Annotated in this window: 49 protein-coding genes (2 of these 49 cut by a window edge); 32 read left to right on the forward strand and 17 right to left on the reverse strand. The window is 44.7% G+C overall.

Annotated features, from left to right (window positions below; translation table 11 throughout):
* Together QE390_RS13045 and QE390_RS13050 are read left to right on the forward strand one after the other, a co-directional pair.
* Positions 1-415, forward strand: the end of a protein-coding gene (locus QE390_RS13045) for an aminotransferase class V-fold PLP-dependent enzyme (protein ID WP_307142453.1). It extends 626 nt beyond the left edge of the window; 415 of the gene's 1,041 nt are visible here — the last part of the coding sequence; the start codon falls outside the window, past its left edge; the stop codon is at positions 413-415.
* 29 nt (positions 416-444) lie between these two features.
* Complete coding sequence (locus QE390_RS13050; protein ID WP_307142454.1) at positions 445-1,017, forward strand: MarC family protein; 573 nt, start codon at positions 445-447, stop codon at positions 1,015-1,017.
* Between the two features lie 55 nt (positions 1,018-1,072).
* Here QE390_RS13050 and QE390_RS13055 read toward each other — a convergent pair whose 3' ends face one another.
* Positions 1,073-2,287 carry a hypothetical protein gene (locus QE390_RS13055; protein ID WP_307142455.1) on the reverse strand — a complete coding sequence of 405 codons (1,215 nt, stop codon included), beginning with the start codon at positions 2,285-2,287 and terminating at the stop codon, positions 1,073-1,075.
* 132 nt (positions 2,288-2,419) lie between these two features.
* Entirely contained in the window at positions 2,420-3,637 is a 1,218-nt protein-coding gene (locus QE390_RS13060; protein WP_307142456.1) for a hypothetical protein, read from the reverse strand.
* Between the two features lie 205 nt (positions 3,638-3,842).
* Between QE390_RS13060 and argS the strand changes: the two genes are divergently transcribed.
* Complete coding sequence (gene argS, locus QE390_RS13065) at positions 3,843-5,624, forward strand: arginine--tRNA ligase (protein ID WP_307142457.1); 1,782 nt, start codon at positions 3,843-3,845, stop codon at positions 5,622-5,624.
* A 400-nt stretch (positions 5,625-6,024) separates the two neighbouring features.
* Here argS and QE390_RS13070 read toward each other — a convergent pair whose 3' ends face one another.
* Positions 6,025-6,933 carry an RluA family pseudouridine synthase gene (locus QE390_RS13070; protein ID WP_307142458.1) on the reverse strand — a complete coding sequence of 303 codons (909 nt, stop codon included), beginning with the start codon at positions 6,931-6,933 and terminating at the stop codon, positions 6,025-6,027.
* Between the two features lie 150 nt (positions 6,934-7,083).
* Here QE390_RS13070 and QE390_RS13075 point away from each other — a divergent pair, with 150 nt between their 5' ends.
* The 4 genes from QE390_RS13075 (at position 7,084) to QE390_RS13090 (ending at position 10,596) form a co-directional block, all read left to right on the forward strand.
* Positions 7,084-7,272, forward strand: coding sequence for a hypothetical protein (locus QE390_RS13075; RefSeq protein WP_307142459.1), 189 nt, complete (start codon positions 7,084-7,086; stop codon positions 7,270-7,272).
* A gap of 261 nt (positions 7,273-7,533) precedes the next feature.
* The gene (locus QE390_RS13080; protein ID WP_307142460.1) at positions 7,534-8,085 is read left to right on the forward strand and encodes a glutathione peroxidase; all 552 of its coding nucleotides are present in this window, start codon (positions 7,534-7,536) and stop codon (positions 8,083-8,085) included.
* Positions 8,086-8,219: 134 nt separating this feature from the next.
* The gene (locus QE390_RS13085; protein WP_307142461.1) at positions 8,220-9,113 is read left to right on the forward strand and encodes a 1,4-dihydroxy-2-naphthoate polyprenyltransferase; all 894 of its coding nucleotides are present in this window, start codon (positions 8,220-8,222) and stop codon (positions 9,111-9,113) included.
* 151 nt (positions 9,114-9,264) lie between these two features.
* Entirely contained in the window at positions 9,265-10,596 is a 1,332-nt protein-coding gene (locus tag QE390_RS13090; protein ID WP_307142462.1) for a tetratricopeptide repeat protein, read from the forward strand.
* 30 nt (positions 10,597-10,626) lie between these two features.
* On the opposite strand, the gene QE390_RS13095 is transcribed toward QE390_RS13090, so the two are convergent.
* On the reverse strand, positions 10,627-11,400 hold the full coding sequence (locus QE390_RS13095; RefSeq protein ID WP_307142463.1) for an AMP nucleosidase: 774 nt from the start codon (positions 11,398-11,400) through the stop codon (positions 10,627-10,629).
* Between the two features lie 131 nt (positions 11,401-11,531).
* Between QE390_RS13095 and QE390_RS13100 the strand changes: the two genes are divergently transcribed.
* Together QE390_RS13100 and QE390_RS13105 are read left to right on the forward strand one after the other, a co-directional pair.
* Positions 11,532-11,975: a type I restriction enzyme HsdR N-terminal domain-containing protein gene (locus QE390_RS13100; protein WP_307142464.1), complete on the forward strand. Its 444-nt coding sequence runs from the start codon at positions 11,532-11,534 to the stop codon at positions 11,973-11,975.
* A 229-nt stretch (positions 11,976-12,204) separates the two neighbouring features.
* A complete protein-coding gene (locus QE390_RS13105) occupies positions 12,205-13,674 on the forward strand; it encodes a TonB-dependent receptor (RefSeq protein ID WP_307142465.1) in 1,470 nt (489 codons plus the stop codon).
* An 89-nt stretch (positions 13,675-13,763) separates the two neighbouring features.
* Here the strand turns inward: QE390_RS13105 and QE390_RS13110 are convergent, their stop codons facing one another.
* A complete protein-coding gene (locus QE390_RS13110) occupies positions 13,764-16,874 on the reverse strand; it encodes an efflux RND transporter permease subunit (RefSeq protein WP_307142466.1) in 3,111 nt (1,036 codons plus the stop codon).
* A 142-nt stretch (positions 16,875-17,016) separates the two neighbouring features.
* Positions 17,017-18,102, reverse strand: coding sequence for an efflux RND transporter periplasmic adaptor subunit (locus QE390_RS13115; RefSeq protein ID WP_307142467.1), 1,086 nt, complete (start codon positions 18,100-18,102; stop codon positions 17,017-17,019).
* A 383-nt stretch (positions 18,103-18,485) separates the two neighbouring features.
* On the opposite strand from QE390_RS13115, the gene fsa reads away from it, so the two are divergent.
* The 3 genes from fsa (at position 18,486) to QE390_RS13130 (ending at position 22,391) form a co-directional block, all read left to right on the forward strand.
* Positions 18,486-19,139, forward strand: coding sequence for a fructose-6-phosphate aldolase (gene fsa, locus QE390_RS13120; RefSeq protein WP_307142468.1), 654 nt, complete (start codon positions 18,486-18,488; stop codon positions 19,137-19,139).
* A 160-nt stretch (positions 19,140-19,299) separates the two neighbouring features.
* On the forward strand, positions 19,300-19,656 hold the full coding sequence (locus tag QE390_RS13125; protein ID WP_307142469.1) for a hypothetical protein: 357 nt from the start codon (positions 19,300-19,302) through the stop codon (positions 19,654-19,656).
* Positions 19,657-19,943: 287 nt separating this feature from the next.
* Positions 19,944-22,391 carry an outer membrane beta-barrel family protein gene (locus tag QE390_RS13130; protein ID WP_307142470.1) on the forward strand — a complete coding sequence of 816 codons (2,448 nt, stop codon included), beginning with the start codon at positions 19,944-19,946 and terminating at the stop codon, positions 22,389-22,391.
* A 540-nt stretch (positions 22,392-22,931) separates the two neighbouring features.
* On the opposite strand, the gene QE390_RS13135 is transcribed toward QE390_RS13130, so the two are convergent.
* The 3 genes from QE390_RS13135 to rsfS form a co-directional block, all read right to left on the reverse strand.
* Positions 22,932-23,750 carry a UDP-2,3-diacylglucosamine diphosphatase gene (locus QE390_RS13135; protein WP_307142471.1) on the reverse strand — a complete coding sequence of 273 codons (819 nt, stop codon included), beginning with the start codon at positions 23,748-23,750 and terminating at the stop codon, positions 22,932-22,934.
* Between the two features lie 158 nt (positions 23,751-23,908).
* Positions 23,909-25,948, reverse strand: coding sequence for an ATP-dependent zinc metalloprotease FtsH (ftsH, locus tag QE390_RS13140; RefSeq protein ID WP_307142472.1), 2,040 nt, complete (start codon positions 25,946-25,948; stop codon positions 23,909-23,911).
* Between the two features lie 159 nt (positions 25,949-26,107).
* Complete coding sequence (gene rsfS, locus QE390_RS13145; RefSeq protein WP_307142473.1) at positions 26,108-26,500, reverse strand: ribosome silencing factor; 393 nt, start codon at positions 26,498-26,500, stop codon at positions 26,108-26,110.
* A gap of 171 nt (positions 26,501-26,671) precedes the next feature.
* On the opposite strand from rsfS, the gene QE390_RS13150 reads away from it, so the two are divergent.
* Positions 26,672-27,430 carry a biotin--[acetyl-CoA-carboxylase] ligase gene (locus QE390_RS13150; RefSeq protein ID WP_307142474.1) on the forward strand — a complete coding sequence of 253 codons (759 nt, stop codon included), beginning with the start codon at positions 26,672-26,674 and terminating at the stop codon, positions 27,428-27,430.
* A 1-nt stretch (position 27,431) separates the two neighbouring features.
* On the opposite strand, the gene QE390_RS13155 is transcribed toward QE390_RS13150, so the two are convergent.
* Together QE390_RS13155 and rbfA are read right to left on the reverse strand one after the other, a co-directional pair.
* Positions 27,432-28,718: an FtsX-like permease family protein gene (locus QE390_RS13155; RefSeq protein ID WP_307142475.1), complete on the reverse strand. Its 1,287-nt coding sequence runs from the start codon at positions 28,716-28,718 to the stop codon at positions 27,432-27,434.
* Complete coding sequence (gene rbfA, locus QE390_RS13160) at positions 28,718-29,098, reverse strand: 30S ribosome-binding factor RbfA (RefSeq protein WP_307142476.1); 381 nt, start codon at positions 29,096-29,098, stop codon at positions 28,718-28,720. Before rbfA ends, QE390_RS13155 begins: the two co-directional genes overlap by 1 nt.
* Positions 29,099-29,367: 269 nt before the next feature.
* Between rbfA and QE390_RS13165 the strand changes: the two genes are divergently transcribed.
* A complete protein-coding gene (locus QE390_RS13165; protein WP_307142477.1) occupies positions 29,368-30,771 on the forward strand; it encodes a DUF6427 family protein in 1,404 nt (467 codons plus the stop codon).
* Positions 30,772-30,853: 82 nt separating this feature from the next.
* Here QE390_RS13165 and rpiB read toward each other — a convergent pair whose 3' ends face one another.
* The gene (gene rpiB / locus QE390_RS13170; RefSeq protein ID WP_307142478.1) at positions 30,854-31,282 is read right to left on the reverse strand and encodes a ribose 5-phosphate isomerase B; all 429 of its coding nucleotides are present in this window, start codon (positions 31,280-31,282) and stop codon (positions 30,854-30,856) included.
* Between the two features lie 230 nt (positions 31,283-31,512).
* Here rpiB and QE390_RS13175 point away from each other — a divergent pair, with 230 nt between their 5' ends.
* Positions 31,513-32,235 (forward strand): TIGR00730 family Rossman fold protein, encoded by a 723-nt coding sequence (locus tag QE390_RS13175; RefSeq protein WP_307143549.1) that lies wholly within the window; start codon positions 31,513-31,515, stop codon positions 32,233-32,235.
* Positions 32,236-32,291: 56 nt separating this feature from the next.
* Here QE390_RS13175 and QE390_RS13180 read toward each other — a convergent pair whose 3' ends face one another.
* The 3 genes from QE390_RS13180 to QE390_RS13190 form a co-directional block, all read right to left on the reverse strand.
* Positions 32,292-33,257: a helix-hairpin-helix domain-containing protein gene (locus tag QE390_RS13180; RefSeq protein WP_307142479.1), complete on the reverse strand. Its 966-nt coding sequence runs from the start codon at positions 33,255-33,257 to the stop codon at positions 32,292-32,294.
* A 394-nt stretch (positions 33,258-33,651) separates the two neighbouring features.
* Positions 33,652-35,019 (reverse strand): glycoside hydrolase family 105 protein, encoded by a 1,368-nt coding sequence (locus QE390_RS13185; protein WP_307142480.1) that lies wholly within the window; start codon positions 35,017-35,019, stop codon positions 33,652-33,654.
* A gap of 419 nt (positions 35,020-35,438) precedes the next feature.
* On the reverse strand, positions 35,439-35,864 hold the full coding sequence (locus QE390_RS13190) for a response regulator (RefSeq protein ID WP_307142481.1): 426 nt from the start codon (positions 35,862-35,864) through the stop codon (positions 35,439-35,441).
* 254 nt (positions 35,865-36,118) lie between these two features.
* Between QE390_RS13190 and QE390_RS13195 the strand changes: the two genes are divergently transcribed.
* From QE390_RS13195 to QE390_RS13210, 4 genes are all read left to right on the forward strand, one after another.
* Positions 36,119-36,643 (forward strand): DinB family protein, encoded by a 525-nt coding sequence (locus tag QE390_RS13195; RefSeq protein ID WP_307142482.1) that lies wholly within the window; start codon positions 36,119-36,121, stop codon positions 36,641-36,643.
* 43 nt (positions 36,644-36,686) lie between these two features.
* Positions 36,687-37,787: a Nif3-like dinuclear metal center hexameric protein gene (locus QE390_RS13200; protein ID WP_307142483.1), complete on the forward strand. Its 1,101-nt coding sequence runs from the start codon at positions 36,687-36,689 to the stop codon at positions 37,785-37,787.
* 90 nt (positions 37,788-37,877) lie between these two features.
* On the forward strand, positions 37,878-38,633 hold the full coding sequence (locus QE390_RS13205; RefSeq protein ID WP_307142484.1) for a zinc ribbon domain-containing protein: 756 nt from the start codon (positions 37,878-37,880) through the stop codon (positions 38,631-38,633).
* An 87-nt stretch (positions 38,634-38,720) separates the two neighbouring features.
* Positions 38,721-40,190, forward strand: a complete 1,470-nt coding sequence (locus QE390_RS13210) for a tetratricopeptide repeat protein (protein WP_307142485.1) — start codon at positions 38,721-38,723, stop codon at positions 40,188-40,190.
* Positions 40,191-40,401: 211 nt separating this feature from the next.
* On the opposite strand, the gene QE390_RS13215 is transcribed toward QE390_RS13210, so the two are convergent.
* Positions 40,402-41,226, reverse strand: a complete 825-nt coding sequence (locus QE390_RS13215; RefSeq protein ID WP_307142486.1) for a TIGR02757 family protein — start codon at positions 41,224-41,226, stop codon at positions 40,402-40,404.
* A 77-nt stretch (positions 41,227-41,303) separates the two neighbouring features.
* Between QE390_RS13215 and QE390_RS13220 the strand changes: the two genes are divergently transcribed.
* The 6 genes from QE390_RS13220 (at position 41,304) to QE390_RS13245 (ending at position 47,919) form a co-directional block, all read left to right on the forward strand.
* On the forward strand, positions 41,304-42,125 hold the full coding sequence (locus tag QE390_RS13220) for an Fpg/Nei family DNA glycosylase (RefSeq protein WP_307142487.1): 822 nt from the start codon (positions 41,304-41,306) through the stop codon (positions 42,123-42,125).
* A gap of 115 nt (positions 42,126-42,240) precedes the next feature.
* Positions 42,241-44,181, forward strand: coding sequence for a glucosamine-6-phosphate deaminase (gene nagB, locus QE390_RS13225; protein ID WP_106635407.1), 1,941 nt, complete (start codon positions 42,241-42,243; stop codon positions 44,179-44,181).
* 174 nt (positions 44,182-44,355) lie between these two features.
* Positions 44,356-44,664, forward strand: coding sequence for a hypothetical protein (locus QE390_RS13230; protein WP_157830210.1), 309 nt, complete (start codon positions 44,356-44,358; stop codon positions 44,662-44,664).
* A 136-nt stretch (positions 44,665-44,800) separates the two neighbouring features.
* Positions 44,801-45,157, forward strand: a complete 357-nt coding sequence (locus QE390_RS13235) for a VOC family protein (RefSeq protein ID WP_106635408.1) — start codon at positions 44,801-44,803, stop codon at positions 45,155-45,157.
* Positions 45,158-45,195: 38 nt separating this feature from the next.
* Positions 45,196-46,809, forward strand: coding sequence for a Na+/H+ antiporter (locus QE390_RS13240; protein WP_307142488.1), 1,614 nt, complete (start codon positions 45,196-45,198; stop codon positions 46,807-46,809).
* A 162-nt stretch (positions 46,810-46,971) separates the two neighbouring features.
* Positions 46,972-47,919, forward strand: a complete 948-nt coding sequence (locus QE390_RS13245) for an alpha/beta hydrolase (protein ID WP_307142489.1) — start codon at positions 46,972-46,974, stop codon at positions 47,917-47,919.
* A 5-nt stretch (positions 47,920-47,924) separates the two neighbouring features.
* Here QE390_RS13245 and QE390_RS13250 read toward each other — a convergent pair whose 3' ends face one another.
* Positions 47,925-48,812, reverse strand: a complete 888-nt coding sequence (locus QE390_RS13250; protein ID WP_307142490.1) for a PorP/SprF family type IX secretion system membrane protein — start codon at positions 48,810-48,812, stop codon at positions 47,925-47,927.
* A 179-nt stretch (positions 48,813-48,991) separates the two neighbouring features.
* Between QE390_RS13250 and QE390_RS13255 the strand changes: the two genes are divergently transcribed.
* The 7 genes from QE390_RS13255 to QE390_RS13285 all read left to right on the forward strand — a co-directional run.
* Complete coding sequence (locus tag QE390_RS13255; RefSeq protein ID WP_307142491.1) at positions 48,992-49,687, forward strand: head GIN domain-containing protein; 696 nt, start codon at positions 48,992-48,994, stop codon at positions 49,685-49,687.
* Between the two features lie 730 nt (positions 49,688-50,417).
* Entirely contained in the window at positions 50,418-51,452 is a 1,035-nt protein-coding gene (locus QE390_RS13260) for a sensor histidine kinase (RefSeq protein ID WP_307142492.1), read from the forward strand.
* The gene (locus QE390_RS13265) at positions 51,449-52,168 is read left to right on the forward strand and encodes a LytTR family DNA-binding domain-containing protein (RefSeq protein ID WP_307142493.1); all 720 of its coding nucleotides are present in this window, start codon (positions 51,449-51,451) and stop codon (positions 52,166-52,168) included. The genes QE390_RS13260 and QE390_RS13265 overlap by 4 nt, the downstream gene beginning before the upstream one ends.
* A 558-nt stretch (positions 52,169-52,726) precedes the next feature.
* Positions 52,727-53,716, forward strand: coding sequence for a kelch repeat-containing protein (locus QE390_RS13270; RefSeq protein ID WP_307142494.1), 990 nt, complete (start codon positions 52,727-52,729; stop codon positions 53,714-53,716).
* Positions 53,717-53,721: 5 nt separating this feature from the next.
* Entirely contained in the window at positions 53,722-54,042 is a 321-nt protein-coding gene (locus QE390_RS13275; RefSeq protein WP_307142495.1) for a DUF4907 domain-containing protein, read from the forward strand.
* Between the two features lie 64 nt (positions 54,043-54,106).
* Entirely contained in the window at positions 54,107-55,441 is a 1,335-nt protein-coding gene (locus QE390_RS13280) for a DUF4270 family protein (RefSeq protein ID WP_106635415.1), read from the forward strand.
* Between the two features lie 171 nt (positions 55,442-55,612).
* A protein-coding gene (locus tag QE390_RS13285) for a TonB-dependent receptor (protein WP_307142496.1) crosses the window boundary here: on the forward strand, positions 55,613-57,671 show its 5' portion. It continues 320 nt past the right edge of the window; only the first 2,059 of its 2,379 coding nucleotides appear in the window; its start codon is at positions 55,613-55,615; the stop codon falls past the right edge of the window.

The raw sequence follows: 57,671 nt of genomic DNA on the forward strand, positions 1-57,671 counted from the left end.
GAATCATTACAATAGTCTCTTGTTTATTCATGAAAATGCGGCGAAATTTCAGACGCATTATACGCCTAATGTGCTGAATATCTATCTTTTAAAGCGGATGCTAGAGCAGGTTCCCGTGTTGTCGGAGGTCGCAGCACACCTGAAAAATCGGGCTCAGGCAATGATTCAATTTTTCAATCAGGAAACGCATTGGGAAATTTTGGCTGAAAATCCGCTGATCCAGTCAGATACGGTACTGGCCATTACGGGAGAAAAAGAAAAAATTAACCAGATTAAAATCAACGCTAAATCTCACGGGATTATGCTGGGCAATGGGTATGGAAAGTGGAAAGAAAATACCTTTAGAATTGCCAATTTTCCGGCTTTGACGGACAATGAATTTTCAATAGTAAAGCATTTTATTACACAGAGTTAATCACGGTTCTATTTAGAAAGGTCCCGCCTATGAAATTTGATATTAAAGAAGTATTGTCGGTAACTCTGGTATTATTTTCCGTGATTGATATTCTTGGAGCTATTCCAATTGTACTGGATATTCGGAAGAAAATTGGAGATATCCATGCCGCCACTACCACGCTGGTTTCGGGTGGTATTATGATTGCTTTTTTATACATAGGAACGTCGATTCTTAAGTTATTTGGGGTGGATGTTCAGTCGTTTGCAGTGGCGGGGGCATTGATTATTTTTTTGATTGGTCTGGAAATGACCTTGGGACGTAGCATTTTTAAAAGTACGGATATTCAGCCCCGAGCTGCTTCGATTGTTCCCCTGGCTTTTCCCATTATTGCCGGAGCCGGAACGATGACTACGATTCTTTCCCTAAAAGCCCAATACCAGGAGATTAATATTCTGGTTGGAATTTTCGTAAACCTGGCTTTAATCTACCTGGTTTTGAAGTCTTCATCTTGGATTGAGAAAAAAATAGGGCCTGCCGGTACGGGGATTCTGGAGAAAATATTCGGGGTTATTTTACTCGCTATTGCCATTAAATTATTTAGGAGTAATCTGGGGATTTAATATAAAAGGCGGCCTGAACACATGCAGGCCGCCTTTTATATTAACCTTTATCCAATTATCGTCCCGGATAAAAACGCAACGATAAGGAAGTAGTATTGAGTTGATAAGTAGGGTCAATTTCAAAGTTAAACGTAGTATTAGTCGTAGTGGTATTCGACTGTTTTAACTCCATTTTACTAGCGTAGAATCCTTTTAAATCGAGATTGCCAATCATAGCAGCAATAGCCCATTTAGTAGTTAATTGATACTGAATACCAGGCCGTATGTTAGGCTGAGCGGAATAGCTTTGATTCGTACGTTTTGCATCAGTGTCGGTCGTTTTGGTAGAATTATAACCTAGGGCAATACCGCTGTTTACAAAAATGCTCCACTTCCCTGCAATGGGCCAGTAATATTCTACAAAAGGTCTGACATTGGCTCCCCAGGAGTTTAAAACATTTTCTGAAGATGAGTTAGCCGTAGCATAACTTCCGTGAAGACCAATACCCACTAGCTTTCGGGGCGAAACAAATTTCCCTCCCGAAAAGCCTACGCCAACTCCGGTGGTATTAGCCATAGGATAGGAGGTATGAAGGGTCGAAAGATCGGCTGCCAGATACCCCGTTCCCACGGCGTAAAGCGATTGCTGGGGTGGCTCTTCAAAAGCCGAGCTGCTGGAACCGAAATAATGAGCCAGCCCTATTTTGAAAGAACTGACGCCAAAGGACCCATTGAGCTGCACATTGGTAACTACTTTTTCGTCTTCTTTTCGGGCATGGGTTACGTTTAAGCCAGCCAGATTAGCCGTCGCTTCCCAGGCCCAGTTTTTCTTATAAAAATAAGTAAGTCCCAGCCCAAGGGAGGCCCCGGCACCGAAGGTATTTAAGGTGATTTCTCCGTCAGCTATGCTTGGTCTGTACGAAGCTCCCAGCGTTCCCTGAGCAAAAACCCGTACCCGTTCCGAGGGGACTACGTATCTTCTGATTAGATAATTAGCTGATAAAAAGGGAGTTGAACTTGCATAGTCAGATTCCAGAATTTTATAATGATTATAGCCCAGACCTACATTCCAGCCATGAGCGACATTATCGCGGATAAACTTACCCCGGCTGAATTCCAGATTAATATCATACGTACGCTCCCGGGTAGGGACGGTCAGATCAGAAGCCGTTTTGCTACCCGAAAAACTCAAATTTCCTGTATAACTCATGAAGCGATTCCCTTCGGAGGTTTGAGCAAAAAGAGGAGCAGACAGGCCCAGTAATAGGGTTAGTAAAGGTATTTTTTTCATAAAACAGTAACTTACAGAGATGTAATATTGAAAGTTGACCTCTTCAAATGTAGAGCATATATCAGCAGTTCTTTACACCTCAAACAAAAAAGACAGGTAAACCTACCTGCCTTTAACTTAAAAATGAGTTATTTACTTTTTAAGAAAATAGCGAAGCGAAACGCCAGAGTTATTCAATGTATAGTTAGGATCGAAAGAAATTCCACCTCTTATTAAGTCGCCTCTCCATGCAGATTTTTCATAAGAAGCATGAACTGATCCTATTTGAAATGAACCTATGAGACCCGTAAGAGCCCAGCGATCATTGATCTGATACTGAATGGCAGGAATGATGGAAGGGAATAACGTCAAACTATGAGTAGTTATTTGTTCTCTTGCTTCTTCTTTTGCATAGGCATAAGAAGCGTTGATTCGGACGTTAGCAACCAGAGATAATTTTTTAGCAATAGGAAAGTAATATTCGTGAAACTTGTAGATTGAAAAGCCCGCCGTCTTTGAGTTGATAGGATACCATTCTTCGATTGATGTATACTCTGGAGCTTTATTAAATCTGGCTGTAATTCCAAACCCTTTCGCATACGTAGTGGTAACAAATCTTCCTATTGAAAACCCTGCCTGAAGGGCCTGTGTATTGTTATTAAGATAATTATTATTCTCATTAAATAGAGCAGTAGCAGAAATATCCCCTGTGATGAAACGCTGATTAACCTGATATAGACTATCACGCTTACTGGTTAATAGAGTAGATTTTTCGTTTTGACTTCCAATGTATTTTACCAGGCTTAATTCAAAAAAATTAGAAGGAAGATTGGATTGTAGACTGACCAAGTTTTGAGTAGGAGTAATAGGAGAACGGTAATGCGAGGCATATACAGTTGCTACATTTGCCTTAGCTTCTAGTGACCAATCATTTTTATAGAAATAAGTTAGTCCTAGATTTACTCCCGCTGATACCTGATAAGTTTGATAGACAGCGTTACGCTCCATGAAACGTAGGTTAGCTTGAGCTCCTGCAGTTGCTTCACCAAATAAGTAAAATCCAGGGGTAAGCGATACGTATTTTCTGTTGAAATGCTGAATAGATAAAGCAGGGCTCCAATTGGTATAATTATACATTACAGTGGGATTAACGATCCACCCTTCAGCCGTATTTTCTTTAGTGAATTTGCCTGATGTAAGTTCTGGGGAGAAATTTAAAGAACTATTATGAATATCGGCATTGGGGTATGCCATATTACCATAGCGAAAGGAACCTCCAAACCCCAAAATTTTTGTGTTAGCAGGAATTTGTGCAAACAGTGAAATACTAGATAGGAAAAAACTGGAAAGAGTAAAAAATACTTTTTTCATAAGCTTTTTAAAGTGGTTGAACCATAGAAAAATTAAAAATAATAAGCGTTCGATAGCAATTATACGTTTTAACTGTATTTAACATTTTAATCTTTATAATCCGCTGATTAACGGAATGCATTAATAGAGCTAATTACGGCCATGCAGGAAAAAGCCTAGCGTCAATACCGCAATTCGTGTAGTTTTGCAGAGTTTTTGACTGACTATGAATCTCAACGAATACATACAGGGGGCTTTGGCCGCCGCTCTGAAACAGGAGTTTGCTATTGAAGTGGCCGCTGCCGATCTGGCTTTGCAGCCTACCAAGAAGGAGTTTGAAGGTTTTTATACCTTCGTTTGTTTCCCTTATGCTAAGCAATTGAAAAAAAGCCCGGCAGAAATCGGGACGAAGCTGGGCGAATACCTTGTGGCTCAGAACGGCCCCGTTTCAGCGTTTAACGTCGTACAGGGTTTTCTGAATCTTAGCATTTCTGATCAGGTTTGGCTGGAGCTTTTTGCGACCATTCACGGGAACGAAAGTTACGGTCAGTCACCCGACAAGGGCCAGAAAGTAATGGTGGAATACTCATCACCCAATACGAACAAGCCTTTGCATTTAGGACACCTGCGTAATAACTTCCTGGGGTATTCCATCGCTGAAATCCTGAAAATGGGTGGCTATAAAGTAATGAAAACCAACGTGGTGAATAACCGGGGTATTCACATTTGTAAGTCCATGCTGGCCTATCAGTTGTTTGGTAATAATGAGACTCCCGCCACCAGCGATATAAAAGGGGATCATTTAGTTGGGAAGTATTACGTAGAGTTTGATAAAGCATACAAAGCTCAGATTGCCGAATTAGTGGAAGGCGGCATGGAGAAGGAAAAGGCAGAGAAAGAGGCTCCGCTTTTGAAACAGGCCGAAGCCATGCTGTTGAAATGGGAGGAAGGCGACCCTGCGACGATTGGTCTCTGGGAAATGATGAATAGCTGGGTATACGCTGGTTTTGACGAGACCTATAAAAAAATGGGCGTCAACTTCGATAAGATTTATTACGAATCGGATACCTATTTATTAGGCAAAGACATTATCGAAGAAGGGCTGGAGAAAGGGGTTTTCTACCGCCGTCCTGATAACTCGGTCTGGATTGACCTGACTGCCGACGGATTGGATGAAAAACTGGTGTTACGCTCCAATGGAACTTCGGTGTATATTACCCAGGACTTAGGTCTGGCGGATTTGAAAGCGGAAGATTTTCCAATGCAAAAATCCGTGTACGTAGTTGGCAATGAGCAGGATTATCACTTCAAAGTATTATTCCTGATTATGCAGAAGCTGGGGCGTCCTTACGCAGCTGGTTTATACCATTTGAGCTACGGGATGGTCGATTTACCCAGTGGTAAAATGAAATCCCGCGAAGGAACGGTGGTGGATGCCGACGATCTGATGCAGGAAATGAATGATACTGCGGAAGAAATGACAAAAGAGTTAGGCAAAATCGACGGATTTACGGAAGAAGAAGCCAAAGCTCTGTATCATACACTGGCGATGGGTGCCTTGAAGTATTTCCTGCTAAAGGTGGATCCAAAAAAACGGATGTTATTTAACCCCCAGGAAAGCGTTGATTTTCAGGGCAACACTGGGCCTTATATTCAGTATAACCACGCCCGGATTCGTTCCATTCTTCGCAAAGCGGACCAGATGGAGTTAACACCAACGGCTCCCACTACGATTGACCTGCATGCCAGCGAGCGTGATCTCATCTTTACGCTCAGCCAGTTCCCTCAACGCGTGGAGGATGCCGGTGCTATGTACAGCCCTGCTCTGATCGCTCAGTATGCGTATGATCTGGCGAAAACGTACAGCCAGTTCTTTAGCGAAGTGCCGATTTTTGCGGAAGAAAATCTGGATAAAAAACAATTCCGGGTGGCACTGTCCAAAGCCGTTGCTGAAGTCATTCGCAAGGCAATGGGCTTATTAGGCGTAACAGTTCCTGAACGTATGTAATGGGTTTTTAGATGTTACTCAAGTTCCCTAAAGTTCTAAAACTTTCGGGAACTTGAGTTTTATAGCACCTGAACGTCGCAGACGTAACCTATGAAGGTAAATAATCTCAGCTAAGGAGGGATTACAAATCCCAAACAGATGGCTTTCGGATTGCAAATCCGAAAGAGCATAAGTAAAAAAATCCTATGTCTTACGCTGTTTCGGATTTACAATCCGAAACCTATCTGTCGCGAATTTGTGATCCGCTTATTGGAATTGCAAATCCGAAAGAGCATAAGTAAGAAAATTCCTATGTTTTATGCTGTTTCGGATTTGCAATCCGGAACCTATCTGTCGCGGATCTGTGATCCGCTTATTTGTAATTGTAAATCCGAAAGAGTGATAAGAAAATTCCTGAATATTATCGGTTCATCAAACTGGCAAACTTCGTCGGAATTGCCGTTTCAAAGTGCATTTGTTCTTTCGTAATGGGGTGCTGGAAGGCTAGTACCCAGGCGTGCAGGGCCAGTCGATTAATAGGGTTACTATTGGAGCCGTATTTCTTATCGCCCACAATCGGATGTCCAATGCTTTGAAGGTGCACCCGAACCTGATTTTTACGCCCCGTTTCCAGACTTACCTTCAGCATGGAGAAATAGCGGTTCTGCTGAACTGTTTCGTAATGGGTAACGGCTTTCTGTCCACGTTCGGCGTTTTGGGTGGAATACACCATCATCGATTTTTCACTCTCCACCAGATAAGACGTAATGGTGTCTTCTGTTTTCTTTGGACTTCCATTAATGACAGCCAGGTAAACCCGTTCCTTGGTCGTAGACTGCCAGGATTCCTGCATTTTTTTCTGAACCGTTTCGCTTTTGGCGAACATCATCAATCCTGACGTTTCGCGGTCCAGTCGGTGAATAATGAAAATTTTGTTTTTGGGGTTCTGCTTTTTCACGTGCTCGCTCAGCAGGCTATAAGCTGTTTTCCGCTTTTCTTTTTCAGTAGCCATCGACAAAATTCCTTCTTCCTTTTCAATGACAATCAGGTGTTCGTCCTCAAAAACGATCTTAATGCCCTCGTACTGTTTTTCGGCGGGAGCTTTCGTCCAGCGAACGCGAACGGCATCATTGACCTCAAGCGGATGATTGAACTGAAAGGTAATCTTATCATTCACCAGCACCTGCTTATCCCGCAGGAGTGACTTGATATTATTGCGATTTTTCGACGGAAATTTCTGTAACAAAAAAGCCATAAGCTCAGCCGGTTCGGTGACGGCAAAGCGAGTATCTTCTTTTTTTTCGTAAGCGTTGCTATTCTTTTTCTGCATGAAACTTGGATTATGCTGCAAAGGTAGACGCTCTCGACCACTATGTAATAAATTTAATTCCTGCCACTGCCAGCTTTTTGTTCCTCTGCTGCTAGCGAGAGTGGTTGTTTATCAACTATGGATTAGAAGAAAAGAACATCCCATTAAGGATTGCCAGCCTTTTTAGCTCTTGCCGCTGCCACCCACGTAGCCGCTGCCAGCTTTTTCGCTGGCAGCAATAAGCCATGGAGTAAGAAAATAGCCTACCAGCAGAAAAAAAGCTGGCCGGGCCACGATGGCCGGGCCACGCTGGCAACGGTGATAATTACTTTAACAACTAATAGGGTATTACATCAATAGCTTGGAATGAATGAACTCCGACATCTGCCAATGCGGCCGCTGCCAACGGAAAAGCTGGCAGCAATAAGGTAAGGGCTAAGAAAACAGGCTACCAGCAATCAGGTAAGTTGTAGTAGCTTAGCAATTCTCAATTGCTAATCATTGAAAACTGGAAAACGACCACGGAAAACTACTATATTGCTGAACTAATTGACGTTCCATTCGTTTATTAATCAAACCTTATAAACTTTAATCTGACTCCAGATGGTAAAGCTCCTGCTTATGCTTGGAACCCTGTTTACTGGCTTATTTGCGGATAAAAATGAAGTCGCAAGCCGTCCCGAGAGCTTTGCTCCGGCCAAACAAAACTTATACGATTTTAAAGTGCAGTCGCTGGAAGGAAAAGAAGTAAACCTTGCCCAGTATAAAGGCAAAAAAGTAATCATCCTTAACACGGCTTCAAAGTGCGGATTTACGCCTCAGTACGCAGATTGGGAGAAATTCTATGAAGCTAACAAAGAGAAAGTCGTTGTCCTGGGTTTTCCTTCCAATGATTTCGGCGGACAGGAACCCGGCTCAGAAGAAGAAATTGGAGCGTTCTGCCAGAAAAATTATGGCGTAAGCTTCCCTATGTTTTCGAAAGTAGTAACCAAAGGTGACGGTCAGGCTCCCTTATACAAATGGTTGACTACGAAAGAATTAAACGGATGGAATGACAAAGTTCCTACCTGGAATTTCTGCAAGTATGTCGTGAATGAAAAAGGCGAACTGACGCATTTCTTCGCTTCAAAAGTAAAACCTGATAGCCCAGAGTTTCTCCAGGCAATCAAGTAATTGCATGCTATTTGAGTAATAGAAGACTGCCAGCCTCAGGCTGGCAGTTTTAGTTGTGAGCTAATCCATTTCATTGTCGTAATTTTGTGTGGAGGGCTTTCTCTCGCCCGTTATTACTAACTCCAATTTTGAATATGCGTTCCTGGCTTTCGGCAGCCCGTCCCCGCACCCTGCCTTTGTCCCTTTCCTGCATCCTGATGGGAAGCTTTCTTTCGGCTGCTCAGGGTGGTTTTCGCTGGTCGGTTTTTGGTCTGGCCGTACTCACTACCGTTCTATTACAGGTATTATCCAACTTCGCTAACGATTATGGCGACAGCGTTTCGGGCCTTGATAACGACGAGCGAAAAGTAGCGACTCGGGCTGTCCAGACCGGAGCCATCACCAAAGAGCAAATGCGAAAGGCAATTATTCTCTTTTCCGTATTAACCTTTGGAGCGGGATTATTACTGTTATATATCGCTCTGGAAGGGGGCACCGCTCAGGAATTTCTGTATTTTCTGGGACTTGGTGTACTTTCCATCATTGCCGCCATTACCTATACCGTGGGTAAAAAACCATACGGATATGCTGGGCTGGGCGATATTTCCGTGTTAATCTTCTTTGGTTGGGTAGGCGTTCTGGGCACGTATTACCTGCACACCCGCTCGCTTGACTGGAGTATTTTATTACCCGCCACCAGTTGCGGTGCTTTTGCTGTTGGGGTGCTGAACATCAATAATATACGAGACATTGATAATGACCGCCGGAATGGAAAAAACTCAATTCCTGTGCGTTTAGGAGCTGCGAAGGCGAAGGTGTATCACTGGTTTCTGTTGACGGGTGGGTTAATCTGTGCCATGGTCTACGTCTTATTATTCCATCCGAACTGGAGTAGCTACCTGTTCTTACTGACCTTACCCTTATTCTGGAAAATAGCCAGTGGCGTTCAGAAAGGGCAGCGACCTGAAGAAATCGACCCTTATCTGAAACGCATGGCTCTTTCAACCTTACTGTTTGTTATTCTTTTTGGAGTCGGGCAGCTTTTGTAAAAGATTTCGGTTGGAAGATAATCCATCTAATTTTCAGAACTATGTTAAAAAAGCCTCTGCATTGAGGCTTACTTTTTACATTTGTGTTTAGCCCAGACTTTATACTCGCTCCATAGCTCTATATACAGTATTAACTATTGATTGGTGCTTAATGAAAAGACTTTTCCCAGCTATTATTCTTACTCTATTATTTATTCCGATTGCCAGGGCTCAAACTCCCGCTGAATTCTTTAGTCGAGGGGTGCAAAAAAGTAAAAACCGGGATTTTAAAGGAGCGTTAACGGAGTTTACTCAGGTGATAACCATGTCCCCGGAAAACCCGCAGGCCTATTATAATCGCGGATTATGCAAGGCTTTACTGGAAGATTATCCCGGGTCCATTCAGGATTATGATAAAGCCATTGCATTGAAGGCAGACTATTACGATGCTTTGCTGGCTCGTGGTGACAGCCGCGATCGGCAGGAGCAGACGCAGGATGCTCTCAAAGATTTTGCTAAAGCTATAGAAATGGATGCGACCGATAGCCGGGCGTATTTAAAGCGGGGGATGATTCGCAGTCGACTTCAGTATTACCAGGCTGCTATTCAGGATTTTAATAATGTCATAGAACTGGAACCTGAAAATGCTCAGGCCTATTACGCCCGTGGGGTCTGCCGCACGAAACTGGGAGATTATGAGTCTGCTTTAAAAGACTTTACCCAGGTTATTCATATGAATGATAAACTTGCTCACGTGTACATTGCCCGGGCGGCGGTTTATGTCAAATTGAATAATAGCCGGGCTGCCGTTGACGATTATACGCGGGCCATTATTCTGGACCCTGAAGATGTCAATTCCTATTGCCAGCGGGGTTTTGGTAAATACCAGGCCTTTGACTATAGCGGAGCCATGGCTGATTTTGAAAAAGCTCTGACCCTTGATCCTCAGAATACCGCAGCTTTTTACGGACGTGGACTGGTGAAGTCAAGAAACGGAGGTTCCCGGGAGGCTATCGACGATTTAACGAAGGCCATTGAAATCGATAATTCATCGGAAAGCAGAGCCACGTTCACGGGTTTAATTACCAAAAATGTGCTTGACAATTTGAGAGCTTCCATTATTGAAAACAGCCGCTTTATCGAACTAAGCAATGACCGAACCGAAGCCTATTATGTGCGTGGCATTAGTAAAGCACGCGTAGGGGACAACAAAGCTGCCATCGCAGATTTATCGAGAGCTCTGGAATTAAATCCGATTTTTCCAGATGCTTATTTCAGCCGGGCCATGGCCCGGTCTGCGGCTAATGATCAGATGGGAGCCATTCAGGATTGCTCCAACGCGATTCGTTTCAATGCCCGTCACGCGGAAGCCTATTACCTGCGGGGGCTCATTCGGTACAGTCAGGGAGACGAAGAAAACGGGTGTCTGGATTTAACGAAAGCCGTAGAGTTAGGCTATAAACTGGCGGTAGCGGCTCAAAAACAATACTGTAGTAAAAAATAAGGAGGCTGTTTTCACAACCTCCTTAATCACTTATTCGAAACGTAAGTGTTTAACTGAAGCTCCCGACTGGGCCAATTCTTCCAGCGAATCGATACCAATCTGAAGGTGTTTTTCAACAAACTGAGTCGTTACTTTCTTATCGCTCTCTTCCGTTTTAACGCCTTCAGGAATCATCGGGTTATCCGATACGAGTAACAATGCACCGTGCGGAATCTGATTGACGAAGCCTACCGCAAAAATGGTTGCCGTTTCCATATCAACCGCCATGGCCCGGGTATTACGCAGGTATTCCTTGAAATTCTCGTCATGTTCCCACACGCGGCGGTTGGTGGTATAAACCGTTCCGGTCCAGTAATCCATTCCGTTTTTCACAATCATGGACGAAACGGCCCGTTGTAAACGGAACGAAGGAAGAGCGGGAATTTCGGGAGGCATGTAATCGTTACTGGTACCTTCGCCCCGGATGGCCGCAATAGGCAGAACCAGATCGCCCAGTTGCGTATGCTTTTTCAAGCCTCCGCATTTACCCAAAAATAACACGGCTTTGGGATGAATGGCCGAGAGTAAATCCATGATAGTCGCGGCTACCGGACTCCCCATACCGAAATTAATGATGGTAATTTGTCCAGCTGAAGCCGTTTGCATAGCCTTACCAACGCCGCGAATTTCAACGCCATAACGGGTAGCAAACATTTCAACGTAATTATGGAAATTCGTTAAAAGAATATAAGGCCGGAATTCTTCCAGAGGTGTTCCGGTGTAACGTGGAAGCCAGTTACTAACTATTTCATCTTTAGTTTTCATATCTTTCTTGTATCACTTTTATAAATCAGGCAAGTATACAGGTTCTGATTTATTTGGGATGTTTGGAATGAGTAAAATTCAGCAAATTTAATATAAAGATATTATACGGCCAAAAAAATGGCCTGAAAGTTATGATTGAACTCAATTTGCCGTCTTACGATTTTCAGGCTCGAAAAACCGAAGAAGGGTATTTTATTTTCTGTATCTTACGTAAGAAATGGCTGGTGTTAACTCCCGAAGAATGGGTTCGGCAGCACTTTGTTCATTTGTTGACCAGTCATTATGCTTACCCTAAAAGTTTATTGAAAATTGAAGGAGGCTTAAGCCTGAACCGTACTGCCAAACGCTCGGATCTGGTGATGTACAGTCGCGATGGCTTGCCCTTTTTGTTAGTAGAATGTAAAGCTCCCGAGGTAAAGATTACCCCGTCAGTGCTGGAGCAGGCCATGCGTTATAACCATGTGATCCAGGCTCCTTTTCTAGCTTTGAGTAATGGAATGGAACATTTCATTTTTAGGTTCACTAAACAGGGCAAACTGGAACGGCTAGAAGATGTTCCTCCGTTTGGGGAATGAGTGAAAGTGGAGCAGAATTATAATTTTTTTATAAAACTTTAGATTTTCCAGTACTAAAAACAAAAGTTAGGAGAATAGGTATAATCGTTTAGCAAGAAACCGTTTTTATTATTGACACGGTAAACCCATAGGGTCTAACTTAGAGTGCTGAAACAAGGGACAACGAGCTCTGCTGAATCCGTGGCTATTACCTAGCGGACTGGAAATCACAGAAATCACCGGTTTAATTATGCCATCATCAACGTACGAGTACCTGGGCACTAAACAAAAAGCTCTTAAAATAAATCTTGATAAACGAATTTACGGTTCGTATGCCGAGATTGGAGCAGGTCAGGAAGTAGCAGCTAACTTTTTCAAGGCAGGCGGTGCTTCCGGGACTATTGCTAAAACGATGTCAGCGTATGATATGACGTTTTCGAACGCCATTTACGGCCCTGAAGAAAGCGGTCGTTATGTCGTAGAAAGCCGACTGGTCAAGATGTTACGTCATGAGTACGACTTACTTATTGAGCGTTTGGATCAAAAGCGGGGTGAGGAAACCTGCTTTTTTTCGTTTGCTAATACGGTTGTAGCCCTCAATTACCATAAAACCAATGAGTCGCATGGTTGGGTGGGGCTGCGTTTTCAGTTATCGCCACAATCCGAACCCAATGAAGTAATTATTCACGTTCGGATGCTGGATAATGACACCATTCTTCAGCAACAGGCTTTGGGAATCATTGGGGTTAACCTGATGTACGGCTGTTATTATTACCATCAGATGCCCGAAACGTTATTGCGTTCGCTGATGGATGACTTAACAACCGAACGTATCGAAATAGATATGATTCGGTTTAACGGCCCCGACTTTAAGGCGGTAGATAACCGTCTCATGAGCCTTTATCTGGTCAAGCATGGGTTTACGAATGCAGCTTTGTTCGGCCCCAATGGTCAGAATTTGCAGCCTGCCGATACCCTGTATAAAAAGCACATTGCCGTTATTCGTGGACGTTTTCGCCCGTTTGCCCTGGTGCACCAGGATATGCTACAAAACGGCGTGGCCCAGTTTCTGGAAGACCCCGAAGTAGACCCTAACCGGGTTGTTGTACTGACGGAGTTAACGCTCCAGAATTTACGTGACGGCGACGATATTAACGAGAAAGACTTCCTGGATCGGGTAGATATTCTTGGGAAACTGGGTCTGACGGTCATGGTATCCAACTATACAGAATACTACAAGCTAATCGCCTATCTGGCGAAGCTGACCAAGCTGAAAATTGGCCTCATCATGGGTATTCCGAACCTGGAATTCATCTTCGATGAGCAGCATTACGCCAACTTGCCGGGGGGAATTCTGGAGGCCTTTGCGACGCTCTTTAGCCGGAAGGTGAAGCTCTATGTGTATCCGGCTTTACGACCCGACGGAACGCTGGCGAACTGCTTCAAGTTTCAGTTACCTTTCCATCTTCGGGATTTGTTTAGTTACCTGATTTCCAATAATAAAATTGAGGATATTCGGAGCTTTAACAAGAAAAATCTTCACATCCTTTCCGATCAGGTTTTATCCATGATTAAGTCGGGTGAGGATGGTTGGGAACAATACGTTCCTGATGAAGTAGCTACGATGATTAAGGATAAATGCCTGTTTGGTTTTCCCTGCGTAGTGTATCCGAAAGAGGAAAATAAGATTGAAAGTGCAGACGAGTTTTTTGCCGAGTAGTCTTCAAGTTCTGATGGATAAGCCTAATGAAAGCAAAAGCCTCGAATCACCAGATTCGAGGCTTTTGCTTTCATTTAACTATGGAATGATTATACCAGCGACATTTCAGGTTCAACGGGTTTCTCATTCGATTTCAATGGTTTTTCTTCGTCTTTCCGGCGGGACATCATCGTGTATACGGCTGGAATTACGTACAGCGTTAGCAACAACGAGAACATAATACCACCCACAATCACAATACCCAACGGAATCCGGCTGGTGGCTGCCGCCCCGAGCGAAAGGGCGATGGGTAAAGCTCCCAGGGCCATCGCCAAACTTGTCATTAAAATTGGACGTAAACGCATCGTAGCAGAGGTAATCGCCGCATCGACTTTATTCAAACCTTCTTTGCGTTGCTCATTCGCAAATTCTACAATCAAAATACCATTTTTCGTGACCAGACCCACCAGCATGATCATCCCGATTTGCGAGAAGATATTCATGGTTTGGTCAAACAGCCAGAGTGAAAGCAAGGCACCTGCCAAAGCCAGAGGTACGGTAATCATAATGATAATAGGATCGAGGAAGCTCTCAAACTGAGCTGCCAAAATCAGGTAAATCAGTACCAGAGCCAGCAGAAAGGCGAAAGATGTATTCGATGAACTTTCAGCGTAATCCCTGGATGCCCCTGATAAAGCAGTAGCAAAGCCCTGTTCCGTCAATTTCAACTGCTTGGAAACCGATTCCATGGCTTTAATCCCATCCGCAATGGTCATACCCGGTGCCAAACCTGCCGAAATCGTAGCCGATTTATAACGGTTATAGTGATACAACTGCGGTGGCGTGGTGGATTCAGTGATCCGAACAAGGTTATCCAACTGAATGGATTCGCCCCGACTGTTTTTAACGTATAACGTCTGTAAATCAACGGGCTGAGAGCGGTCTTTTCGGTACACTTCACCCATGACCTGATATTGCTTCCCTTTCATCGTGAAGTACCCGTACCGACGGTTACTATAAGCCAACTGCATGGTTTCTGAAATATCCGCTACAGATACTCCCAGTTCACTGGCTTTGGCCCGGTCAATTTCCACGCGTAACTCAGGCTTGTTGAATTTCAAATCGATGTCAACCCCCTGCAACGCTGGATTCTGGTTGGCCGCATCGATGAATTTGGGAAGGATGGCTTTCAGTTTTTCAAAATCGTTGTGCTGAATCACGAAAGAAACGGGTAAGCCACCCCGGCGGTTCACGGCAATGGTTTGTTCCTGAACAGCAAAGGCCTTTCCTTCCGGGAAATTCTTGGTATTACGATTAATCATGTCAACGATCTGCTGCTGACTGCGACTGCGTTCGTTAATTTCAGGTAACCCAATCCGAATGGTGCCCGAGTTAACCGAACCTGCTCCTGAGAAACCGGGTGCGGTAATACTCATGACAATCCGGCTTTCGGGTACGGAATCCATCAGAAACTGACTCAACCGCTGCATGTAATCGTCCATGTAATCATAGGACGTTCCTTCGGGAGCAGTGACCGAAAGCCGGAATTGGCTGCGGTCTTCCAGGGGAGCCAATTCAGACTGGATGTTATTGTAGAGCACGTATGCCAGACCAAAACAGCCCGCGATAATCACCCAGGCCATCCATCTTACTTTCATGAAGCTGGTCAGCGTTTGCTGATACCCCCGATCCAGTGACTGGAAGAAAGGCTCGGTCTTGTCGTAGAACCACGAATTTTTGTGTTTCTTTTTCGACATGAGCACGTTCAGAACCGGCGTTAAGGTCAACGATACAAAAGCCGAAATCAATACGGCTCCGGCCACGACAATACCGAATTCCCGGAATAACCGTCCCACGAAACCTTCCAGGAAGATGATGGGCAGGAACACGAAGGCCAGCGTAATGGACGTAGATATAACGGCAAAGAAAATCTCCTCGGAGCCTTCTTTGGCGGCCTGCATTCGGGGCATACCCGCTTCCAGCTTTTTAAAGATATTTTCGGTAACTACAATCCCATCATCTACTACCAGACCCGTCGCCAGTACGATGGCCAGCATGGTCAGAATGTTGATTGTAAAGCCAAAAATGTACATAATGAAGAATGCTCCCACCAACGACACCGGAATGTCAATCAAGGGTCGGAAGGCAATGGCCCAGTCGCGGAAGAAAAGGTAGATGATAATCACCACCAGCACCAGCGAAATGAGCAGCGTTTCTTCTACTTCAGTAATGGATTTCTTGATGAAACGCGTGTTATCAAGAGCAATGTTCAGACTTAAATCTTTGGGAAGATCCGTTTTGATTTCATCCAGACGTTTGTAGAATTCATCGGCAATGGATACGTAGTTAGAGCCGGGTTGGGGGACAATGGCCATCCCCACCATGGCTATCCCATTGCCACGCATGGCCGTTTCCTCATTTTCAGGCCCCAATACAGCTTCACCCACGTCCGAAAGACGAACCACCTGACTGTTCGTATTGCGAAGGATAATGTTGTTAAACTCTTCTTCAGTAGTGAGTCGACCAAACGTACGGATACTTAACTCGGTTGCATTCCCCGCGATTTTCCCCGAAGGCAATTCGACGTTTTCACGCGACAAAGCATTCAGTACATCAACGGCGGTGATGTTATAAGCCGACAGTTTGGCGGGGTCCAGCCAGAGACGCATGGCGTAGCGTTTCTCACCCCAGATTTGAATCGCACTTACGCCGGGAATGGTCTGCAGACGTTCCTGTAGAACGTTGGTAGCGTAATCATTCAGCTCGAGAATATTCCGGGAAGAGCTTTGTACCGTCATGGTAATAATTGCGTCCGAGTTAGCATCGGCCTTACTTACCACCGGTGGAGCATCAAGGTCATTGGGTAACTGGCGTTGAGCCTGCGAAACTTTATCCCGCACGTCATTCGCAGCCGCTTCCAAATCCGCTTCCAGGTTAAACTCAACGGTAATATTACTCGTGCCCTGACTACTGGTGGAAGAAATCGAACGTACCCCGGCAATCCCATTAATGGCTTTTTCGAGGGGTTCGGTGATCTGGGATTCAATGATGTCGGCGTTCGCTCCGGCATAGCTGGTCCGAACGTTAATAATGGGAGGGTCGATGGCAGGGAAGTCCCGCACACCCAAAAATGTAAACCCTACGTATCCGAATAGCACAATAATGATGTTCATCACAATGGCTAGCACCGGACGGCTCAACGACAAAGAGGGTAAACTCATGCTTAACTGGTTTAGACTAATAGCTAATTCAGATATTCTTTATTAGTAGGGAAGAGCCGTAATGGTTTACAGGTCAGTTATTTATGAAATATCTATACCAGGGCTCCGCCGCTTTCAGATCGGTAGAAAAGAAGAATCAAACTTATTTTTTTACGCTCCTGATTTTTAATACCTGATCAGGTTTGATTTGTAAAATTCCGGTGGTAATAACCGTGTCGCCGGCCTGAATCCCGCTTAGAATCTGAACTTTGGTATCCGTACGTGTTCCCGTTTCTACGGTTTGAAACGAAGCTTTTCCCTGACGGGAGATGACGACCTGTTTTTCTTTGGTCCCGGGTATAATGGCCTGCGAAGGAACCATTAACGCCTGTGGGGTTTCGCCCAAACGTAATTTCACCTGAGCAAACTGACCGGGACGAATCTGATTGGAGGCATTCGGAACCAGAGCCCGTAACTTCACGGTACGCGTAGCCAGGTCAATTTTGGGTTCAATGGCGTACACTTTGCCTTGATAAGCCTTCGTTTCGCTGGCAACATTGAAGCTAACGACATCACCCACCCGCACCTGATCCGTGTATTTTTCAGGAATAGAGAAATCAACTTTCAGGGGATTGGTCTGCTGAAAACTGGCAATGACCGTCGTTGGGGTTACAATCGCTCCTTCACTCACGTAGCGAAGGCCAATTTTTCCGGCAAAAGGAGCCCGAATTTCCGTACGCTGTAGTTGGGCTTTGGCTACGGCCATATCCGCGTCAAAAGCATCTACTTGTGACTGGGCCACATCTACTTCCTGTTTACTAACGCCTTCGCGTTCCAGCAGGTATTGCAAACGTTCCAGTGATTTTTGAGCCAACTGACGTTGGGTACGTACCTTTAAGGCCTGAGCCGATAGGTCGGCATCATATAATTTTACCAGCAAAGCTCCTTTGGGAACGAGTTGACCCTCCTTAAAATAGATCTTGATGACGCGGGCACTCAGCTCGGATTGCAGCGAAATCTCTTCATTGCTTTGTAGAGTACCACTCGTCACGATGGTATTATCGAGTTTTTCGGTACTGGCAATGTAACCATCAACCGTCAGGGCTTTTGAGCCCCCCGCACCAGCAGATTTGGACTCATTACCAGCTTTCTTTTTTTCAATACGGTTAAGTTTACCATAAACCAGATACCCAATGCTGCCAACGATTGCAACGACGAGTAACCAGCGAACCAGACTTGAGGATTTCATAGATAAATTTTAAACAAATACCGGCTTAGAGTCAAGCACCGGGATACGTTAGATAATGGAGGTTTGCAGGGTTTACTATTGGACGAAATTAACGCTTTTTTGGGCTTAATTCTTTAAAAACGAGGGGGCAGATGAATGAAAAGGAAAATCCAAAGACCAAGTGGGGGAGGAGTATGAAAAACTCCCGTAGTTTTGCGACGTAATTTTTGAAGTTTCGTGGCGGATAGATGGGTAGAATAAATATCGACCCAAGGGGTAGCAAGAAGCTATCCTGAAGTACGCTCTGTTACTAGTAACCTGCTCTTCCTTTAAGTAGAAATTGAAAACCTATGACGTATGCAAAGACTTTACCTCTAATTTTTAACTCTATTAATCAGTAACTTATGAAGTTTTTCATTGATACCGCTAACCTCGACGAAATTCGGGAGGCCTATGAATTGGGCGTGCTCGATGGCGTGACCACCAACCCTTCGCTGATGGCGAAAGTGGGGATAAAGGGAAAAAATAACATTTTCAAGCATTATAAAGACATCTGCGATAGTGTAGACGGAGACGTAAGTGCCGAGGTCATCAGCACTGATTTCAAGGGCATTATTCGGGAAGGGGAAGAGTTGGCCGAAATCGATGAGAAGATTGTGGTGAAGGTACCCATGATTCGGGACGGTGTCAAAGCGTTACGTTATTTCTCGGAAAAGGAAATTAAAACGAACTGTACGCTGGTATTTTCAGCAGGTCAGGCGTTACTGGCGGCTAAAGCCGGGGCCACCTATGTTTCGCCCTTTATTGGTCGCCTGGATGATATTTCGTACGACGGCATCGAGTTAATTGAGTCTATCGTTTCAATTTTTGAAAACTATGGATTTATGACGCAGGTATTGGCTGCGTCCATTCGCCATCCTGTTCATATCCTGAAGTGTGCAGAAATTGGAGCAGACGTAGCAACCTGCCCGCTTTCAGTAATTACTTCCTTATTGAATCATCCGCTCACGGATTCTGGCTTGAAGAAATTCCTGGAAGATGCCAGCAAATTTGCTTAGAGCTTATTTTTGCGATATATAATTTCAGTATAGTACAAAAAGCCTGCATGAAGCGGGCTTTTTGTTTGATTCATAACATTAAAAAAACTTAAAAGGACAATAGTTTGACGTTTTCTGAAACTTCGATTTTACTTTTGTACGATAGTAGCTCCACTTACTCATGTTAAAACGTATCTGCTTACTCTTCTTTTTAATCGGTTGCGGCCTGTCTTCAGGGGCTCAAAGCAAGCCGATGGAGCAGCGTACGGACCCTACGTTAGAAGAACCTGCTTCTAGTGGGGGAATTTCTAAAGTATTAGGATTTATTAAAAAGGCCGGGAAAGCAATCGATAACCCCTCAAAATTGAAATTTGAGGTAATTGAGGACGAACAGCCACCGCGTGAAAAACCCCGAAGCGGATTTTCAAAATTCATTCACTTCATCAAGGAGGTAGGGAAAGTGATGGATGATCCTACCAACCTGAAAATCTCCGTTGAAGAGGAAAATAATTCTCCCCGCAAACCCCGCCGGGAATAGTCTTCTCCTTTGTTATTCATTTCCAGCTAGTTAGTAGTAGCGTCTTTTTAACAGTTCTGCAAAAATAATTGTGGGACCATGCAACGTGTTTCTCTGACTTTGCATCCTCCGTCTAGAATTCCCGGGCATTCTTCTCTTTTTCTACTCACCCCATCTTCTTTACCGTTCATCACGTTATTTGGCTATTCAAGGTAGCTTGTATTGCAAAGTACTGTTAATTGCCTTCATCTTTGTCTCATCAACAAGAGCAAAAAACACACCTACAGAAACTGTCTTTTCCTAAAGTCATGAAAACATTTATATACACCCTGATTCTCTTCATTTGCGGCCTAAGTCTAGGGCACGCTCAGAGCACTTTTAAAGGGAGTGTCTCTGGAAAGATCATTGACAAAACGGGTAAAGCGGTGGAGTTCGCTACCGTTATGGTCCTGAAAAGCAAAGACTCTACGCTGGTGAAAGGCGGCGTCGCTGACGCGGATGGTAATTTCGAAATAGAAGGCATTGCCGAAGGACGTTACCTAGTTGCCACTACCCAGGTGGGTTTTGCCAAAAAGCTGACGCCTCCGTTCATTCTCAATGCAGAAAGTCCGAAAGTAAAGCTGGCGGCTTTGATTATGGACCCTGTTTCTCAGGAACTGAAAGAAGTGAAAGTTGCTGCTGCCAAGCCTTTTATTGAGCAGCAGATTGATAAAACGGTAGTTAACGTAGAAAACAGTATTGTTGCTGCGGGTAATAATGCCCTGGAAGTACTGGAGCGTTCTCCCGGCGTTACCGTCGATCGGGATGGCAATATTTCGCTGAAGGGCAAAGCTCAGGTGCGGGTAATGATTGACGGGAAACCAACATATCTTTCGAGTGAAGATTTAGCCAACCTGCTCCGTAATACGCAGGCCAATCAGTTGGAGAAGATTGAAATCATGACGAATCCCTCTTCAAAATACGATGCGGCGGGTAATGCCGGAATTATTAACATCCGTACGAAAAAGAATCAGAACATGGGAATGAATGGTTCGGCAACGCTGGGAGTGGGCTATGGCTTAAATCCGAAGGGTAACGCCAGTTTAAACCTCAACTACCGGAAAGATAAATGGAATGTGTACGGTAATTATTCAGGTGGTGCCCGTAAAAACTGGAGAGATCAAAGAATTACCCGCAGATTCCGCGAAGGAGAAGAAGTAACTGCTTTGTTCGAGCAAAGTGCTGAGAATATCACCCGCAATCATAATAACAACGTCAAGTTAGGAGCTGATTATTTTGCTTCAAAAAAGACGACGATAGGAGCTATTGTAAATACCAATACGGGTAGCTGGGGTAGCACGGGCGATAACATTACTAAAATCTATCAGGGTACCTCGACACTGGAAAAAATAACCACTACGGGACAGGATTTTAAGAATACCTGGAAAAGCCTGACCACTAACCTGAACCTGAAGCATACGATTGACTCAACCGGGAAAGAGTTAACGGCTGACGTGGATTACGCCCGTTATGACAATCGTTCGGATCAGAAATACAAAATTACGACCGTAAATCCTGCCGGAGTAAATCTTGCCATTCCTCGGTTCGATATGGGTAATACGAAAGGAATCGTAGACATCTATTCCGCCAAGATTGATTACACGCATCCCTTAAGCAAAAATTCAAAACTGGAAGCAGGTTTGAAAACAGCTTTGGTAACGACGAACAACAACATGAAATTCACGATTGAGCAGGGGGATGTCGCTCGTCTGGATTCGGGACGTACGAACCAGTTTATTTACCGCGAAACAATTAATGCGGCCTATCTGAATTACAGTACGCAAATCAAGAAAACTTCAATTCAGTTGGGCCTTAGAGGTGAGCAAACGGTCATGAGAGGAAATCAGGTGACCTCCGACACCAGCTTCCGCCGGAATTACCTGAACTTGTTCCCCAGCGTATTTATCCGTCAGGAACTGAACAAGAAAAATAGTTTGGGAATGTCGTATAGTTACCGCATTGACCGCCCGGATTATGAGGATCTGAATCCTTTCCTTTACTTCCTGGATTTGTATACCTATCAGCAAGGTAACCCATACCTGAGACCTCAATTTTCGCACGTAGCCGAAGTAACGCATTCGTTAATGGGATTCATCAATACTACGTTGAACTACGGTCGCTCGAATGGCATCATTACTGAAGTATTACGTCAGAATGACGCAGCCCGAACCACCTATATTAACAAAGAAAACTTTGGGTTCCGTGAGAATTATGGCGTAGCTGTTTCTGCTAATATTCCCATTACCAAAAAATGGATGAGCATAAACTATATCAATGTGAACCGTAACCGCTTTGTTGGGTTACTGAATGGTGGCGAATTCGATGGTCGCATTGTAACGACGACGTTCAATACGCAGAACCAGTTTACCTTACCCAATAACTGGTCAGCAGAAATCAGTGGTTTTTATATGAGCGGATTCCTTGAAGGAACGATCAAAGGAAAGCCAATGTGGCAAGTTTCGCTGGGCCTTCAGAAGCAATTCTGGGAAAAGAAAGCTAGTCTGAAACTCAACGTGCGGGATATTTTCTGGACGCAACAATTCCGGGGAAGCTTCGTATTTGGAAACGTGGATATGCAGATCAGTAACAAGTGGGAAAACCGCGTAGCGAACCTGACTTTCTCGTATCGTTTTGGTAACTCAAAAGTTCAGGCCTCCCGCCGTCGCAGCACAGGTCTGGAAAGCGAAGCAGGTCGGGTCAATCAGGGTAGTAACTAAATAGACAGAACCTTCAGCCTGGAAAGCAAAGCAGCCTCACTTTTCATAAGTGAGGCTGCTTTGATTATATCCAGATTAGCTTCGTTAGGATTATTCTACATAAAAAAGAAACAATCGCAGCGGGGTCAAATAAGATTAGTCCCGGGTGAAAACTCGGGTGCCGCCGTTGGTAGAAACTTGCCATTGCCTAGGAACGAGATGGAATCTCGCACTATTTAGTTAACCCTCACGGTCATCTCGAACGAAGGGAGAAACCGTCGGTAGAATGGGACGGATTTGGGGTTATTAAGTTAGTTACGTCGTGGTTAGGGTCTCACCCCAACTAGGGCTTGCGTATAAATGACAGGTGATACACCAGCCATGGCGGGAATAGGGCCGCAGGTTCAGTAAGGTCCTTCACTTCGCTCTGGATGACAGAGATAAACGAGTTTTCTCCTCTCCAACAAAAGAGGCCTACTGATTTTGAATACAGGAAGAAACAACCCAAGCAAAGTCAAATAGGTTAGCTTAGGGTGAAATGCAGCAAATAAGTACTGAAAATCACTTATGATTCGCCGCCTTTAAAAGAGAAGGATCATTCTCAAAAATGGCCATTGTAAAATCCTTACCATCAAAGTGAGCATAGGACTGGGTATAAATCCATTCGCCAATATTAATGTAACGACTGGTGGGTGACACCTGCATATCCAAAATCAAATGCCGATGGCCGAAGACATAATAATCGTGATGGTTTTGGGATTCTATTTCGCGGCAATACAGAAAAATCCATTCGCTTTCATCGTTCTTGAAAAACTCATGAGGTTTACCTGCTTTTGAAGCCCGCGTGTGGTGAGCCCAGCGATAAGCCAGCGTAATACCCACATCTGGATGTAACCAGCGAAAGAAAAACTGAAGAACAGGGTTCGTAAAAATGGGCTTCAAAACCCGCTTATACGCATAATCTCCCGGACCTAATCCATCGCCATGACCCAGCATGAAACGAGTCTCTTTACCCGCTGAGGTCACTTTAAATTCGATGGGTTTGCGGTGAACGGGAATGCCAAATTCGGTAGGGAAATAGTCCCGCATCCATAAATCATGGTTACCCGTAAAAATTTGGATGTCGATCCCCGCGTCTTTTAATTCAGCCAGTTTTCCCAAAAATCGGACGTAACCTTTCGGAACGGCTTCTTTGTATTCATGCCAGAAATCAAAAATATCACCTACCAGAAAGATCACCTGAGCTTCTGATTTGATCTGATCAAGCCAGCGAACAAGGGCCTTTTCGCGAGCAACGCTACGATCCAGAGGGACACTACCTAAGTGGAAATCAGAGGCAAAGAATATTTTCTTATGGGGGAGAAGCTGAATTTCGTTCATTAGAACGGGAAAATTGGTAAAACAACGCTGATGGAAAGACAAAGATAGAGCTTTGCCAGAAGTATCACTTTACTGGATAGAATATAGCTTACCTGAGGTCATAAAAAAAGCATTTCCGGTTATTAGGCCAGAAATGCTTTTTTATGGATAAAGTTAGCTTATTCAGCGGATGGCGTTGGCTCTTCGGTAGGAACTACTTCTGAGTTATCGGGAGTAGCATCTTCGGGAATTTCCGTCGGAGCTGACTCTTTTCCTTTCATATAAGCCTGATAAGAAGTTTCCTGCTCAAACGGACGTTTGCCAATCAGTTCTTCCAGATCAGACTGGAATAACACTTCTTTATCTAATAATTGCTGAGCAATGATTTCCAGAGCTTTGAGATTTTCGGTTAACAAAGCCTTCGTGCGTTCGTAAGCGGCATCTACAATCAGTCGAACTTCTTCATCAATGATCCGTGAAGTTTCTTCTGAATAAGGCTTGTTAAAGGAATACTCATTGTTTCCTTTGGAGTCGTAGAACGAAATGTTACCCAATTTCTCATTCATACCGTAAACCGTTACAATAGAATAAGCCATTTTGGTTACTCGTTCGAGGTCACTCAAAGCACCCGTCGAAATCTTACCGAAAACAACTTCCTCGGCAGCACGACCACCCAGGGTCATACACATTTCGTCGATTAATTGCTCGGTGCGGTACAGGAACTGCTCTTTCGGTAAATACTGAGCGTAACCCAAAGCCGCCACCCCACGGGGAACGATGGTTACCTTAACCAGGGGATCCGCATGTTCCAGGAACCAGCCTGCTACAGCGTGACCCGCCTCGTGGTAAGCCACAATTTTCTTTTCGTGCGGAGAAATGATCTTGTTCTTCTTCTCCATACCCCCAATCACACGGTCCATGGCATCCTGAAAGTCCTGCATGTCGATCGCATGTTTGTTCTTACGAGCGGCAATCAGAGCCGCTTCGTTACAAACGTTCATGATTTCAGCACCGGCAAAACCAGGAGTCTGAGCAGCCAGCTTGTTTGCGACTACATCAGCCGCCAGTTTCAGGCTGGACATGTGTACTTTAAAGATCGCTTCGCGACCAATAATATCGGGTTTGTCGATAGAAATCTGACGGTCAAAACGACCCGGACGCATCAGGGCGGAGTCAAGAACGTCAGGACGGTTGGTGGCAGCCAGGATGATAATCCCTGAATCTGTTGCAAACCCATCCATCTCTACCAGCAGCGAGTTCAGTGTGTTTTCACGTTCATCATTAGCACCGGGCATGGCACCGCGTCCACGCGAACGACCTACCGCATCAATCTCATCAATAAAGATGATACAGGGAGCTTTTTCTTTCGCTTGTTTGAAGAGGTCACGTACCCGAGCAGCACCTACCCCTACGAACATTTCTACGAAGTCAGAACCTGACAAAGAAAAGAAAGGAACGCCTGCTTCACCCGCCACCGCTTTCGCTAACAGGGTTTTACCTGTACCTGGAGGGCCAATCAGCAAAGCACCTTTCGGAATTTTACCCCCCAAATCCGTGAATTTCTTAGGATTCTTAAGGAATTCTACGATTTCCTTGATCTCCTCCTTCGCCTCATCCAGACCTGCCACATCGTCAAACGTGATCTTTACTTTGTTTTCTGCGTCAAATAACGTAGCTCTCGAACGACCAATATTGAAGATTTGTCCACCAGGACCAGCACCGCCAGTCACGCGACTCATCATAAAATACATCGTTACCACGATCAGAATCAGTAAGCCCCAGGTTGAGAAAAATTCAACCAGGCCTGCCCGCTCATCAACGGTGTAATCGATCTGATTGTTAGGGTGTACTTTGTTAAATTCCTTTACGTCATCATTGAAAATTTCGGTAGACGGAATCGGGAACGCAAAATGGGGTCCGGGAGTCGATGGGAAGTACGTTTTTTCACTCGTAAGACCTTTGTATTCAGGTTTCTGGAGAGCTTCCCGGTTCAGGGTAACTTCTACCAGTTTGTCATTAACAACAACCGTCTGATCTACTTCGTTTTTAGCGGCCATTTCGAAGTATTGTTTCATTTTAATTCTTCGAACGCCACTATTTTTACTTACGACCATAATAGTAATGATCGCAACAACCAAACCCGCAACAAGCCAACCCTGAAAACCTGGACGGCGGGGGGGCTTTGGTAGCTTGGGTTTATTTGAGGTTTCTTCAGCCATATTCTGTCTTTCTTTCTAAGATACCGATGGTGTGTCGGCGATAAATCAAACTGGAACGAAGTCCAGAGGTGTGTTAGTAACTTCCCAAGTTGAAGGAATGGTTTCATGCCTAAATTCAACTTGGGTCGAATGGCAGAATTTAGGGGTAAGCGGCAAAAATCAGGCCTCGTCTTCGATAACCGTCATCTCCGCGTCGCCCCAAAGCTCTTCCAGACGATAAAAATCTCGCCGATCCTGTTTAAAGACGTGTGCCACTACGTCCACATAATCGAGAAGAATCCATTCTTTCTGGTTTTTGCCTTCCCGGTGCCATGGATTCACACCGGAAGCCTTATGTACTTCCTCGTCAATCGAGTCAGCAAGTGCGTCAACTTGGGTATCGGATTTTCCTGAGCAAATGACAAAGTAATCAGCAATGGCATTTTTTACTCCTTTTAGGTTCAGAACAATAATGTTCACACCCTTCTTCTCCTGCATGCCCTTCACTACTAGTTGGCAGATATCTTCCGCCGGGATGTCATTTTGCTTTACGCGTTCTGCAGTTTCAATCATTCTTCAAAAGATTATCGTTTCATGGCTAAGAGAGTTTTCGAAAGCTTTAGCCATTACGAATCAAGATTTGCTATTAGGTTACGAATTAAGGCGAAAATCGGCACTTATGAAGTGTCTTATCCTTACTATAACGTTTGATTCGTAAATTTACTCCCTTAAAACTAAAAATAATTGTACAAATCCTATCCTAAGACCCAATTTATCGGGCAAAAAATTATATATCTGCCAAGTTGTCACTCAACCAATGACTTGGCCGCCGAATCTTTGCGTAATGATGCCCCCGAAGGTACGTTGTACGTGACGGATGAGCAGACGGCGGGGCGGGGTCAGCGTGGCAATGTCTGGAGGACCAATACAGGGGAGAACCTTACTTTTTCGTTTATCGTTCATCCTACTTTTTTGCGAGCTACCGAACAATTTCGTCTCAGCATTGCCATCGCATTGGGAATCCATGATTTCTTAACGGAGTTACTATACGACGGAGTGAAGCTAAAATGGCCCAATGATCTCTATTACAAAGATCAAAAGTTAGGGGGTGTATTAATCGAAAATTCCCTGATGGGTACCCACCTGACCGGTTCTGTGATTGGTATTGGTCTGAATATTAATCAGTTAAGTTTCTCCATAACCACAGCTACTTCCGTTCGGCAGATTACAGGTAAGGAATATTCACTGGAGGCTTTGCTGTTACAGTTATGCAATCGACTGGAAGAGCGGTATCTGGCCTTGAAAGACGGAAGCTATAACCAGCAAAAAATAGAATACCTCCAGCGGCTGTACCGTTTCAGAGAATGGCATCGCTTTCAGGATACGTCAGGAAAAACTTTTAATGGTCAAATTATCGGCGTAGCTGAGTTTGGGCAATTGCAGGTAGAAACAGAAACCGATGTTCGACTGTTCGATATTAAAGAAATTTCCTTTGTTCAATAAGTTATAATTCCTGACGGGCGGCTTTCTGAGCGGGCATCCAGGAGGCCGCCAGCGTAATGATAATGAGGGCAATGACGGTACCAATCAAGTCCTGAATCTGCATTCGGACGGGGTAGGCATCAACCAGCGATCCTACCAATTGCATTTTGGCAAAGCCGTATTCTTCCTGAGCCCAGCACAAAGCAACGCCCAGCACCAGGCCGACAATGGCTCCACTGAATCCTACCAGAGCCCCTTCGGCCAGGAAAATACGTCGGATGAGTCCCGGCCAGGCACCCATGGCAAGTAACGTCGCTACATCCGCTTTTTTCTCTATCGCTAACATAGAGAGCGAGAAATAGATGTTGAAAGAAGCGATGGCAATGATGAGCGTTAGGGTAATGAAAACAAATAGTTTTTCAATCTGAATGGCTCGAAACAAACTAGCGTGCTGTTCATCCTGATTCTGAACTTTAAAGTTTTCACCTACAATTCGCTGCATTTGTCGTTGGATCGGTTCGACGTCCAGGCCAGGTTTTACCTTAAACTCCAGAGCGGTACGTTTTCCTTCCGTTTCAAATAAATCTTCTGCAAACCGAAGCGGAACGAAGATATAATGATCGTCGATGCTTTGTTCAATGCTAAAAATGCCGCCCGGCTGAATGGTAGCTTCGTTGAATGCCTCCAGACCCGGAGCTGCAAGATTGGCGTTTTTACGCGGATACCAAATTTCCAGGGCCGTAAGCGGATCTTCGGGACTAACTCCCAGCATACGAGCTACACCCACGCCTAAAACGGCAAAATTCTGGTGTTGGCTTTGCAATTGCAGGCTTCCGGCAATACGGGTCGTATCCATTTCCGGGTGCGTAGAAAGGTTATCATCCACCGCTTTGATCGTGGCTACGGTCCGATGATCCTGGTATTGCACCAGAGCATTTTCTTCGTATACCTGCGTAATGTGCTCGATGCCCTGAATTTTTTTCAAGTTCGTCCAGAGAGAATCGCTGACCGTAAAGCTTTTTCCTTTAGCCGGGATAATGCGAAGATCGGAATCAAGCGTTTTAAATAACTGCCGGTTAAAATCTTCCAGGCCATTAAAAACGGAAAGTACCACTACCAAAGCCATGGTCCCGATGCAAACACCCAGCATGGAAATAATGGCAATCAGGTTAATGTAAGAAGTCTTTTTCTTGGAAAGAAAATAACGGCGAGCAATCAGTAAGGGCAGGTTCATGCCGGAACTCCAGAAGTAATAGTCAATAAAACGATCAGTCCGGTCAGGATTACCAACCGGACTAATCAAAAACATTATTCTTCTTCAGCGTCATCTTCGGACGCGGGAGGAATAACAATGCCCGAAAATAGAGCATCCATCTTGGCGGCGTATTCTGCCGTATCATCCAGAAAGAATTGTAATTCGGGAATGACACGAACCTGATTACGAATCTTATTCGCCAGGATCTGACGGATTTGCTTGGTCTTTTCCTGAATATTTTTCAAAAGCTGATCCTTATCGTCTGTGAGCAGGAAGCTCAGGTACGCCCGGGCCAGGCCCAGATCAGGGCTTACTTTTACATCGGTAATGGTAATAAATGCGTTACCAAATTGATTACGCATTTCTTTCTGAAAAATATCTCCCAGGTCTTTTTGTACTTGCCGGGCAAACTTCTGTTGTCTTTTTGATTCCATACTATAAACTTATGCGTTATGGCGGACTTAAAGGAATCCTGCTGAATCCTCAAAAAGGCCACGCGGCTACAAATATCCGAATTTTCCGGCTGACTTGGGGTAAGATAGCGTAGGTTTCGGAATTGAGTGGTTAATTTTGAAAAAATTAGGGCTGAAGCGTGGGTTTCGGGTAAAGAAAGGCAGGGCTTTCGGCTTAATTTTTCCAGAGAAGTTACCTAAAGAATCAGACCATCTGGTTTTGTCATTACGTATCCTAACGTCATACGGTTTTGCTTAGTTTTTTTCGAGTAAATGCGGCCTATCAGATTTTTATACTTTTAATTATCCTGTTTCTCGTTCGAATTCCGGTGTTACTGGGAAACACGCCCCTGCTGATTCCTGAAATGCAGTGGACCCTGCTGGGCGAGCAACTTAGTAAAGGATATATCCTATACGAACAGATTTGGGATAGTACGGCTCCTTTGTCGGCAATGGCCTACGCTGGTATGCACTGGATTTTTGGGCGTTCAGAAATAAGTTATCACTTTCTGGCTTATATCATTACGGCTTTTCAGGTTATTTATTTTAACCTGATTATGAGTCGGCAAAGCATCTTTCCAGAACGGAATTACGTGCCAGGTTTTATCTACCTGGTCATTATGAATATTTCTTTTGATTACACCACGCTTTCGCCGGCCCTGATGGCTACTACCTTCCTGTTGCTGGCTCTGGGAACCTTATTAAAGCAGTTGGATCGAGAGGGCATTAAAGACGAGTTACTGGAAGTAGGCTTTTATATCAGCATTGCCACCCTGTTTTATCCGCCTTCGATGGTGTTTATCCTCTGGGTCGTTTTATCATTATTATTATACAGCGGGGCCAGTTTTCGTCAGCACATCATCAATGTATTAGGGTTTCTGTTTCCGATTGTCATTGTCAACCTATACTTCTATCTGGATGGACATTATGAAGCGTTCACGAGAAATTTTTTAAGTATCATCTTCCAGATTCGGCAATACGACCTAAACGATTTTCAGACCTTGCTGGCCGTTATTGCCCTGCCTGTCATTTTTGCGGTACTCGGGTTTCTCAAGATTCTTAATTATGGTCGTTATACCAATTTTCAGTCGCGGGTGCAGCAGGTAGTAGCTCTGTATCTGGGAGGATGTCTGTTATCGGTAGGGTTAATGTCTTATCTGGCTCCCATGCAGTTCGTGATTTTCACACCGGGGCTGGCGTATTTTACCGTTTATTTCTTCGAAACGTACACTCGTAAAAGATGGATTCCTGAGCTAATGCTGGTGGTTTTTGCGGGAGGGGTAGGCGTATTGTTTTACCTGACATTAATGCCCGCTTTTTCCAATAGCATTGTTAAACTGGAAAACCTGACGGTAAAGCCCGTTCGATTACCCGCCGAGATTAAAAATAAGAAAATTCTGGTCTTCGGGGAAAGCATGGGAGAGTATCTGGATAACTACCCGGCAACGGCGTATCTAAACTGGAATTTGTCCCGTTTTGATCTGGAAAATCTGAACAACTATAACAACGTTATTAACATTCTCAGAAACTTTGAGAAAGACCCTCCTGAGTATCTGATTGATCGAAAAAACCTGGTTCCGACGTTGTTCAAGCGAATTCCAGCTCTTGCCCGACGGTACCAGGAAATTGAAAAGGGCATTTATCGTCGGGTGTAAGGCATAAAAAAGGAGTCGGACTTATTACTATAGCTCAGGGAAGAGAAATGTAATAAGTCCGACTCCTTTCTATGATCAATCATTAGCAACTAATCTTCCCTACTCGGGTGGCGTGGCGACCGGCTTCAAATTCCGTTGCCAGGAATTTTTTGACGCAACCTTCGGCTAATTCATACGCAATGAAGCGAGCGGGAATGCAAATGACGTTTGCGTTGTTATGCTGACGGGATAACTCCGCCAGATCACGATCCCAGACCAGAGCCGCCCGAACGCCCTGGTGTTTGTTGGCCGTAATCGTAACTCCCTGACCGCTACCGCAGCACAGGACGCCAAAATCAGCTTCGCCGTTCTCTACGGAAGAAGCCACCGGGTGAGCAAAGTCAGGATAATCGGCGGAATCGGTTGAATAGGTTCCGAAATCCGTTACTTCATGTCCTTCTTTGGCTAAGTAATCTGCCAGACGTTTTTTATAGTCAAAACCTGCGTGGTCGGAGCCAATAGCAATTTTCATAGAAGATATTCGGAAGTTTAAGTAAAAACTGCAACATTACGCGTCGGATTATCGTTATATCCTTCCCGTTTTGCAAAAGTACGGGCCTTCAATCAAAACCCTTGTATCGATCAAGAAATGTTCAAGTAAACGAGTAGATTATGTCAGAAGTAAATGGAATTAAGCCCACCGGATTGCCCCCGGTGCCCGAAAATACAGAAAATATCCACCCTTTGACCGATGTATCATTGATGAATCCGGCGGTCACGGAAGATGAAGCCCGGATTCGTGAAGCCTTCGAAAACCACGACTGGGCCGAAATTAAGAGTGCCGACTCCTGGGTCATTTTTAAAGTAATGGCTGAATTTGTGGAAGGCTTTGATCGGCTGGCTAAAATTGGTCCCTGCGTATCGATTTTTGGATCAGCTCGTACCAGCTCGGATCACCCTCACTACAAGATGGCGGAAGAAATTGCCGCCAAGCTGGTAAATCTGGGTTATGGAGTAATCACAGGCGGTGGCCCCGGTATCATGGAAGCCGGTAATAAAGGGGCAAAAGAAAACGGAGGTAAGTCAGTTGGATTAAACATCAAACTACCTTTCGAGCAACAGCCCAATATTTATATTGACCACGATAAAAGCATCAATTTCGATTTTTTCTTCGTGCGAAAAGTAATGTTCGTGAAATACGCTCAGGGATTCATTGCCCTGCCCGGTGGTTTCGGAACAATGGATGAGTTATTTGAATCCTTAACCCTGATTCAAACCCAGAAAATTGGTCGGTTCCCGATTGTGTTGGTGGGTAGATCGTATTGGGGCGGATTGATAGACTGGTTAAAGACGACCATGTGCGAAGAAAACCGTTACATCAATCCTAAGGACTTACACTTATTCAACGTGGTAGATACCGCAGACGAGGCCGTTGAAGTCATTCAGCGTTTCTATTCCCGGTATATGCTCAAGCCTAATTTTTAGTTGAAATTCGTTCAGTTATAAAAAGAGGCAGCCGCAAGGTTGCCTCTTTTGTTGGTTTAATAGGCTAGGTAAGGCTCCAATTTTTTCAGGGTTTGTTCGTCCAGTAGCTTCACCGCTTTCAGGTCTGCTACGGAGCGAAAAGCCCCGTGCTGATTTCGGTAGGCCATGATCGCTTTGGCAACGTAAGGTTTCAAATACGGATGCCGGAATTCTTCGGCTTTCACCTCATTAATGCGAATTTTTCGGATGGTAGTAGGATTGGAGATATGACCGTGTTTTAACAACTCCAGCACTACTGTCGAGTCGAGCCCCCAGACTTCTCTGATTTGTTCTTCCCGAACAAAACCGCCCAGATTGTCCCGAAATCTGATGATCCGGTTGGCTAGTTTGGAGCCAATGCCGTACACTTTTTTCAATTGTGAGGTATCAGCCTCGTTCAAGTCAAAACGGGTTAGTTTTTCCCGTTTAGGACTGGTAGAATAAGGAAGGGTTGAAGCAGGAAGGCTAGGTGAGGGGGCAAAATCAGAAGACTTAGTATTGGCTAGCTCAGGTAACTGAATGTAAGGTTCAAGTTTCTGATAGGTATCCCGGGGAAAATCATACATGCGGAGTAAATCTTCTTTTTTTCGGAAAGCCCCCCCTTTGGTCCGGTATTTCAGAATTCGTTCGGCCATCCAGCGGGGCAACCCTAATTGCTGCCACTGTTCCGCAGAAATGGTATTCGGGTTAAAGGGAAACAGACGTACCGAAACGGCTTTTTCAGAGTGGTAATCAGAGCGTCGCGAATGCTTTTCTTTTGGTTCGTAAGGATAATCTTCTGGCGTTGAAACTTCCAACTGTGCTACCACAGAATCCAGCTTTTGAGAATCGTTGGCTGGAGGAACTTTATCGGGTAGAAAATCAAGAAGAAAGGGCGTTAGTAATAATCCGGCTATTACGAAAAGGAGCACGAGAAATCCCCGCGATTCAGAAGAACTAAATCCGAAATAATCACGAATCCAGCGATTTAAGTTAGGCTTCATCAAAACAAAGGTTGGAGGACCTAAGTAAGAAGATGAGCCTGTAAAAATGGTTGCCGGGAAATAAGTAATAGTGCTTGTATTTAGCTTTAGGAGATGACGGCAGATTCTACCTGCCGTCATCCCCTAAAGCTGTTACTTCGTTTTTTGGAAACTTTATTAGCCTCAGCATCGCCCCATTCTACAGAAGTTCTCTCCCTTCGTTCGAGATGACAGGTAGAGACATCCTCTTCTGGTACGATATTCCATTTCGTTCTTACAACAACGACAGGTTCTACCTGCCGTTCTCTCCTAAGTCTGTTACTTGGTTCTCGGGGAAATTTTCTAGTCCAGCACCGTCCTTCTGCAGAAGGTCTCTCAAACCCCGTCAGCCATTACTGGTAAGTCCCGTTCGGAATTACTTTTTCAATAATAGCTGAACGGAACTATCATTAATTTCGAACTGATTCTTTTTCAGTAAGTTAATAATTTCAGAAGCCGCCAGAATCACGGGGCCATAGCCATGAGCGGCGTATGGACTAATGGGTCGGTGGTAATAAAAAGCGGGTTCAAAGCCCATGCCTGTTCCTACGCAGGTACCTTCCACTTGTCCTTTCTGGTTAACCTTAGTTGTCACGGCATTCCAGGCCAGCAGGCAGGCAGGAGCATAGGCTAATCTATCAATCCAGCCTTTGTTAATGGCCCGGGCGATGCAATAGGTATAAATAGCCGTAGCGGAAGTCTCCAGGTATGAATCGTTGCGGTCAATGAGCTGATGCCAGAAACCCGATCCCGACTGATAAGAAGTTAACCCTTGAACATGAGCCCGCAGTAACTCCAGAATTTTGGCTCGCTGGGGATGATTCTCGGGTAATACTTCCAGTAATTCTACCTTCGTCAGAATAGCCCAGCCATTAGCCCGTGCCCAGTGAAACTGCGGATGAGCCGTCATGCCTTCTACCCAGCCGTGCATGTACAAGCCTTTGTCGGGATTGAACATTCGCTTTGAAAATTGCAGTACCTGTTTTACCGCCTCATCATAATATTTTTTGTCACCCGTTAGCTTGCCCATCTGAGCAATGGCGGGAACGGCCATGAACAGATCATCCAGCCAAAGCGAGTTAGCCTGCGGACGATTTCTGGCCAGCGTGCCATCGCTGAGGCGATGTTCCTTAGTCAGGATGTAATTCAGAAAGTGATCCACTAATGGGCGTAACGAAGCCGTATTTCCTCCCCGTAGCGATTTAATCATGGCAGCCGTTAGAGCACCGCCATCATCCAGAGCGTGTGGGGCCAAGAAGGCACGCATCGCTAGTCGATTTTTGGGGTCGGAAGTTAATAAAGGCTGAAAATGAGGAGCAATTTCGGCCAGAAATCGGAGTCGTTCGTCGGTATAAGCTTTGTATTTGTGATCACCGGTGGCTTCGCTGGCCTGTAAGAAAGCAGCATAGGTAACTCCCCATTCGTAACTCGTTAAGCGAAAATCTGCCTTGGCAAAGGTCGAATGAGCATCTATTTTGGAATAGTCGGTGATAGTCTTATTAGTTTGTTTATCGACGAGTTGAGCGGGTGTTACGTTCTGTAAGTAATCATAAACTCGGTTTAAAACGTTGGTTGTGTTTTCAATACTAACCAAACCGTAAGGAACCGGATAATCAGGTTGAAGCAAATGGAGGGGGGTGTCTGCATCAGTTGCTTTGGTTTCGTTTCGTTGAGCGAACGAAGGAACCGCCACAGAGGCTACGAAAATGGACATGAGTCCGGCCAGGCGTATAGCTAATTTCATAGTTTAGAGGTTTACGTAGACCTTAGGAGGCGTAGTTTTATGGAATGACTTGAAAAGTAGAAGAGTCCCTTAGAAACCCCTGTTTCAAATGTTGCAGGCATTTAGAAGAGAAAAGAAGGGAAAGAATGAAAAAGGAAAACCCATCGAGCTCAGCAAGCTGGATGGGTTCGATTAGAGTAAAATTAGTTCCACCGCCATGGACTAATCCTTTCAATACTCAAAGATCAATCATCAAACCGCCATTTGATTAATTGACTTGTGATACAAATGTATAGTGGTAGTAAAAAAAGGGTCTGCTTTTTCGTCCATTGGTATGAAATGTTCGATAAGTAGCAGAATAAGGTAGGTTTTAGGTAATAATTAAGACTATATACCTAAAAATATGTAGGTATACGTACAATAAACAGATAGTCTACTGATTAGTTATGAGGCGGTAGCTTGACAATATTTGCCCAAAAATCGTAAAGACTGGCAAAGGTCCTCACCAGATCGGCATAGCTGGAAGGCTTAATGATATAAGAATTAGCTCCCTGCAAATATGCATGCTTAATGTCTTCCGTTACGGAAGATGTGCTCATGACCAGAATGGGAAGGGATGAAGTAACCGGGTTTCTCCGAATACTCTGGACGATGTCCGAACCCGCACCGGGTCGCAGGTTCCAGTCCAGTATAACTAAGTCAGGTAAATGATTTCCTGATTCCAGCCGGGCAAACAATTCTTTTTCAGAACTAACAGATTCGCACTGAACATTTTTACTAACTTCAGTAAAGGCCTCTTTAACGAGAAACTGATCGTCTACGTCGTCGTCGGCTAGTAAAATATGCAGGCTAGAATTGTCAATCATAAAAGCTACGCATTAATAGAAAAAAGGGGCTTGAAGAGCCTAATTAGTATAAAAGTGCAAAAAAATATACCGTAGCTAAACTGGGTATCATTCCGAACATATTTTATGGTAATCGTGTAGAAATAATAGACAACTATACATAGAACCATTTGGTCGGGGAATGGTTTTCTCACTTAGCCATTGCTTCCTGAATAAAACATGAAATCGAAAGCTAATCCTTTTCTTACCTTTGCTTCGATTGTTTTTGATAACTTATGAATATTCCATCGTTTTCAGAGTACCCTCAAAATAGCCTTCCTTCGGGTTACATCACCTTAATTTCGGAAGGAAATGTGCTGGAATGCCTTCAAAATCAGGCAGACGAGTTATTGACCCGATACGAGTCTCTGCAAGACCCAGAGCAGGGGAACTATCGCTACGCCGAAGGAAAGTGGAGTTTGAAAGAAGTGCTGGGGCACATGATTGATACCGAACGGGTTTTTGCCTACCGTGCTTTGTGTATAGCCCGGGGTGAAAAACAAAGCTTACCCGGTTTCGATCAGGATGAGTATATGCAGTATGTCCCCTTTGGTGATATGACACTTGCAAGTTTAGTTAAAATTTACAGACTTACCCGGCAAAGTAATATTGCTCTGTTCGAGACTTTTACGGAAGCAGATCAGACTCGAATGGGCGTTTGTAGTAACTATCCTTTATCTGCCCGAGCGTTGGTTACCATGATTGCCGGACACGAGCGACACCATTTGAATGTCCTGGCTGAACGATACGGGCTGGTTTAAGCAAGAAAGTAGAGACAGGAAGGAGTAATGAAGATTAGATCCTATGATTACCATACAGGAAGTTACGAGATTACTCGAATTAAAAGCACCGCTGGCTTATCAGGAAAGTTACGATAACGCCGGCCTGATTGTGGGAGATCCCCGTCAGGAAGTGCAGAATATATTAGTAAGTCTGGATTGTACGGAGGAAATTGTGGATGAGGCCCTTGAGCAGAATTGTAACCTGATCGTAGCCCATCATCCCATTGTTTTCAAAGGCTTGAAAAAGTTCAACGGAAAGAATTACGTTGAGAAAACAGTTATTAAAGCCATCAAGCATGACATTGCTATTTACGCCATTCACACGAATCTGGATAGCGTAAAAGGGGGTGTAAACTGGAAAATTGCGGAGAAGTTAGGCCTGACTAATATTCAGGTGCTTTCGCCCAAACCACAGACTTTACAGAAACTGACCGCTTTTGTTCCTGAAGCATACACCACCCAGGTATTGCAGGCCTTGTATGCAGCAGGAGCTGGTCAGATTGGGGATTATAAAAACTGTTCTTTCCGTACATCAGGAACGGGCACGTTTTTACCTACGGAATCTGCTCAGCCTTTTATCGGGAAACCCGGCGAAACCGAGGAGGTAAACGAACACCGGATTGAAGTGATATTTCCGGCCCATTTGCAAAGCTCGATCATGCGGGCCTTGCGGGCAAGCCATCCGTACGAAGAAGTGGCTCATTACCTCCACCAGCTCGAAAATGAAGATCAAACCGTGGGCTCTGGTGCGATAGGTGAGTTACCCGAACCCCTGTCAGAAATGGACTGGCTGGCGTATCTTAAAAATAAGATGCAATTGAATGTGATTCGGCATACACCTTTACGGAACAAAACGGTGCAAAAAGTTGCTGTTTGTGGAGGGGCGGGCAGTTTTCTACTGAAAGATGCTGTAGGCCATCAGGCAGACGTATTTGTAACCGCAGATTTCAAATATCATGAGTTTTTCGATGCTGAAAATCGGCTCATCATTTGCGATATTGGGCATTATGAGAGCGAAGTTTTCACGAAAGAGCTTCTAAGTGAGATTCTAACGAAAAATTTCCCTAATTTTGCGACACTTTTGTCTAAAACTGACACCAATCCGGTTCACTATTTCGTGTAATGGTGTACAGTCTGAAGTTTAAAGTACAGCGATTACCTGCTTAAGTCTTTAAACTAGAAACTGGAAACTATAGATTCGAAACTCTCATTCATGGAAGCAACGGTAGCTCAAAAACTCGATTTTCTCCTCCAATTACAGGCCATAGATTCTCAATTAGACGAAATCAAGAAAATTCGTGGGGATTTGCCTGAAGAAGTTCGGGATCTTGAGGACGATATTATCGGATTAGAAACCCGCATCAAACGTCACAAGGATACCATCGATACACTCGATTCGGAAATTCACGGATACCGCCAGGCGAAACGTGATGCCGAGAAATTAATTGTTAAGTATAAAGATCAGCAGAACAACGTTCGTAACAACCGTGAGTTCGATGCCATTAACAAGGAAATCGAATTTCAGGAGTTGGAAATGAAACTGGCTGACAAGCGTACGGCAGAGGCCAGCGAAAAAGTACGTTTGAAAGAAGAAGAAATTCGTAGCACGCAGGCTGCTCTGGAAGAACGTAAGAAAGATCTGGACGCGAAGCGTAAAGAACTGGACGTAATTCTGGGTGAAAGCCAGGAAGATGAGAAAAAACTCGCTGAACAACGTGAAAAACAGGCTGAGAAAGTAGAAGAGCGTTTACGCGTGGCTTATCAGCGTATTCGTGATAACTCTTCGAACGGTCTGGCGGTAGTTACGGTTCGCCGGGCTGCCTGTAGCGGCTGTTTTAACGTGGTGCCTCCCCAGCGTCAGGCTGACATTCGCGAGAAGAAAAAACTCATCATTTGCGAACACTGTGGTAGAATTTTAGCTGACGTTGAAGATGCACCCGTAACGGTTGCTACTACTTCACGACGGTAATATTTAAGTACTGCAACACCAATTGAAATGTTCTAAACCCGTCGAATATTCGACGGGTTTTTCTTGTTTTAACCTTTTCCCTACGGTATGAAACGGCTACTTTTCTTTACCCTTTTCTTTGCATCTTTTCATGGATATGCTTCTGATTTTGAATGGAATACCAAAACTCAGCAGGCTTATCTAGATATTTTTAAACTGAAACTTACCAAAGGCCAGCAGGAGTTAAGCTCTGAACTCGGCACCAACGGCGTAGCTCTGTATCTGGATGATTACGCTGATATGTTATACCTACTGCTAACGGAAGACCGACGTTCGTACGAGGCTTTGGTGAAAAAAGGAGAACAGCGGCTGGAGCGGCTGGAGGATATGGATCAGGAATCACCCTGGAATCGCTGTTTGCGGGCCGAAATTAAAATGCACTGGGCGTTTGTGAAGATCAAATTTGGTAAAGAAGTACCGGGAGCCTGGGATGTAATTAAAGCCTATAAACTGCTGGACGAGAATGCTAAAAAATTCCCACAGTTCACGTACAACAAGAAAGCTTTGGGAATGTTGCACGTGCTGATTGGCTCCACGCCCGAGAGTTACCGCTGGGTTACCAAATTGCTGGGTTTACGCGGAAACATTCAGCAAGGCTTGCAGGAAATTCATTCGGTAGCCGTAAAAGAGCCTTTATTCAAATCTGAGGCTCAGTTAATAGAATACCTGATGCAGGCGTATGTTTTGCGGTTAAGTAAAAGCGAAGTTACTGACTTTCAAAAATTCCTGAATCAGAATGATGATAACCTGCTGATCCAGTTTTTTGGCAATTCGATCTTAATGAAAGAAGGATACGGTGAAGCAGCCCTGGCGATTGCCAATAATCATCCTGCTTCCAGAGAATACCTCTCTATTCCTTTCTTTACGTATCATAAAGGTGAAATATTACTGCAAAAAGGCGATTATGACCAGGCCATCTTGGCTTACCAGCAATTTCTGAAACAGCATAACTCTGGAAATTTCATTAAGGATGCCTATTACAAACAATACCTTTGCTACGAACTGGATGGCAACAGTAAACAGGCTCAGGCTTATTTTTCTAAGATAAAAAGCGTTGGCGAAACTAATAATGAAGCGGACAAAACGGCCCAAAAAGCCAGTGATAAACCTTACGTAACCTTCACGGCGAATCAGCGGGCGGTAATGAAAGCTCGTTTCGCCAGCGATGGGGGTTACTACGAGCAGGCCCTGGGAATGCTTAAAAATCTGACAGAAGCCAGCTTTACGGACCTTTACGATCAAACCGAGTTTAATTACCGCAAAGCCCGGATTTATCACCGGATGAACGATTTTGTTTCGGCTCTGCCTTTGTACCTGCGGGCGGTGGAGTTAGGAGAGAAACAAAACTGGCATTTTGCTCCGTCGTCCTGCCTTCAGATAGGGTATATTTATCAGTTACGCAATGAGAAAGCCAAGGCAAAAAGCTATTTTGAGAAAGCCATGAGTTTCAAAAAACACGAATCTAAAAATTCAGTGGATGGGAAGGCAAAGGCGGCCTTGAATGAGATGGGCTACTGAGTAGTTGATAGTTTTAAGTTATTAGTTAATGGGTTGATATTTAGGTTTTATAGCTGAATAGATATTAAATAAATAGAAGAACTGTATTTTCCATTATTCTTAACTAAAAAATCCGGGAAGGTAACTCCCCGGATTTTTTAGTTAAGAATAATATAGTGTAGAGACGTGATTCGTCGCATCTCTTCCTCATCATAGCAAGCTTAAGACTTAATTACATCTCACCTTCAACGCCTAAGCCAAACAAAGCAAAATCATATTTAGCCGGGTCTTGTGAGTCGAAACTGCGTAGGTTTTCGGTTAACTCCAAGGCGGCTTGCCAGTCGGTGTTAGTTCGATGGAGTAAGCCTAATTTTCGGGCAACGCGATCGACGTGCACATCGCAGGGACAAACCAGAGCGGCGGGGGAAAGCTGATTCCAGATTCCAAAATCTACCCCGTTTGTATCGTTTCGAACCATCCAGCGGAGAAACATATTGAGGCGTTTGCAGGATGATTTTCGGGCGGGAGTAGCCACATGCTTTCGGGTGCGGGCGGGAGCATCTTCCAGTCCAAAGAAAACTTCATGAAAACGCACCAATGCCTGCTCCGTTTGAAAAGCGGCGTGCCGAATTGGTTCTTTCTTTTGAACGCTCACAGGCGTTTCCCCCACGAAAGCTTCTTCCAGCGAATCATGTTTGGCGTAAAACTGCTGGAAAAAGTGAATGAAATACAGCGTATCCGTTGCGTTGAATGTGCGGTGCTTGAAGTGTAAAAAAGGCTTTAAATCCGTAGGTTGATGATTACGGATAAAGTCATAGGGAGCTCCGTCCATTAATCGAATCAGTTCATTGCATTTATTAATAATCGTTTTTCGCTGACCCCAGGCAAGAACGGCGGCCCAGAAACCCATAATTTCAATATCCTGCTTTTTCGTGAATTGATGCGGAATACTAATCGGATCGTTAGGAATAAAATTGGGTTGGTTATACTGCTGTACTTTCTCTTCCAGTAAGTTATAAAGCCAGTCGGGAGTGTCGGTTTTTTCAAAAAGTGCCATCGGACAAAGTTCGGGAAACAATCGCTGAATGCTACACGTTTAGCTCCATATCGCCCGGATATTATTTTCCTAAACTCATGCCAGAATTACCCGAAGTCGAAACTTATCGTCGCTATTTTGAGGAAACGTGTCTGAATCAGCCCATTCAGGATGTATTTGTAGAAGATACCAAACTATTAACTACGGATTATGATTTGCTGGTAGCCAGCTTACGCGGGAAGAAATTCATTGCAACCGAGCGAATTGGAAAAAACCTCTTTGTGCAAACCGATGGTGGTTTTTATGTTCATTTTCACTTCGGCATGACGGGCGATCTGGCCTATTATCAATTCGAAGAAGAACGCCCCCGTTTTTCCCGAATCGTCTTTTATTTTCAGACGGGGTATAAGCTGGCCTTTATCTGTCCGCGAAAATTCGAGCGAATTGGTATCGTCGAGAACGTGCCGGAATACCTCAGGAAAAAACGTATTGCAGCAGACGCTCTGGCCATTTCCATTCCCACGCTCGCGGCGACGCTGGCGAAGAAAAAGGCATTTATTAAACCGGTGTTACTGGACCAGTCGGTGATTGCGGGCATTGGTAACTGGATTGTGGATGAAGTATTATTCCAGGCTCGTATTCACCCGGAACGGCTGGCTGCTTCGCTGGACGAAATGGAAGTAAAGCATCTCCATGAAGCCATTCAACTGGTGCTAAAAACGGCGATTGATTGCGAGGCTAATTATGCCTTATTTCCCGAACGTTTCATCATTCATGCCCGCGAGTGGGCGATGTCGCCTTATGCAGATGCAAAGCAGCATTTGTTATGTCCGGTTTGTCATCAAAAGCTACAAATTACAAAGGTAGGGGGGCGAACCACGTACTTCTGTCCCGTAGATCAGCCTCTGGAAATGACGTAAAAAAATAAATTATTAAATTTTTTTAAAAAATACCGTATTTGTCGGCTTCACGTGTCTGGGTTGTTCAGGAAATGCTTTACTTTTGCGTTGTAAAACTAAGCCTAATCCCAATCACATGCTGCCCGAAACAGACACGTTATTAGCTGCTCCGACGCTGAATCAGCCCATCGCGTTTGAACGTATTCCTACTCAGATTTACGCCGATTCAAATGATGCTTCAGCAGCCGTAGCTCGTGAAATCGCCGAAATCATTCGTGCCAAACAATTACAGGGAAAACCTGCCGTGTTGGGTTTAGCCACTGGTTCTTCACCCAAGAAAGTATACGCAGAATTGATCCGTCTTCACCGCGAGGAGCGTTTGAGCTTTTACAACGTGATTACCTTCAACCTGGATGAGTACTATCCCATGCAGCCTGATGGACAGCAGAGTTACGTTCGCTTCATGCAGGAACAACTGTTCAATCACGTAGACATTCCAAAGAATAACTATTTCGTTCCGGATGGAACGCTGTCTCCTGCTCAGATTCCTGCGTTCTGCCAGAACTACGAACGTCAGATCGACGAATTAGGCGGACTTGATTTCCAATTATTAGGGATTGGTCGTAATGGTCACATTGGTTTCAACGAGCCTGGTTCTCACGTGAACTCACGCACTCGTCTGATGACTCTGGACTTAACCACTCGTGCGGATGCCGCTCTGGATTTTGGTGGTCTGGCCAATGTTCCTAAGAAAGCCATTACGCTGGGTGTAAATCAGATCATGAAAGCCAAGCGGGTAATCCTGCTGGCCTGGGGTGAGCACAAAGCGAAGATGATTCACCAGGCTATTGAAGGCCCGGTAACGGATCAGGTTCCTGCCAGTTACCTGCAAGGACATCCCAACGTACAGTTCGTACTGGACGAATCTGCGGCGGCTGACTTAACCCGTCGCAAGATGCCCTGGTTGGTGGAAGAGGTATCCTGGGACAAAAACATGATTAAGAAAGCCGTCACTACGCTTTCTCTCAGCCTGAATAAGCCCATCCTGAAGTTAACCAACCGTGATTACAACGATAACGGACTCTCAGAATTGCTGGCTCAGGTAGGTCAGGCTTACGATCTGAACATTGAAGTCTTCAATCAATTACAAAATACGATTACGGGTTGGCCCGGTGGCAAGCCTAACGCCGACGATACCAATCGTCCAGAACGTGCATTACCTACCCAAAAACGTTGTCTGATTTTCAGCCCTCACCCTGATGATGACATTATCTCGATGGGTGGTACGTTCCAGCGTCTGGTAGATCAGGGACACGAGGTTCACGTAGGTTACCAAACCTCTGGTAATATTGCCGTAGCGGATGATGAAGCCATGCGTTTCATTGATTTCGTTGTGGATTATAACCGTCAGTTTGGCATCGATAGTCCAAAAGCAGAAGAAATCTTCAAAAATGCTGCGGAACACCTGCGGACGAAAAAAGACTCAGAAAGTGATACGCCTGAAGTTCGTCAAGTGAAAGGAATTATTCGGGAAGGTGAAGCAAAAGCAACCTGTCGTTTCGTAGGAAATGGGGTTGAAAATGCTCACTTCATGAAAATGCCTTTCTATGAAACGGGTAAAGTGCAGAAAAAACCACTGAGCGAAGAAGATATTCAAATTGTGATGGATCTGATTCGTGAAATCAAACCTCATCAAATCTACGCTGCCGGCGACCTGGCCGATCCACACGGAACGCACAAAGTTTGTCTGGATGCGGTGATGGAAGCCGTTCGTCGTTTGAAAGACGAAGCGTTCATGAAGGATTGCTGGGTGTGGTTATACAAAGGTGCCTGGGATGAATGGGCAATCGATATGATCGAAATGGCCGTTCCCATGTCTCCTGATCAGGTATTGAAAAAACGTCACGGTATTTTCAAACACCAGTCACAAAAAGATGGTGTTGTGTATCAGGGTACAGATTCCCGTGAATTCTGGCAACGAGCAGAAGATCGGAACCAGGCAACGGCGAATTTATACAACAAACTGGGGTTAGCGGAGTATGAAGCTGTGGAAGCTTTTGTACGCTGGAAATACTAAGAATAGAGTTGATATTTGTTAACGCGACGACATCATTCGTGATTTCGTCGCGTTTTTCGTTATTTTTATCCTATAAGATAAACCAAAAGGTCCTCCAGATCGTATTTATACTACTGTGTAGTACAGTTTTTTTAGGCGATTCCTATCATCTGTCCGTCCACTATAAGTTTAACTATGACTGGGATCTTTATTATCGGAGGCGTTGCATTACTAAGTGGCTATGTTATTTACATGGTGTGGTTAGTTTCAAAAATGCAAGGCAAGTGCGAATGCAAAAGCTGCAAAACATCTATTCACATTGAGCGAATCAATCGCCCTGAACATGTTAAAAAACTGGCGGGCTTTATTCCTTTGAAGTATTACCGTTGTCGGCATTGTAGCGGAACTTTTTTCTTACGAGAAAGTACTCCTGATAACGAACCGGTAAAGATGGAAATCTCGAGAAAGAGAAGAAGAAGTTCAAGAGAAGCAGAATTGGCTTAAGGTATTCTGAAAGTTATAAAAAGCGGCTTGCCCCTAAGGGCGAGCCGCTTTTGCGTTAATGGGCCTGTATTAAGCATATCTTGTTTCATTTACTATCGAAAATCTTATTACTTTAGGTCATCAAACCAATCAATCTATGCTTCAGGGACTCCGTACCACCGTTTATCTCGTTGATGATCTTTCTAAAGCTAAAAACTGGTATTCCGAAGTGTTAGCAACACCTCCCTATTTCGATGAGCCTTTCTACGTGGGTTTCAACGTCGGAGGTTTTGAGTTAGGATTGCACCCGACCGATACGCCGTATCCTGAAAAAGCTTCAGTAATCACCTATTGGGCAGTTGAAAACATTCATGAGTCCTATCAGCGGTTAGTATCGCTGGGGGCCACCGAACACGAAGCTCCGCACGAAGTAGGCGGAGATATTTGGGTGGCTACCGTCTGGGATCCGTTCGGCAATTGCCTGGGCATCATCGTTAACCCTCATTTCAGCTAAAATTTCCGCCTAATTCCGGGATCATTAATCGAACATTCATGGGTATCGAGGTTGTTGAGCTTATCGTATTATTACTCTTTGGCGTCACCTTTCTAGCCGTTTTTAGCTTTCGTAGTCATTTTCCTTTTCCCATCGCTTTAGTTCTGGTGGGCCTTATCGTAAGCCAGATTCCCGGCTTACCAACGCTGGTTCTGAATCCCGACATTATCTTTTTCATTTTCCTGCCACCTTTGCTATACGAAGCGGCCTGGAAATCCAGTTGGCATGAATTCAAGGCCAATATCCGCCCAATAACCATGGCGGCAGTGGGCTTGGTTGTTTTCACCACCCTTTGCGTAGGCTGGGTGGTGCATTCCATGATCCCGAATATCAGTTGGGCGGAGGCCTTTTTGTTAGGAGCTATTGTGTCGCCTCCCGATGCCGTTGCTGCTTCGTCGGTTACGAAAGGTTTAGGCTTGAACCCACGGATCATCAGCATTCTGGAAGGAGAAAGCTTACTGAATGACGCCAGCGGACTGATTGTTTATCGTTACGCTCTGGCCGCTATTTTAACCGGAGCTTTTAATTTCTGGGATGCCGGATTACAGTTTTTTATCGTTGTAATTGTTGGCGTAGCTTGTGGCTTGCTGGTGGGTTATGTCCTGTACCTGATCCATAAATATTTTGTTTGCGAGTCCCTGGTCGAAGTAACGCTTACCTTATTAACCCCCTTCGCTTCGTACCTGCTGGCTGAGCATTTCCACGCTTCTGGCGTTCTGGCGGTAGTAACTACCGGTTTGTACTTATCGTATCGTTCTTCGGAAATGTTCTCGACCGAATCCCGGATTCAGGCCAATTCCGTCTGGGAAGTGGTGGGCTTTATCCTGAACGGACTCGTGTTTATTCTCTTGGGTTTACAGCTTCGGGTCGTCATGACGGATCTGGACATGGTAACGACTCACGGCACGCTCATTCTTATGAAATATGGGCTGTTAGTGAGCTTAACGGTGATCGTCGTTCGGTTTATCTGGGTATTGCCTGCGTCTATTCGACCGAAATTTCTTTTTCATAAAAAAGACGAACGGGAGTTACTGGACCGCCGGAACCTGATTATTATCGGCTGGTCAGGCATGCGAGGGGTAGTGTCCATGGCCATTGCTTTGTCCATTCCCTTAACCATTCCTTCAGGAGAGCTTTTCCCGAACCGAAACCTAATTATTTTCCTGACATTCTGCGTGATTATGGTTACGCTGGTGGCCCAGGGATTAACGCTTCCATGGGTTATTCGTAAGCTGAAAATTCCGAAATACTCCCTGTTAGCGGAAGAATACGAGGTACGTTCGCAGATCATCAGCGAAGTAATGGTACACATCGAAAATAACTTGCAGGACATTGATCATGTAGTGTTAAATCGAATTCGAAATAGTTACCAGAATCGTTTTGAACGACTTCAGCATACCGAACTTCCCAGGACCGAATGGGCTAGTTCTGACAACCGGGCCCTGCGGGTTTTCAATCAGTTCACGCAAGTACAATTGGACGTTATTGAAGTGGAACGCAAAGTAATCAGCCAGCTTCATCGTAAAGGAACAGTAAGCGAAGAGATTTTAAGAAAAATAGAAGCCGAGCTGGATATCGAGGAGACTCGTTTACAGATGGAAATGGTCAAATAGAGAGGGATAGGATTTACTGGTAAATAGTTGCAGTTAAGTTCTTGTAATAACTCAATAAGAAAAGGTTCGTTTATAAAATGCTGACTATTAGACTGTAAACTAATAACTGAAGCGGCTAAAAACGATTAACTACTTATTATTTCAGAGGGCAGCGTATTAATCATGAAAAAAACGTTACGTTTTCTTGGCTGGTTTTTGCTGGTTCTTTTCCTGTTTTTCAACGTTCTGATGGCTTTTCAGGCGTATCGATTTACGTATTTCTACGAGCCGCAGGAGGCTGTTTTTCGCCGCCCTGAGCAGATGTCTGCCGGAGAGAAAATTTCTGCTGCCTTATTTGGTTTTCGGGCTCCTAAGCGTCCCGTGAAAGAAAAGCCTGATTTTCCTTATCAAACCGTTCGCTTAAAGAATACGGCTCAGCAAACACTGGTGGGCTGGGTTAGCCCGGCTCGGGGAAAATCGAAAGGCACGGTTATTCTTTGGCATGGGCATGGTTCCAATAAATCGCGGGTGCTGGCGGAAGCCCGGTACTTTCATGAATCAGGTTACCAGACGGTTCTCTTTGATTTTCGGGCTCATGGGCAGTCCGAGGGAAATGTCTGTACGATTGGATACAAGGAAACCGATGATCTTCGAACGGTGTATAACTGGGTAAAAGCCAGAGGCGAATCGAATATTATCCTTTGGGGGATGTCGATGGGAGCGGCTACCATTTTAAAAGCCGTACCGGAGTATGCATTAAAACCTAAAAAGGTAATCATTGAATGCCCTTTCGGAACGCTGGAAGAGGCCATTAAAGGCCGACTGCGGTCGCTGCATATTCCGGTGCAACCCATCACGAGTCTGTTACTTTTCTACGGAAGTTTGGAGCGGGATATGGATGGGGCGGCCTATCAGCCTTCCACTTACGCAAAACAGTTTGACATGCCGGTATTGTTGCAATGGGGCCGCAATGACCCACGGGTTTCGCAGGCTGAAACGGACCGTATTTTCAAGAACCTGGGCTCTACAAACAAAAAACTGGTGATCTACGAAGAATCGGGTCACCAGTCGTTCTGCCGTCATGAAACGGATAAATGGAAAAAAGAAGTTACTGAATTCCTGAATCAGTGAGTGCATTAGAAATACCGCATCTGTCCGACTTTGCCAGTTCCGTTGTCAAACTCATACCGTAGGAAAAACTGCCAGATCGTACTTTCTGTGGTATTAAAGCCGAAGCTTCCGGTTTGGGTAGAATTGAAATCGTAACTGGCTCCTACGCGGAAGCGATCCCCCAACTGAACTTCGGCGGTTCCGAGAATGCCACTTCGTCCACCCAGCGTTTTGAGCGTACTTTGATACCAAAGTCCAATCCCAACCTGCTTTATCCACACCGTTGCATTAACGTCAGCATTGGCCTTAAAACGGGATTCAAGTGTCTGTCCGCGAACGAGCGTAGCTAGCTTGAGCTTTACTTCTTCCGACACATCAAAAAGATAGCCACCCGTCAGAAAAACAGGTCGAAGATTATCGTAGTAATTATTAGAACCGACCAGATTTTGGGCCGAAAGTCCGGCGTAATAACGTGGCGTTTTATACTGAACTCCTAATCCGGCACTGACGGGATACACATTATTACCAATAAAATTGTTGGGTGGAACCACCTGCGTTATCCCCACCTGAGCTCCGATTGATAGCATTTCATTTTCCGAAATCCGGTGACGATAGGCTCCGGTTCCGTAAAAACCTACAGACGCAACGGAATAAGGGTCCCGGAAAGCCTGGAAGCCAACCGCAAACTTTTCTCCCGCCGGAGCATCAAAGGCAAAATATTGAGAACTATAAGTATTTCGATAAAACACTGAGCGACGGCGATTGATGAACGTTAGACTCGTTACGTCGCGACTTCCGGCGTAAGCGGGGTTAATAGCCAGCGGGTTGAAAGGGTAGGAGCTATACGCTGCTTCTAACTGAGCCGAAGCAATTTCAGAAAGGAAAACAAGATAGATTAGTACAAGTAAACGCATACCAGTGGTTGATTGGAAAACGAAATATAAGCAGAGCCGAATGAAAAAGGGAGTATAAAACGACTTTTCAAAAAACCACTTACCCAAGAAAACTAGTTATTCATCCCAATAACGTAGACTAATGATGCGTTTCGAGAGAAGTTTATGTATTCAATCTATCTATAGTTTCTGATAAAGCCATGAAAAAGTATCTAGTCTGGGGCGTTACCTTCCTCGCCCTGAATTCCTGTAGCCGGGATAATGTTGGACCTTATGATGAAACCTTTGCCGACTTTTCGCTAAACAACTTCGATCGCCTCGCCATGAGTAATGGCTTAAAGGTTTCTGTCGTTCAGGGGAATGCGTATCGCATCGTTGCCCACGGTCACCGGGCCGATGTAGATGATCTGGATGTTCGAAAAGTAAATGATGAGTTACGCATTAGTTACCGACATAATCGCAATCGGCAGTATGATATGGAGCTGGAGATTACCATGCCTTATCTGGAATCGGTAGATTTTTCGGGAGCAGTAGAGGCCGATATTACAGGTTTTGAGCAGGAACCTCAGGTAGATGTAAGACTCTCAGGAGCTTCTGAGCTATGGTTTAGTGGAACAGTTGACTTTCTCTCCGCTGATCTTTCGGGAGCCAGCGAGCTGGAATTAGAGGGGTATGCGAACCAAATGGATGTTATTCTGTCGGGAGCTTCGGAGCTGGATGCCTTTGAATTTCCAGTCTATGATGCTGCCGTGGATTTGTCAGGGGCGAGTAAGGCCGAAGTAACCGCTTCTCAAAATCTGAAAGTAAGAGCCGCCGGAGCCAGTGCATTATGGTACCGGGGTAATCCCAGAATGGATGTGCAAAGCTCAGGCGGAAGTACAGTACGCCGGGATTAATTCCTAGTATAAAAGCCGATCAGCTCTAAGAAAAGCCGTTTTGGCCTTAGAAAGGGTCTGAATATGACAATTTGGATAAAGCAGGGAGATTATCGAACCGTCTCCCTGCACCACTGGTGCGAGATTCCCTATTCTTGCTAGCAAAAAGGCGGATAGGATGCGACCCTATCTTTAGTTACAGAGCAGTTTTCAAAACAAAAACGTGCTTGCTAACATCGGCTAGAAGCCTGGCAGCCTATGTCGTCACTCGGCCAGAGCCGAGCGACTGCGATTAGGTAAAGATGCAACTTCATCGCGTCTGGCTGGGCGATGAAAATAATATGGAGGTAACAAAGCCGCATGAATATCTTATACACGGCTGTCATTCAGAGCGAAGAATCTTACTATGGTCTCATAGAATCCTTACTAACTTTTAGCATCCTCCCATTCTACAGAAGATCTCGAACGAAGTGAGAGATGACAGTTTAAGGAGCGTTGTTTATACCCCACCGCTCTTTCATCCAAAGCGAAGGCAAGTAATTGCCTTCCCATTCTCAATTGAAGAAGGTTTTAAAAGCCATGACTTGTATAGCGTTCGTCGATTGGGGATTTTGAAAAGTCTCTTAGAGCTGATCGGTTTTTTAGGTATTCCCGTCGAAAAAAGGAAGATTCTCATCGCGGGATGCAGGGGGTATGGCATCTTTTGTGGAACTTACATACTTTTCAAATCGAATAAGTAGTTTACCCTTAGATGGTTACCCCTTTTTCAATACGTATTTCAAGAGCCTGGCGAAGCCTGCTTCAGGTGTTATTCTGGAGCCTGTTCGTGGTTTGGCCTTTGGTATTTACACCGCAGCCCAGACCTCATCGGCCACCGTCGGGCAAACCACCCGAACCCAGTTACATGGTGGCCCTGAACCTGATGGCGGTTCTATTCTTCTATCTGAATACCAAGATACTGATTCCTAAAGTACTGGAGAAAAGAGGCATTGGCGTGTACCTGGTAACGGTAGCCAGTTCGGTGCTGGTGATGTTTCTGATTTCGGTGGGGTTACGCTCGCAGTCCCTGGAGTCTGATCTGACCAACGTCCGGTTTATGCTAGGAACCATTTTTCCGGTATTATTCATTTTTTCGTTAAGTACGACGTATCAGATTCTGAACGATTTTCACCGAAAACAACAATCCGAGAAAGAACGTGAAAACGAGCGGCTCAAGTCTGAACTGAGTTTTCTCCGTTCTCAGATTAGTCCTCATTTTCTCTTTAACATTCTGAATAGTATTGTATCGCTGGCCCGGTTCAAACCCGAGTCTGTGGAGCCCGCCACTATTCAGCTAGCCGAGTTAATGCGATACATGTTATACGAATCGGATGAAGCGAAAGTGCCAATTGATCAGGAAATTAGCTATCTGAAAAGTTACATTGATCTGCAAACCCTCCGTCTGGGAAAAAAAGTACAGGTAGGCTTTAACACGGGGCCCATTAACGGGAATCATTCGATTGAACCTATGTTACTGATTCCTTTTGTCGAGAATGCGTTCAAGCACGGAATCGGCATGATTCATCAGCCTACGATTAGTGTTCAACTGAGCATTGAAGAGGATATTTTGTATTTTCTGGTAAAAAATAAAGTAAGCATGCAACCTGATGACCCGAAAGATCATCATTCTGGTATTGGGTTGAAAAACGTAGAACGACGACTGAATTTGCTCTATCCCCAACACGAACTCAACATCGTGGAGTCGGAGGGCTGGTATGAAGTTCAATTAACCCTAAAGTTTTCATGAATAAAATCCGCTGCGTAGCCGTAGATGACGAGCCACTGGCTTTGGCCTTACTCGCCGATAATATTAAAAAAGTACCGTATCTGGAGCTGGTTGCCACCTGCGAAGATGCCCTGGAAACGCTGGAAGTAATCAATCGTGAAACGGTTGACTTATTGTTCATGGACATTCAGATGCCGGGCCTCACGGGCACGCAATTTCTGAAATCTCTGACGCAACGGCCTCAGGTTATATTTGTGACCGCTTATGAGCAATACGCTCTCGAAGGTTTTAACCTGAATGTGCTCGATTACCTGTTGAAGCCCGTACCAATGGCTCGTTTTTTACAGGCGACAGAAAAAGCCAGAGAATTTTTTAGCCGCACGAAGGCTGCGGTGACAACGGCTCCGGCGGAAGATCATTTTTTTGTCCATGCCGATTACTCACTGGTAAAAATCCAGGTTCCAACGATTTTATACATTGAAGGACTAAAAGACTACGTGAAGATTCATACCACGGTTCATAGTCGCCCGGTTATTACCCGGATGACCCTAAAAAACCTGGAAGAAATATTACCTGCTCCGGCATTTTTACGCGTGCATCGGTCGTACATCATTGCGACCGATCGGGTGGATGCCATTCGGAAACTGAAGATTACCGTCGCAGGGAACAGCATTCCGGTCAGTGAACAGTACCTGCCTCAGATACTGGAAGTGTTACAGGTAAACAAACACGAGTAGCTTTTTTCGGAAAAACCGTACAATAAAAGCCGCCAGCAACGTTAATAAAGCTAGTAATTAGCCTGAAGTAGAATTTATTTCCGAGTCCTGAAAAGAATGAAGTTTTCGGGAAAGGATACTTAAAGGTAAGAGAGTTATTGTTTTTTAATGGGTAATGTTCTTTTAATCAGTAGTTTATCAAAGCTGCATCCTAGAAAACGGGAAAAGGTCAAAGGAAAGAAGGGCGATAAATCGGAGTTGAAAATGACGAGCGGAAGCAGCTTTTCGACTGAGGGTTTTATTTCCTAAAAACATAAGATTACTTTTGCGTTTTTATTAGGCGAAAGCTGACAAGTAAAAAGGATTTGTATAACCGAGTATGATTCCAGTGAATCACTCCATTACATACATTCCCGGATTAGAAAGCGAAGGTACCGATCAAGCGGAGCTTACGAGTGGACTAATCTATTAATCAACTTTTTCATCATACCGAATTAAATGAAACGGTCTGACTTTTCAATGATGTCTATTTTTTCAAATCCCACCTCTGTGCGTAGTATTTCTCGTGGATTCCGGTCTATGAACCGTTCCCTTTTAATGATTGCTGGTTTAGCAGCCATCGGTTTTTCTTGTGGCAAAAACAACGACACCACTGAGTTTGGTGACTGGACTCGCAAATCAGACTTTGAAGGAGTAGCCCGTGGAGGTGCTGCCAGCTTTGTTATTGGAACGAAGGCATATGTTGCCACAGGTTTAAACAGCAACAGTGAGCGTTTATCTGACATGTGGGAGTACGATTCTCAGTTGAATACCTGGACTCAGAAAGCGAACTTCCCCGGTGTTGCCCGTGCATTAGGATCTGGCTTCGCTGCCAATAACAAAGGTTACGTTGGCTTGGGTCAAAATGCGAACAACCAATACTTAAAAGACTTTTATTCATACGATCCCACAGCAAATAAGTGGACGAAAATTGCCGATTATATGGGTAGTGCTCGTTCTGGTTCTGTATCGTTTGTAATCAATAATAAAGGATATGTTGGAACAGGTTATGATGGTAACTATGTGAACGATATCTATTCTTATGATCCCGCTGCTGACGCCTGGACTAAAGAAACGAGCTACGCTGGTGTGAAACGTCGCGGAGCAGTGTCAATGGTTATTAACAATGTTGCTTACGTTGGCACGGGTGAGAACAACGGTTCTAGCCAAAGAGATTGGTGGGTATATGATCCAGCCACGAAAGTTTGGACGCAAAAACTGGACTTTACTTCTGATCAATCCACGATTGCCCGCAGAAATGCTAGTACTTTTGTAATTGGAAACATCGGTTATCTGTTAATGGGTGAAGGTGGAGATTCTTTCGTATGGTCTTATGATCCCGCTACTGATATCTGGACAAAAGTTCAGGATATTTCTACAGGTTCCTGGAAAGTGAAGCCATCTATCAGATCTTTAGCCGTAAGCTTCTCCATTAATAACATTGGATACATCACTACGGGTGGTTCAAGTACCCGTTATGATGATATTTATGCTTTCGATCCTTCCAAAAAGCGGGTTGTTGCTGAATAATAGCCATGTTTAGAAAGCGTTGGGTTTGGTTTTTATTCATTATTGGCCTGATCGCGGTAAGTTTCTATTTCTGGAAATCCCGTTCCTCTTCTTATGAAGTCTCTGTTTTTAAGACGGACATCGGCTGGGGATATCAGATCAGTAACCAGGGGAAACCTTACATCCGTCAGCCCATGATTCCGGGCATTGATGGTGAAAAAGGGTTCAAAGATGCAGAACAGGCAGAAGCTGCCGGTAAACTGGTTCTGCATAAAATAGAAAACCAAGAATTCCCTCCTTCACTAACAGTTGAAGAACTTAAGGAACTGGGTGTAGAAATACCCTAAGCAAGTAAGAAGCGGGAGTGGGTAGATTGCCTGCTCCCGGTTTTGTTTACTCAAAAAATAATCAATGAAGAATAGGAAATCCTGGCTATTGCTATGCTTTGTAGCAAGTTTGCTCTATGTATTAGGGAGTTGCCAGAAAGGAGACCTTAATTTAGGTTCTGAAGTTATTCCTGACGCGAATCTTTCGGTGGTGATGGTTGATACGTTTACCGTAAAACTATCCACAGTAGCCGTAACGGATACGGCTATAACTTCTGCGGATTCCATGATATATGCAGGTCGTTGGAGGGATGCCAATACGGGTGTGCAGGAATTTACCGCTTTCGCTTCTCCTACATTTCCCAGTAATACTCTGAATACCAGAGCATCTTCAATTGTACTTGACTCTACCGTTCTGATTTTACCCCTGTCTTATTCGTATGGGGATAGTGTTCAGACCTTTAAGCTAAGTGCTCACGTCATGACGACGCCCTTAGCTTCCGGTACGCTTTATTACAATACGAATACGTCTGCTCGTTATGCAACGCAACCGCTGGCAGAAAAAAGCTTTTATCCCGGCAAAGGAGGAACCCCCACTGTTCGCATCCGTAAGGATTCATTGGGAGCCATTCTTTTTGACCGATTAAAGACTCGCACCATTCGTGATGATGAAACGCTTCAGCAGGTCTTACCTGGCTTAGCGTTCAAAGGATCTTCGGCTGGAAATGTTATCGTAGGCTTTGGTGTCAATACGGGTAGAAGTCTCATCCGACTCTATTTCCATGATAATAGCTCTACGACCGTAACGTCAGAGAAAATAGACATTGATTTTTCTTACAAGCATTATACACGTTACGGCTTTGATTATAAAGGTACGCCCTTGGCAAATCTGAAAAATCGTTCGGATGCTGTGAATAGTTCACTGACTGGAAATGTCGCTTACATTACGCAGGGCGGACCATTACGGACGCGGGTTGAGTTCCCCTACTTCGACAATGTATTGATGAGTAGAGATGCGATCTTAGGAGTGAATCGGGCGGAGTTAATATTCGATCCCGTTCGAACGAACTTTAGAGATAATGCACTGCCTCCCAATACTTTGTACTTGTACAAGACGAATGCGGTAAATGATATCCTTACCAGTCAGCCCATCGAAACGATCACTAATTCGTTAACCCCCGTTTCGGCCACCTATACGACGGAAAGTTCGATATATGAAACAAAAGATCATTACACATTCAATGTAACGAACTACTTTAATCAGTTGATGTCGGGCAAAACGCAGTTAGCTCCCATCATTCTGACACCCGGCGTAGGAGCTCAACAGTATCTGAATTTCTCGCGAACATCTCTGGGGAATCGAAATTATTCCTCCGATCGGGTAAGGCTCGTGCTTTACTACACCAATCGCAATCGATAAAAAAATCCCCGGTAGCTCCGGGGATTTTTTTTATCCAGCAATCGCTGGTATTCTCCAGTTATCACAAAAAAGTACAACCTTCAGTACATACGCCCCATCTTTGGTCGTATTTTACAATCTATCCGCTAGGGTGGTTTTTAAGCCATAACCCCCTGGTTTTATCAACAACTTATGAAACAACTTCTTCCTCTCTGGTTATTGGGCTGTTTTTTCGTACAAACAGCTTTGGGCCAATCTATTGAAAAAGCAACAATTTCCGGTTATGTCAAAGATGCCGCCAACGGCGAAGGACTCATCGGCGTTTCGGTTTTCGTGAAAGAAAAAGCCACGGGAGCCGCTACGAATAGCTACGGCTTCTACTCCATTACTCTGCCCAAAGGAAACTATACGCTGGTATACAGTTTTGTGGGGTATCAGCGTCAGGAAAAGCAAGTGGATTTGACTCAAAAGGACGTTACGCTAAACCTGGAAATGAAGGATGAAGGCATCCAACTACAGGATGTCGTCGTACGAAGTCAGGCAGCAGACGAAAACGTAAAATCGGTGGAGATGTCGGTTAATAAAGTTGACATCAAGACGATTAAACAAATGCCTGCTTTGCTGGGCGAGGTCGATTTAGTGCGAAGTATTCAGTTGCTGCCGGGCGTTTCGACGGTAGGCGAGGGAGCTTCCGGCTTTAACGTTCGCGGCGGCGATGTAGGGCAAAATCTGATTTTGCTGGATGAAGCTCCGGTCTACAACTCTTCACACCTGTTTGGTTTTTTCTCCGTTTTCAACCCGGATGCCGTTAAAGATGTAAAACTTGTCAAAGGCGGCATTCCCGCCAATTACGGGGGCCGTATTTCTTCGATTCTGGATGTTCGGATGAAAGAAGGAAACTCTAAAAAACAGCAGATTGAAGGGGGACTTGGATTAATTTTCAGTCGGTTAACTTATGAGCGTCCCATTTTTAATGGCAAGGGTTCCTTCATTGTGGCAGGTCGCCGTTCGTACGCGGATATTCTGGCTAAACCCTTTTTAAAGGGAGATTTGAAAGGGGCCGTCTTTAATTTCTACGATCTGACGGCTAAAGGTAATTACCAGCTTAATGACAATAATACCTTCTACGTTTCGGGTTACTTTGGCCGGGATAACTTTGGGGGCGGTGATTTTGGTTTTAACTGGGGAAATGGCACCGTCTCGACGCGTTGGAATCACATCTTTAGTAACCGCCTGTTCCTGAATGTAACCGGTTATTACTCCAACTATAAGTATTCCTTGGGAGCTGATACCAGTCCACGGGATAGCTTCAAGTGGAATTCGCAAATCAAAAGTGCGAGTGGCAAAGCAGACTTCACGTACTTCCTGACGCCCAGTAATCAGTTAACCTTCGGGGGACAGTACATTTATTATGATTCAGCTCCGGGTAAGGCTATCGCCCGTTCGGTAGGAGAAACCGTTGATATTAGTCTGGAAGGACGCCGAGGAGATGAGTCGGCTCTATACGTGGCTAATGAGCAACGCATAGGAAAGCTATTAACCCTGCAATATGGACTTCGGTATTCCATGTTCAGAAGTCTGGCTCCGGGCGATTTGATTACCTACCTTCCCACCACGCCCGGTGATCACCTGGAACCGCAATTGCCCGGCACTCGCGTGGAAAGTGGTGTCCTGAAGACCTATGGTAACTGGGAGCCTCGATTCTCAGCCAAAGTTCAGGTCAACTCGAATGCATCGATTAAAATGAGTTACAACCGTATGGCTCAATACCTGCATTTACTGAGCAACACGGCTGCTTCGTCACCGCTGGATGTCTGGACCCTTTCTTCGTCAAATATCAAACCCGAACTGGCCGACCAAGTGGCTTTAGGCTGGTTCCAGAACTTTAAAAACAACGCCTACGAGTTTAGCATTGAAGGTTATTACAAAGACCTGCAAAATCAGATTGATTATGTACGACGTTCGGATTTGTTGTTGAATCGATTTGTTGAAGGAGATTTATTATACGGCAAAGGTCGGGCTTATGGAGCCGAGTTCTACCTCAAGAAAAACGAAGGAAAACTGACGGGCTGGGTGAGTTATACGCTGGCTCGCACGGAGCGTCTGGTGGATGGCATCAATAATAATAAGTGGTTTGCGGCTCGTTTTGATAAAACGCATAACCTGACAGCCGTAGGAATTTATCAAGTGAACGACCGGCTTTCATTCTCGGCAAACTTCGCTGCTTCCTCGGGAACGCCTGCCACCTATC

Origin of the sequence: Siphonobacter sp. SORGH_AS_1065 (assembly GCF_030818595.1) — a bacterium.
Taxonomy (GTDB): Bacteria; Bacteroidota; Bacteroidia; order Cytophagales; family Spirosomataceae; genus Siphonobacter.

What these genes read in the sequence shown, in the direction of transcription:
- QE390_RS13125 (WP_307142469.1), top strand. Translation starts at nt 19,300, where the DNA reads ATGTTAAAACGTATCTGCTTACTCTTCTTTTTAATCGGTTGCGGCCTG.
- QE390_RS13260 (WP_307142492.1), top strand. Translation starts at nt 50,418, where the DNA reads ATGGTTACCCCTTTTTCAATACGTATTTCAAGAGCCTGGCGAAGCCTG.
- QE390_RS13265 (WP_307142493.1), top strand. Translation starts at nt 51,449, where the DNA reads ATGAATAAAATCCGCTGCGTAGCCGTAGATGACGAGCCACTGGCTTTG.
- QE390_RS13080 (WP_307142460.1), top strand. Translation starts at nt 7,534, where the DNA reads ATGCTTGGAACCCTGTTTACTGGCTTATTTGCGGATAAAAATGAAGTC.
- QE390_RS13095 (WP_307142463.1), bottom strand. Translation starts at nt 11,400, where the DNA reads ATGAAAACTAAAGATGAAATAGTTAGTAACTGGCTTCCACGTTACACC.
- QE390_RS13270 (WP_307142494.1), top strand. Translation starts at nt 52,727, where the DNA reads ATGAACCGTTCCCTTTTAATGATTGCTGGTTTAGCAGCCATCGGTTTT.
- QE390_RS13250 (WP_307142490.1), bottom strand. Translation starts at nt 48,812, where the DNA reads ATGCGTTTACTTGTACTAATCTATCTTGTTTTCCTTTCTGAAATTGCT.
- QE390_RS13175 (WP_307143549.1), top strand. Translation starts at nt 31,513, where the DNA reads ATGAATCCGGCGGTCACGGAAGATGAAGCCCGGATTCGTGAAGCCTTC.
- QE390_RS13190 (WP_307142481.1), bottom strand. Translation starts at nt 35,864, where the DNA reads ATGATTGACAATTCTAGCCTGCATATTTTACTAGCCGACGACGACGTA.
- QE390_RS13155 (WP_307142475.1), bottom strand. Translation starts at nt 28,718, where the DNA reads ATGTTTTTGATTAGTCCGGTTGGTAATCCTGACCGGACTGATCGTTTT.
- QE390_RS13055 (WP_307142455.1), bottom strand. Translation starts at nt 2,287, where the DNA reads ATGAAAAAAATACCTTTACTAACCCTATTACTGGGCCTGTCTGCTCCT.
- QE390_RS13245 (WP_307142489.1), top strand. Translation starts at nt 46,972, where the DNA reads ATGAAAAAAACGTTACGTTTTCTTGGCTGGTTTTTGCTGGTTCTTTTC.
- QE390_RS13130 (WP_307142470.1), top strand. Translation starts at nt 19,944, where the DNA reads ATGAAAACATTTATATACACCCTGATTCTCTTCATTTGCGGCCTAAGT.
- QE390_RS13180 (WP_307142479.1), bottom strand. Translation starts at nt 33,257, where the DNA reads ATGAAGCCTAACTTAAATCGCTGGATTCGTGATTATTTCGGATTTAGT.
- QE390_RS13050 (WP_307142454.1), top strand. Translation starts at nt 445, where the DNA reads ATGAAATTTGATATTAAAGAAGTATTGTCGGTAACTCTGGTATTATTT.
- QE390_RS13220 (WP_307142487.1), top strand. Translation starts at nt 41,304, where the DNA reads ATGCCAGAATTACCCGAAGTCGAAACTTATCGTCGCTATTTTGAGGAA.
- QE390_RS13210 (WP_307142485.1), top strand. Translation starts at nt 38,721, where the DNA reads ATGAAACGGCTACTTTTCTTTACCCTTTTCTTTGCATCTTTTCATGGA.
- argS (WP_307142457.1), top strand. Translation starts at nt 3,843, where the DNA reads ATGAATCTCAACGAATACATACAGGGGGCTTTGGCCGCCGCTCTGAAA.
- ftsH (WP_307142472.1), bottom strand. Translation starts at nt 25,948, where the DNA reads ATGGCTGAAGAAACCTCAAATAAACCCAAGCTACCAAAGCCCCCCCGC.
- QE390_RS13215 (WP_307142486.1), bottom strand. Translation starts at nt 41,226, where the DNA reads ATGGCACTTTTTGAAAAAACCGACACTCCCGACTGGCTTTATAACTTA.
- QE390_RS13090 (WP_307142462.1), top strand. Translation starts at nt 9,265, where the DNA reads ATGAAAAGACTTTTCCCAGCTATTATTCTTACTCTATTATTTATTCCG.
- fsa (WP_307142468.1), top strand. Translation starts at nt 18,486, where the DNA reads ATGAAGTTTTTCATTGATACCGCTAACCTCGACGAAATTCGGGAGGCC.
- rbfA (WP_307142476.1), bottom strand. Translation starts at nt 29,098, where the DNA reads ATGGAATCAAAAAGACAACAGAAGTTTGCCCGGCAAGTACAAAAAGAC.
- QE390_RS13205 (WP_307142484.1), top strand. Translation starts at nt 37,878, where the DNA reads ATGGAAGCAACGGTAGCTCAAAAACTCGATTTTCTCCTCCAATTACAG.
- QE390_RS13240 (WP_307142488.1), top strand. Translation starts at nt 45,196, where the DNA reads ATGGGTATCGAGGTTGTTGAGCTTATCGTATTATTACTCTTTGGCGTC.
- QE390_RS13280 (WP_106635415.1), top strand. Translation starts at nt 54,107, where the DNA reads ATGAAGAATAGGAAATCCTGGCTATTGCTATGCTTTGTAGCAAGTTTG.
- QE390_RS13235 (WP_106635408.1), top strand. Translation starts at nt 44,801, where the DNA reads ATGCTTCAGGGACTCCGTACCACCGTTTATCTCGTTGATGATCTTTCT.
- QE390_RS13230 (WP_157830210.1), top strand. Translation starts at nt 44,356, where the DNA reads ATGACTGGGATCTTTATTATCGGAGGCGTTGCATTACTAAGTGGCTAT.
- rpiB (WP_307142478.1), bottom strand. Translation starts at nt 31,282, where the DNA reads ATGAAAATTGCTATTGGCTCCGACCACGCAGGTTTTGACTATAAAAAA.
- QE390_RS13085 (WP_307142461.1), top strand. Translation starts at nt 8,220, where the DNA reads ATGCGTTCCTGGCTTTCGGCAGCCCGTCCCCGCACCCTGCCTTTGTCC.
- QE390_RS13255 (WP_307142491.1), top strand. Translation starts at nt 48,992, where the DNA reads ATGAAAAAGTATCTAGTCTGGGGCGTTACCTTCCTCGCCCTGAATTCC.
- QE390_RS13100 (WP_307142464.1), top strand. Translation starts at nt 11,532, where the DNA reads ATGATTGAACTCAATTTGCCGTCTTACGATTTTCAGGCTCGAAAAACC.
- QE390_RS13275 (WP_307142495.1), top strand. Translation starts at nt 53,722, where the DNA reads ATGTTTAGAAAGCGTTGGGTTTGGTTTTTATTCATTATTGGCCTGATC.
- QE390_RS13070 (WP_307142458.1), bottom strand. Translation starts at nt 6,933, where the DNA reads ATGCAGAAAAAGAATAGCAACGCTTACGAAAAAAAAGAAGATACTCGC.
- QE390_RS13200 (WP_307142483.1), top strand. Translation starts at nt 36,687, where the DNA reads ATGATTACCATACAGGAAGTTACGAGATTACTCGAATTAAAAGCACCG.
- rsfS (WP_307142473.1), bottom strand. Translation starts at nt 26,500, where the DNA reads ATGATTGAAACTGCAGAACGCGTAAAGCAAAATGACATCCCGGCGGAA.
- QE390_RS13105 (WP_307142465.1), top strand. Translation starts at nt 12,205, where the DNA reads ATGCCATCATCAACGTACGAGTACCTGGGCACTAAACAAAAAGCTCTT.
- QE390_RS13135 (WP_307142471.1), bottom strand. Translation starts at nt 23,750, where the DNA reads ATGAACGAAATTCAGCTTCTCCCCCATAAGAAAATATTCTTTGCCTCT.
- QE390_RS13060 (WP_307142456.1), bottom strand. Translation starts at nt 3,637, where the DNA reads ATGAAAAAAGTATTTTTTACTCTTTCCAGTTTTTTCCTATCTAGTATT.
- nagB (WP_106635407.1), top strand. Translation starts at nt 42,241, where the DNA reads ATGCTGCCCGAAACAGACACGTTATTAGCTGCTCCGACGCTGAATCAG.
- QE390_RS13195 (WP_307142482.1), top strand. Translation starts at nt 36,119, where the DNA reads ATGAATATTCCATCGTTTTCAGAGTACCCTCAAAATAGCCTTCCTTCG.
- QE390_RS13185 (WP_307142480.1), bottom strand. Translation starts at nt 35,019, where the DNA reads ATGAAATTAGCTATACGCCTGGCCGGACTCATGTCCATTTTCGTAGCC.
- QE390_RS13115 (WP_307142467.1), bottom strand. Translation starts at nt 18,102, where the DNA reads ATGAAATCCTCAAGTCTGGTTCGCTGGTTACTCGTCGTTGCAATCGTT.
- QE390_RS13110 (WP_307142466.1), bottom strand. Translation starts at nt 16,874, where the DNA reads ATGAGTTTACCCTCTTTGTCGTTGAGCCGTCCGGTGCTAGCCATTGTG.